The 57671-nt window shown below is 40.5% G+C and carries 52 protein-coding genes, 1 riboswitch and 1 other annotated feature (1 of these 54 running past the window's edge); of the genes, 10 read left to right on the top strand and 42 right to left on the bottom strand.

Going from position 1 to position 57671, the window contains the following annotated elements:
* Nucleotides 1–846, bottom strand: partial view of a formate C-acetyltransferase gene (locus tag JZO85_RS20170; RefSeq protein WP_207110311.1) — the start only. The gene continues 1503 nt to the left of window position 1, outside the view; 846 of the gene's 2349 nt are visible here — the first part of the coding sequence; its start codon is at nt 844–846; its stop codon lies off the left edge, out of view.
* Nucleotides 847–1133: 287 nt separating this feature from the next.
* On the opposite strand from JZO85_RS20170, the gene JZO85_RS20165 reads away from it, so the two are divergent.
* On the top strand, nt 1134–1892 hold the full coding sequence (locus tag JZO85_RS20165) for a DeoR/GlpR family DNA-binding transcription regulator (RefSeq protein WP_207110310.1): 759 nt from the start codon (nt 1134–1136) through the stop codon (nt 1890–1892).
* 38 nt (nt 1893–1930) lie between these two features.
* On the opposite strand, the gene JZO85_RS20160 is transcribed toward JZO85_RS20165, so the two are convergent.
* The 17 genes from JZO85_RS20160 to JZO85_RS20080 form a co-directional block, all read right to left on the bottom strand.
* Nucleotides 1931–3022: a PTS fructose transporter subunit EIIC gene (locus tag JZO85_RS20160; RefSeq protein WP_207110309.1), complete on the bottom strand. Its 1092-nt coding sequence runs from the start codon at nt 3020–3022 to the stop codon at nt 1931–1933.
* An 11-nt stretch (nt 3023–3033) separates the two neighbouring features.
* Complete coding sequence (locus tag JZO85_RS20155) at nt 3034–3345, bottom strand: PTS fructose-like transporter subunit IIB (RefSeq protein WP_207110308.1); 312 nt, start codon at nt 3343–3345, stop codon at nt 3034–3036.
* Between the two features lie 86 nt (nt 3346–3431).
* On the bottom strand, nt 3432–3893 hold the full coding sequence (locus JZO85_RS20150) for a PTS sugar transporter subunit IIA (RefSeq protein ID WP_207110307.1): 462 nt from the start codon (nt 3891–3893) through the stop codon (nt 3432–3434).
* Between the two features lie 5 nt (nt 3894–3898).
* Nucleotides 3899–5845, bottom strand: coding sequence for a BglG family transcription antiterminator (locus tag JZO85_RS20145; protein ID WP_207110306.1), 1947 nt, complete (start codon nt 5843–5845; stop codon nt 3899–3901).
* 416 nt (nt 5846–6261) lie between these two features.
* Nucleotides 6262–8667, bottom strand: a complete 2406-nt coding sequence (locus JZO85_RS20140) for a DNA translocase FtsK (protein WP_207110305.1) — start codon at nt 8665–8667, stop codon at nt 6262–6264.
* 118 nt (nt 8668–8785) lie between these two features.
* Complete coding sequence (locus JZO85_RS20135; RefSeq protein ID WP_207110304.1) at nt 8786–9613, bottom strand: amino acid ABC transporter substrate-binding protein; 828 nt, start codon at nt 9611–9613, stop codon at nt 8786–8788.
* Between the two features lie 23 nt (nt 9614–9636).
* Complete coding sequence (locus JZO85_RS20130; protein WP_207110303.1) at nt 9637–10272, bottom strand: amino acid ABC transporter ATP-binding protein; 636 nt, start codon at nt 10270–10272, stop codon at nt 9637–9639.
* Nucleotides 10273–10285: 13 nt separating this feature from the next.
* Nucleotides 10286–10927, bottom strand: a complete 642-nt coding sequence (locus tag JZO85_RS20125) for an amino acid ABC transporter permease (RefSeq protein WP_207110302.1) — start codon at nt 10925–10927, stop codon at nt 10286–10288.
* 296 nt (nt 10928–11223) lie between these two features.
* Nucleotides 11224–11450, bottom strand: a binding site (T-box leader).
* 80 nt (nt 11451–11530) lie between these two features.
* Nucleotides 11531–12622, bottom strand: a complete 1092-nt coding sequence (locus tag JZO85_RS20120; RefSeq protein WP_207110301.1) for a MupG family TIM beta-alpha barrel fold protein — start codon at nt 12620–12622, stop codon at nt 11531–11533.
* A gap of 20 nt (nt 12623–12642) precedes the next feature.
* A complete protein-coding gene (locus tag JZO85_RS20115) occupies nt 12643–14031 on the bottom strand; it encodes a glycoside hydrolase family 1 protein (RefSeq protein ID WP_207110300.1) in 1389 nt (462 codons plus the stop codon).
* 231 nt (nt 14032–14262) lie between these two features.
* Nucleotides 14263–15516: a PTS sugar transporter subunit IIC gene (locus JZO85_RS20110; protein ID WP_207110299.1), complete on the bottom strand. Its 1254-nt coding sequence runs from the start codon at nt 15514–15516 to the stop codon at nt 14263–14265.
* 18 nt (nt 15517–15534) lie between these two features.
* Nucleotides 15535–16677, bottom strand: coding sequence for a GNAT family N-acetyltransferase (locus JZO85_RS20105; RefSeq protein WP_207110298.1), 1143 nt, complete (start codon nt 16675–16677; stop codon nt 15535–15537).
* A gap of 11 nt (nt 16678–16688) precedes the next feature.
* The gene (locus JZO85_RS20100; protein ID WP_207110297.1) at nt 16689–17018 is read right to left on the bottom strand and encodes a PTS lactose/cellobiose transporter subunit IIA; all 330 of its coding nucleotides are present in this window, start codon (nt 17016–17018) and stop codon (nt 16689–16691) included.
* A gap of 27 nt (nt 17019–17045) precedes the next feature.
* Nucleotides 17046–17363 carry a PTS sugar transporter subunit IIB gene (locus tag JZO85_RS20095; RefSeq protein WP_207110296.1) on the bottom strand — a complete coding sequence of 106 codons (318 nt, stop codon included), beginning with the start codon at nt 17361–17363 and terminating at the stop codon, nt 17046–17048.
* 120 nt (nt 17364–17483) lie between these two features.
* Nucleotides 17484–20162 (bottom strand): sigma-54-dependent transcriptional regulator, encoded by a 2679-nt coding sequence (locus tag JZO85_RS20090; RefSeq protein ID WP_207110295.1) that lies wholly within the window; start codon nt 20160–20162, stop codon nt 17484–17486.
* A gap of 251 nt (nt 20163–20413) precedes the next feature.
* Nucleotides 20414–22489, bottom strand: a complete 2076-nt coding sequence (locus tag JZO85_RS20085) for a DNA topoisomerase III (RefSeq protein WP_207110294.1) — start codon at nt 22487–22489, stop codon at nt 20414–20416.
* Nucleotides 22428–22799: a DUF1033 family protein gene (locus JZO85_RS20080; RefSeq protein WP_207110293.1), complete on the bottom strand. Its 372-nt coding sequence runs from the start codon at nt 22797–22799 to the stop codon at nt 22428–22430. The genes JZO85_RS20085 and JZO85_RS20080 overlap by 62 nt, the downstream gene beginning before the upstream one ends.
* A 241-nt stretch (nt 22800–23040) precedes the next feature.
* Here JZO85_RS20080 and JZO85_RS20075 point away from each other — a divergent pair, with 241 nt between their 5' ends.
* Nucleotides 23041–24288 carry a multidrug efflux MFS transporter gene (locus JZO85_RS20075; protein ID WP_242550465.1) on the top strand — a complete coding sequence of 416 codons (1248 nt, stop codon included), beginning with the start codon at nt 23041–23043 and terminating at the stop codon, nt 24286–24288.
* A gap of 60 nt (nt 24289–24348) precedes the next feature.
* Nucleotides 24349–24597 (top strand): hypothetical protein, encoded by a 249-nt coding sequence (locus JZO85_RS20070; RefSeq protein WP_242550464.1) that lies wholly within the window; start codon nt 24349–24351, stop codon nt 24595–24597.
* Nucleotides 24598–24641: 44 nt separating this feature from the next.
* Here JZO85_RS20070 and JZO85_RS20065 read toward each other — a convergent pair whose 3' ends face one another.
* The 5 genes from JZO85_RS20065 to mnmA all read right to left on the bottom strand — a co-directional run bounded on the left by JZO85_RS20065 (nt 24642) and on the right by mnmA (nt 30785).
* On the bottom strand, nt 24642–25490 hold the full coding sequence (locus JZO85_RS20065) for a CPBP family intramembrane glutamic endopeptidase (protein ID WP_207110292.1): 849 nt from the start codon (nt 25488–25490) through the stop codon (nt 24642–24644).
* Nucleotides 25491–25606: 116 nt separating this feature from the next.
* A complete protein-coding gene (locus JZO85_RS20060) occupies nt 25607–26914 on the bottom strand; it encodes a sensor histidine kinase (RefSeq protein WP_207110291.1) in 1308 nt (435 codons plus the stop codon).
* Entirely contained in the window at nt 26911–27441 is a 531-nt protein-coding gene (locus tag JZO85_RS20055) for a LytR/AlgR family response regulator transcription factor (protein WP_207110290.1), read from the bottom strand. Before JZO85_RS20055 ends, JZO85_RS20060 begins: the two co-directional genes overlap by 4 nt.
* A 308-nt stretch (nt 27442–27749) precedes the next feature.
* Nucleotides 27750–29495: a carbon starvation CstA family protein gene (locus JZO85_RS20050; RefSeq protein ID WP_207110289.1), complete on the bottom strand. Its 1746-nt coding sequence runs from the start codon at nt 29493–29495 to the stop codon at nt 27750–27752.
* 171 nt (nt 29496–29666) lie between these two features.
* Nucleotides 29667–30785, bottom strand: a complete 1119-nt coding sequence (mnmA, locus tag JZO85_RS20045) for a tRNA 2-thiouridine(34) synthase MnmA (protein ID WP_207110288.1) — start codon at nt 30783–30785, stop codon at nt 29667–29669.
* A 182-nt stretch (nt 30786–30967) separates the two neighbouring features.
* On the opposite strand from mnmA, the gene JZO85_RS20040 reads away from it, so the two are divergent.
* Nucleotides 30968–31342: a GntR family transcriptional regulator gene (locus tag JZO85_RS20040; RefSeq protein WP_207110287.1), complete on the top strand. Its 375-nt coding sequence runs from the start codon at nt 30968–30970 to the stop codon at nt 31340–31342.
* On the top strand, nt 31342–32721 hold the full coding sequence (locus JZO85_RS20035; protein ID WP_207110286.1) for a PH domain-containing protein: 1380 nt from the start codon (nt 31342–31344) through the stop codon (nt 32719–32721). The genes JZO85_RS20040 and JZO85_RS20035 overlap by 1 nt, the downstream gene beginning before the upstream one ends.
* Before the next feature lie 55 nt (nt 32722–32776).
* On the opposite strand, the gene lepB is transcribed toward JZO85_RS20035, so the two are convergent.
* From lepB to JZO85_RS20000, 7 genes are all read right to left on the bottom strand, one after another.
* On the bottom strand, nt 32777–33319 hold the full coding sequence (gene lepB / locus JZO85_RS20030; RefSeq protein ID WP_207110285.1) for a signal peptidase I: 543 nt from the start codon (nt 33317–33319) through the stop codon (nt 32777–32779).
* A gap of 127 nt (nt 33320–33446) precedes the next feature.
* The gene (locus tag JZO85_RS20025; protein WP_207110284.1) at nt 33447–34052 is read right to left on the bottom strand and encodes a metallophosphoesterase family protein; all 606 of its coding nucleotides are present in this window, start codon (nt 34050–34052) and stop codon (nt 33447–33449) included.
* Between the two features lie 103 nt (nt 34053–34155).
* Nucleotides 34156–34857, bottom strand: a complete 702-nt coding sequence (locus JZO85_RS20020) for a hypothetical protein (RefSeq protein ID WP_242550463.1) — start codon at nt 34855–34857, stop codon at nt 34156–34158.
* Nucleotides 34858–35057: 200 nt separating this feature from the next.
* Nucleotides 35058–35405 carry a DUF1831 domain-containing protein gene (locus JZO85_RS20015; RefSeq protein WP_207110283.1) on the bottom strand — a complete coding sequence of 116 codons (348 nt, stop codon included), beginning with the start codon at nt 35403–35405 and terminating at the stop codon, nt 35058–35060.
* Between the two features lie 63 nt (nt 35406–35468).
* Nucleotides 35469–36614 (bottom strand): aminotransferase class V-fold PLP-dependent enzyme, encoded by a 1146-nt coding sequence (locus JZO85_RS20010; RefSeq protein ID WP_207110282.1) that lies wholly within the window; start codon nt 36612–36614, stop codon nt 35469–35471.
* Nucleotides 36615–36776: 162 nt separating this feature from the next.
* Nucleotides 36777–37748, bottom strand: coding sequence for a ribose-phosphate diphosphokinase (locus JZO85_RS20005; protein WP_207110281.1), 972 nt, complete (start codon nt 37746–37748; stop codon nt 36777–36779).
* A gap of 117 nt (nt 37749–37865) precedes the next feature.
* Nucleotides 37866–38417, bottom strand: coding sequence for a hypothetical protein (locus tag JZO85_RS20000; RefSeq protein ID WP_207110280.1), 552 nt, complete (start codon nt 38415–38417; stop codon nt 37866–37868).
* Nucleotides 38418–38600: 183 nt separating this feature from the next.
* On the opposite strand from JZO85_RS20000, the gene JZO85_RS19995 reads away from it, so the two are divergent.
* Nucleotides 38601–40508, top strand: coding sequence for a M13 family metallopeptidase (locus JZO85_RS19995; RefSeq protein WP_207110279.1), 1908 nt, complete (start codon nt 38601–38603; stop codon nt 40506–40508).
* Nucleotides 40509–41157: 649 nt separating this feature from the next.
* Here JZO85_RS19995 and JZO85_RS19990 read toward each other — a convergent pair.
* From JZO85_RS19990 to JZO85_RS19955, 8 genes are all read right to left on the bottom strand, one after another.
* Nucleotides 41158–41409, bottom strand: coding sequence for a type II toxin-antitoxin system prevent-host-death family antitoxin (locus JZO85_RS19990; protein WP_207110278.1), 252 nt, complete (start codon nt 41407–41409; stop codon nt 41158–41160).
* A 205-nt stretch (nt 41410–41614) separates the two neighbouring features.
* Complete coding sequence (locus tag JZO85_RS19985; RefSeq protein WP_207110277.1) at nt 41615–42451, bottom strand: SDR family NAD(P)-dependent oxidoreductase; 837 nt, start codon at nt 42449–42451, stop codon at nt 41615–41617.
* Nucleotides 42452–42543: 92 nt separating this feature from the next.
* The gene (locus tag JZO85_RS19980; protein ID WP_207110276.1) at nt 42544–43161 is read right to left on the bottom strand and encodes a hypothetical protein; all 618 of its coding nucleotides are present in this window, start codon (nt 43159–43161) and stop codon (nt 42544–42546) included.
* Nucleotides 43162–43242: 81 nt separating this feature from the next.
* Nucleotides 43243–45363, bottom strand: coding sequence for a hydantoinase/oxoprolinase family protein (locus JZO85_RS19975; protein WP_207110275.1), 2121 nt, complete (start codon nt 45361–45363; stop codon nt 43243–43245).
* A 26-nt stretch (nt 45364–45389) separates the two neighbouring features.
* A complete protein-coding gene (locus JZO85_RS19970) occupies nt 45390–46718 on the bottom strand; it encodes a citrate transporter (protein ID WP_207110274.1) in 1329 nt (442 codons plus the stop codon).
* Between the two features lie 144 nt (nt 46719–46862).
* Nucleotides 46863–48167 (bottom strand): MFS transporter, encoded by a 1305-nt coding sequence (locus tag JZO85_RS19965; protein ID WP_207110273.1) that lies wholly within the window; start codon nt 48165–48167, stop codon nt 46863–46865.
* Nucleotides 48168–48205: 38 nt separating this feature from the next.
* Nucleotides 48206–49057 (bottom strand): shikimate dehydrogenase, encoded by an 852-nt coding sequence (locus tag JZO85_RS19960; protein ID WP_207110272.1) that lies wholly within the window; start codon nt 49055–49057, stop codon nt 48206–48208.
* Between the two features lie 19 nt (nt 49058–49076).
* Nucleotides 49077–49931 carry a sugar phosphate isomerase/epimerase family protein gene (locus JZO85_RS19955; protein WP_207110271.1) on the bottom strand — a complete coding sequence of 285 codons (855 nt, stop codon included), beginning with the start codon at nt 49929–49931 and terminating at the stop codon, nt 49077–49079.
* Between the two features lie 263 nt (nt 49932–50194).
* On the opposite strand from JZO85_RS19955, the gene JZO85_RS19950 reads away from it, so the two are divergent.
* Entirely contained in the window at nt 50195–51097 is a 903-nt protein-coding gene (locus JZO85_RS19950; RefSeq protein WP_207110270.1) for a LysR family transcriptional regulator, read from the top strand.
* Between the two features lie 39 nt (nt 51098–51136).
* Here the strand turns inward: JZO85_RS19950 and JZO85_RS19945 are convergent, their stop codons facing one another.
* Nucleotides 51137–51838: a hypothetical protein gene (locus JZO85_RS19945; RefSeq protein WP_207110269.1), complete on the bottom strand. Its 702-nt coding sequence runs from the start codon at nt 51836–51838 to the stop codon at nt 51137–51139.
* A gap of 49 nt (nt 51839–51887) precedes the next feature.
* Nucleotides 51888–52496 (bottom strand): hypothetical protein, encoded by a 609-nt coding sequence (locus tag JZO85_RS19940; RefSeq protein WP_207110268.1) that lies wholly within the window; start codon nt 52494–52496, stop codon nt 51888–51890.
* A gap of 179 nt (nt 52497–52675) precedes the next feature.
* Nucleotides 52676–52772, top strand: a riboswitch (THF riboswitch).
* A gap of 35 nt (nt 52773–52807) precedes the next feature.
* Between JZO85_RS19940 and JZO85_RS19935 the strand changes: the two genes are divergently transcribed.
* The gene (locus tag JZO85_RS19935) at nt 52808–53338 is read left to right on the top strand and encodes a folate family ECF transporter S component (protein WP_207110267.1); all 531 of its coding nucleotides are present in this window, start codon (nt 52808–52810) and stop codon (nt 53336–53338) included.
* A gap of 316 nt (nt 53339–53654) precedes the next feature.
* Nucleotides 53655–54554: a WaaS/CpsH family glycosyltransferase gene (locus JZO85_RS19930; RefSeq protein WP_207110266.1), complete on the top strand. Its 900-nt coding sequence runs from the start codon at nt 53655–53657 to the stop codon at nt 54552–54554.
* Nucleotides 54555–54614: 60 nt separating this feature from the next.
* On the opposite strand, the gene aroD is transcribed toward JZO85_RS19930, so the two are convergent.
* Nucleotides 54615–55361, bottom strand: coding sequence for a type I 3-dehydroquinate dehydratase (aroD, locus tag JZO85_RS19925; protein ID WP_207110265.1), 747 nt, complete (start codon nt 55359–55361; stop codon nt 54615–54617).
* A gap of 19 nt (nt 55362–55380) precedes the next feature.
* Complete coding sequence (locus JZO85_RS19920) at nt 55381–56556, bottom strand: Gfo/Idh/MocA family protein (protein WP_207110264.1); 1176 nt, start codon at nt 56554–56556, stop codon at nt 55381–55383.
* A 145-nt stretch (nt 56557–56701) separates the two neighbouring features.
* On the opposite strand from JZO85_RS19920, the gene JZO85_RS19915 reads away from it, so the two are divergent.
* Nucleotides 56702–57583: a LysR family transcriptional regulator gene (locus JZO85_RS19915; protein ID WP_207110263.1), complete on the top strand. Its 882-nt coding sequence runs from the start codon at nt 56702–56704 to the stop codon at nt 57581–57583.
* The last annotated feature ends 88 nt before the right edge of the window (nt 57584–57671 follow it).

The following is a 57671-nucleotide window of genomic DNA, read 5'->3' as shown; positions in this document are numbered from 1 at the left end:
GGCATTTGATTCGTATTGACCAACGATGCTAGTCATCCATAACAGCTGCAATGCCTCGTAAAATGAGTCGGGCTTTTCTGTGCTCAGCTTGCGGCACATTTTTGTGATTATTTTCAATTCTTGATAACGCTGCGGCTCTTTTTCATTTCTGCTCATGCACTCCGCTAATTCAGCGTAACGTATAAAATGATCGCACATCGCCTTAAAAACAATTTTTCCCGCTTGATAGAAATGATTATTAGGGGTTTCCTTGATTTTCTTGTCTAACATTTCAATATAACTATCGATCCCTCGTGATAAAATCCCAGGAAAATCCATAATGATATGACCTTGCCCCTTATCCGTCTGATTCAATTTGAAGACTTCATCTTTTAGAGCTGTTTTTACCTCGTCAGTCAGCTCGCCATTGATAAAATCCTTCATCGAATGCTTTTCCCAATACGGGTACAACTCCTCACGATAGATTTTTTTATCTGCTTCTGTGAATTCAAACTGATCTTGTGGTCGTGTGCCGATCGTATCAATCTCCTTCATGATCCAATACGGATCCATCTCTGGCGAAAGTATCCCTGATCGCGGACGAACCGTTCGATTGCCGACCAATAATTCTCCATCGCGAATACTGATTTCAACATTTGTTAAAATATGTGCCACCGCTTTTGCTCGTCGAATGATCGTAGGTTCCCCTTCAGTCTGACGATAACTCTCTGTGTAGAGCAAGGCGCGCTCCAATGAAATCTGACGCTTTTCTTTAAATAAATGGTCCTTCATCATTTGAATTCGAGGATTGCCTTTGACGACAACATTCGCGATATTTTTTTCCTGATTAATAACTCCCGTTCCCATTTCGTTCACTCCTTTTTCATTTTTAAGAATTAATTTTTCCTTCAAGAAAAATTGGTTTGATGCTCAAGCCGTATACCATCCATTTACAGCTCTATTGACTATTATTTGGTGTCAATCCTACTCTTTCTTTGCTTCTGTTCATCCTTAGTATAGGATTTTTTTCAATTGAAACTATAAACTTCTTTGAATTACAAGAAAAAAATTGGAATTGTGCAATTTTTCCCAAGTTTTTGATTGTTTTTATTGGAATCTCATGCTACCGTTGAAGAAAAAACAGGAGGGGTTGTATGAAGGCTGCCGAAATTGCCCAACGGCGCAAGGAAATCACTGAACTGTTATATCAGACAAATGAGATTAAGGTCCAAACACTAGTGAAAAAGTTTCATGTATCCGATGAAACGATCCGCAAAGATTTAGCCTATTTAGCCGAAGAAGGCATTTTGGAGAAACATCATGGCAAAGCAAGATTAATACGGGAAAAAGAATTAGCTCCGGTTCTCCAAAGAACCTCACAATTTTCAGAGAAGGACAAAATTACTCAAGCCGCCTTGAATCTTATCACTGCCGAAGATTATTCGATTGGCTTAGATCAAGGAAGCACTTTGGCTCTTCTTGCAAAAAAGATAGTCCCTTTGGAAAAGAAACAGCTCTTTACTAGTTCATTGGCAGCCATTTCTCAACTAGCAATCGGTCAGCACAAGCTTTTTTGTTTTGGCGGTGAATATTCTCCTGCTGATATGGCTTTTCGTAACAGCGGAAGTGAAATGTTTCCTGATATTCAATTTGATCTCTGCTTTTTCGGCTCCAGCGGTGTTATAAATCGCAAAGGCTTCTGTACCTCTTCTTTGATCGATGCCGAAGCAAAACGACGAATGCTTAAAAAATCTACAAAAAATATCGTACTGCTGGATTACACGAAATTTGAAAAAACGTCACTTGTTCAAGTTGCTCCATGGTCGGAGATCGACATCGTTATTACCAGCAAAGGGCTGCCTTTAGATTATGAACGCATGATCAGTGCTTACGCAAAATTGATTTTAGTTTAAAAAGATGCACCGAATAATTTTTCGGCACATCTTTTTTATTACATAATTTCGATATCCAAATCAAAGTCATCATCAATGCCAATTACTTGAGAAGCTTCTTCAACGATCGGCTTTTTCAAAGCGATAACGATTCCTGCTGTAATCACCGATCCAATCACTGTTCCAAGAATGTAAACAAGCGGATTCTGAGCTACCGGTGCAACAATCCATCCGCCCCAAGGTGCTGGATTCCCAGCGCCTAACACCATTGCGATCGCTGCTCCAATCGCACTTCCGATCATATTTGCCGGAATACAACGCAATGGATCAGCTGCAGCAAACGGAATCGCGCCTTCTGAGATACCTACCATTCCCATCACAATCGCAGCTTTTCCGGAATTTCTTTCTTCAACAGTAAATTTCTTAGGAGCAACAATCGTCGCCAATCCCATCGCAAGCGGCGGAATACAGATCGCTGCTCCGATTCCTGCCATGATCGTCAACGCTGTATCGCTTGGTAAGCCTGTCGCAGGATTGATCGTTCCCACCATGGCAGAACCAAAACTAAAAGCAACCTTATTGATTGGTCCACCCATATCAGAGGCAATCATCGCGCCTAGAATCAGTCCAAGAACTACTAAGTTGCCTGTTCCCATTGATTCCAGCCATTTTGTTAAAGCTGTCATCAATGCTGCAATCGGTTGACCAATGACCCCGTACATCAGCGCACCAACAACCAGTGTTCCAAATAATGGAATAATAAAGATTGGTCCTAATGAACGCAAGCTTGATGGTAATTTGATTTTCTTTAAATAAAAAACGACTATTCCGGCTAAAATCCCTGATAGAATTCCACCTAAGAAACCAGCACCAATATTACTGGCGATCAATCCACCGATAATTCCCGGTGCTAACCCTGGGCGATCCACCATGGAAAAGGCAATGTAGCCAGACAAAATTGGAACCATCATCCCAAGCCCGGTAATCCCGATATTCGCAATATCAGCCAACCAGCCTTTATCGGGCACAGAAGCATTTCCTGAAAGCAACACACTCAATGCTAATAAAATTCCGCCTGCAACTACAAAAGGAATCATGTACGAAACGCCGGTCATCAAGTTTTTTCTTGTATCTTTTAGTAATTCAATCATTGCGGTTCCTCCTATTTTGTTAATTTCTGCTGAAGCTTTTTAACGATTACTTCTCCCTTATTGATGCAATCACCGGCACTTACACGGACAACTGGTTTGCCTTTAAAACGATCCTCATTTTTGATTCCAATATTATTGGTTAAGATTACCGCATCTGCGCTTTGTATCTGTTCTAATGACAATTCGTTTTCTATTCCAATTGATCCTTGCGTCTCTACATGAATTTCCACGCTGTTCTTTTTCGCTGCTACCTCTAAACTTTCGGCAGCCAGATAAGTGTGGGCAACTCCTGATGGGCATGCTGTTACTGCGACTAATTTCATAATTTTTCTCTCCTTTTTCCTCGTTTCAAAATATTTGTAAAATGAGAAATGAGCTTTCTTGGCACATTCCATTTAATCATTTCTTTTTAAGCGACGACGCCAGCTAGGCTGTCATTTAGTAAATCGACAATTTCTTGATCACTTGATGCTTGTTCTAAGATGGATCGAAATTCTTGATGAATCAACTTTCTTGATAATCCAGCAATTATTTTTAAATGCTGATCTCCTTGACACTCTTCAGGAACAGCTAATAAAAAGACTAATCCAACCTTTTCACCATCAAGGCTCTGCCAATCTATTTTATTATTCAAACGTCCAAAAGCTACAGTAGTCTCTTTCACATACGGGCTTTTGCCGTGTGGAATAGCTATCCCAAATCCAATCCCTGTTGTTGTTAAGTCCTCTCGCTCGATTACACTCTCCACATAACCTGCATGATCATGTAATCGACCTGCTTGATTAATTCGATCCGCCAAGAGAGTGATGGCATTCATTTTTGAATCCGCATCAATTGATAAATCAACTAATTCTTCGTTAATCACTTGCATGTAACTTACCTCCTGATAATGTCGTTATAAATGTCAATTGCCGTTTTATCTGCGAAAAAGCATGTCAATTGCTTTTCCGATTGAACAATTTTATGAATATCAGTAATCACACCTCTGACCAGTTTACGATCTGCTTTTGTAATGCACATCAACAGAACATAGTGCACTCTTCGCTGATCCCAAATGATTGGCTGAGCCAAGGTAACGATCGCAATCTTAGTCCGCAGAACATTCTGCGGAGACGCATGAGGGATAGCAACTCCTGTTGCTAACGCCGTTTCTCCAATGGCTTCCCGGTCAAAAACCTCTTTACGAAATGCACTAGTAACGATCCGCTTTTTTTCTAATTGTTTGATCATCCAGTTCAAGCAAATCCGCTTATCCGAAAAGGTTTTTTGTGTGTAAATAAAATCTAGATCGATTACTTGTTTCAAAAAAGGAAAATCTAAAATCTCCGTTTCATCTGTTTCCTCTGAATAAAATAAGTTTGAGTAGAGGGCGGTGATGTTCTTAATATCTTCCTGTGTAACCAAAGTAGAAACTTTGATGAGCGGTTTATTCACATCTTCCAACTTAATAGAAGAAATGATCAAATCCACATTATCCAGATTTTTCTTGTAAAGCTTATCGACTGTTGTAATCTCAGCAATATCTTGTGCTGGTAAAATACGTTTAATTTTATTGAAAATTAACTCTGATGTTCCCACACCGTTAGGACAGACAATCAAAATCTTTTTACCGTTTTGACTTTTTTCTAGTGATACTTGGAAATACATTGCTACCAATGCCACTTCTTCGTCATTGAAATGAACCTCTAATTTCTTTTCGACATTTGCTAATGCGTACCAAGTTGCATTAAACGTAATCCCATACTGACTTTTGATTTCCTCAACTAATGGATTTGTGAGGGCTATTCCCATTTTCAATCGATAGATCATCGGAATAAAATGGCTTGTTAATCGTTCCGCTAATTGGGTATCTGCTAAGAAATCAACTTGCATGATTTCTCCCATATTCACTAATATTTTTTGGATTGTTCTTCCATACTTTTCGTAGTTCTTTTGCTCTTTAATGTTAGGTGTTACTCCATAGCCTACTAATTGACGATTCACATAAGAAATATCTTCTTCGTTATAAACAAGAGCCGTTTCTTCTGCTACCTTCTCCAATAATTCATTAGCGAGCAGATATGTGTCGATCAGCTTGATTTGATCAAACAGAAATTCTTTTTCTTCAATATGCCGGCTGTTACTCAAACGAAAACAGAAAACTAACAAGCGAATGAACAGAGATTTTATATAATGCTCGGGAAAACAGAAATCTGTTTGGTGCTGCCATTCTTCTATCTGCTGTAGAATCGCTTTAATTATTGAGCTTGGAAACAGTTTGAGCAATAACTCCTGTGTTGATTTCTGAAATAACTGCTCCGCATCGATTTCGTGATTATCTAAGTAATCCTCACAAAAGCGAAAAAGACTATTTTGAATTTCTTCTTCACTTCCAATAACTTTCGTTCCGCGTTTTGAAGGTACCAATGTCAAACGATACCTTTCAACAATTTTATCCAAATCGTTGACGATCGAGCTTGTACTCACATGAAACTGTTGTGCCAGCATTTGTTGCGTCACGGTCTTTTCATCAATCAACAGCTGCTTTGCAATTTGCCATTGACGTTCTTGCGACATGTTAACAGTTTCACATTTCGTTGCAGTAACTTGTTCTAAAAACTGCATCTTTGTTTCAACTGTTCCTCTTAATTGAATTCCGATTCTTGGTTTCTTTTCTAAAAACAGTTGACCAGCTGGTAAGACAGTCTGGATTTTATCTAAATCAGAATAAATGGTTCGACGCGATTTTTCTAACTTCTCGGAATAGTAGGATACCGGCAAGTAATTCTCATTCTGAACTAGCAAATGAATCAATTTTATCTGTCGTAGATTCAACCCTTTCATTTTTATTCCTCCCATTGTAGGCGCTTATCAATGTAACAAAAAGATAGCACAGGCTTTTCCTATTGTATAACACATAAAAGTTACACATTAATGTTGAAATTTTCGCCATTTAACGATTATTTAGCAAATGAGGCTTTGGTATTTCTGTATGAAACCCTAAAGCAACAGTATTTCTGTGTACAAGTAGAAAATTAGTTCACTAACGTAAAAGAGTTTTCCTAACTTCAAATGAGTTTGATTCTGCACATATGTGCAATAAATATAGCATCATAAATTCACTTAGCTTTAAGCACCTGTTTCACATCAGGTCTGCCATCTAATCTTATTGCTGATGAGCTCGCTCTATTTAATGTAATCTTGCAATAACTGTGGAAAACAAAAAAAGCTTTGCCAAAAAATTTCTGGCAAAGCTTTTTCTACTCATCTAATGGATTTTCGAGTTCTTCCTCTGCTTTTTGCAGAAGAACCTCCCTCGGTTTACTTCCTGTCGATGGTCCAATCACACCGTGTTCCTCCAACTCATCCACGATCCGAGCCGCACGGTTATATCCAATACGGAAACGCCGCTGCAGCAGTGAGATGCTCGCGGTCTGCATATCCACTACTAACGCTTTGGCTTCCTCATACAATTCATCCTGTGGTGTTTCAGATGGCGAAGAAGATGTTTCTTCGGTCGGCATCATTTTTTCTTCGTAATGCGCCTCTTGCTGATCTGAAACAAATTCCACCACTCGTTCTACCTCATGATCTGAGATGAATGCTCCCTGTACACGGATTGGTTTATTTTCACCCATCGGCAAGAACAGCATATCCCCGCGACCTAGAAGTTTTTCGGCACCATTGCTGTCAATAATCGTCCGCGAGTCAGTACCGCTCGAAACCGCAAATGCAATTCGTGAGGGTACATTGGCCTTGATGATCCCAGTAATGACATCAACACTTGGTCGTTGCGTTGCTAAGATCATATGGATTCCGGCCGCACGAGCCATCTGTGCCAGCCGTGTAATTGCATCTTCGACTTCGTTACTGGCAACCATCATTAAGTCGGCTAACTCATCTACAATTACTACAATAAATGGCAAGATTGGACGATTTTGTCCGTCTTCCAGATTCTTCTGGATCACTAATTCGTTAAATCCTGAAATATTCCGTACTCCTGTAGCCGCAAATTTTTCGTAACGCTCTTCCATCTCCTGTACGACCTTTTGTAAGGCCTGCGCCGCTTTACGCGGATTGGTAACAACTGGTGTTAACAAATGAGGAATGCCATTATAGACGTTCAATTCAACCATTTTCGGGTCGATCATCATTAATTTTACTTCGTTCGGTTTTGCCCGCATCAAAATACTGGTGATGATCCCATTGATCGACACGGACTTCCCGCTACCAGTTGAGCCTGCAACCAGCAAGTGAGGCATTTTAGATAAGTCCGCAGTTTGAACCATTCCTGAAATATCTCGACCTAGTGGCACTTCCAGCAACTTATCTGGATGATTAGGCTGTGCTTCAATGATATCTCTAAATGAGACCATACTGATGGTGCTGTTAGGTACCTCGATCCCAATCAAAGATTTTCCGGGAATCGGAGCTTCCATCCGCACATCTTTTGCTGCCAGGGCCAAGGCGATGTCATCAGTCAGATTTACAATTTTGCTGACCTTCACACCAACCGCTGGCTGCACTTCAAATTTAGTAACAGATGGGCCTAAGCTGGCTTTCACAACTTTTGCATCTACACCAAAACTATTGAAGGTTTTTTCCAGCACTTTGATGTTCTGTTCGATTTTCTTGTACTCATCGCTCTGATCTGCTGCTGGAATCGAATCCAGTAAAGTCGAAGGCGGTAGTTGATAATCATGATCTTCAGGTTCGGCATTGATCTCAAATTCCAAATCACCTGGATCATCGATTTCCTCTTCATCGAGTTCCATTTTTTTTGCGGGAGCTGCTGGGGCCGTTGCCGGCTCCAAGTTTTCTTGGAAGCCTTCGATCGGTACTAAAGTCATTTGTTCCGGCTCTTTGACCAGATGTTCTTGGCTTTCTTTCGCCAGCTGCTCGCCTGGAGTCATTGAGCGAACCTTATTTTTTTCACGTTCTGCCAGTTCCGCTTCCTTTTTAGCCTTTTCGGCGGCTTGTTTTTCAGCTTTAGCTTGTGCTTTTTGAGCTTGCCGTTCTTCCTTCTTCGCAGTCCGCAATGCTTTTTTCTCGTCTGACTCAGAGAATTTTTCTTGCATTGTCTCAACAAGCTTCGCTAAATAATCAGTCACTTGATTGAACTCTAGGAGACTAAACAAGAACACTCCAAGAATCAATAGGAGGCCGGCGATCAAATAGCTGCCTACCTGCGACACTAAAAAGTGGGTCAAACTGTAAAGCGTCCCGCCCAGCATTCCGCCGCCAACATTTTGAGTAATCCTATTTCCTAAGAAATCAGTCATTAATAAATCCCAAGTCGTTTTTAAAATATTCGGATCCTGACTTGCCACGTTCGCAAATAAACGAGCATGAAGAATCAGCAGAATTCCTAAATAGAAAACGCCAATCCCAATCCAGCGCCGAGGTTTGGTTAATCGCAGCTTTGTATTCTTGGCAACTAGTAATCCGCCATATAGACCTAAAAGTACAGCAAGAAATTGATAGGTGTTCCCACCGACCAATCGCAGCACATTAGCAATTAAATTTCCTAAAAAGCCCAACTTAAATAAAGCAAAGACTGCGAATAAAATAAATAAAAGCCCAATCCCGATAATCAGGCGCTGTTCTTGTAGTTGTTTTTGTTTTTTTGTTTTTCTTTTTTTCTTTGTACGCTTCTTTTGCGCCATGCTATCCCTCTTTCCATTCTGTACCATTATACAAAAAAAAGAAGGCGAACAAAAGTTTTGCTCGCCTTTTCTTTTTGGTTAACTAAAGTTTAAATTTTTTAGGGATAAAAATGACTGACTATTCTTTCGGCAATGACAATTCTTCGCCAAACCATTTTTTCGAGATCTCAGCGTATTTTCCATTATCCTGCAGTTCTTTGAATGCGCTGTTGATTTTACTGACTAATTCTTTATCGCCTTTACGAGCACCAACAGCAAAATCTTCATTTTTGAAACCTACGCTGAAAATATTGAAATTATCTAATTTTCCAGCTTGCTTTAAGTAGTAATCCGCATAAACTTTGTCAATCAACAAACCATCGATACGTCCGTTCTCTAAATCGATCATTGCTTCATTGAAACTAGCATACAAGGTTGCATCATTCTCTTTAACAATATCCTTTAACGTTTCTGCTTGGTTATTAAAGGCTTCGTATCCAGATGATCCCTCTTGAGCACCCAAGATTTTCCCCTTCATTCCCTCAGCTTTCGTGATCCCACTGTCCTTTTTAGTTACTAAAACCTGTTCATTTTGTGCGTAAGCATCAGAGAACAACACTTTCTTTTCCCGTGATTTTGTTACTGTGTAGCCATTCCAAATCAAATCGATCGTGCCATTTTCCAGTTCATTTTCCTTCATTGACCAATCGATCGGCTGAAAATCAGCCTTGATATCATATTCTTTAAAAACTGCTTTCGCTAAATCTACATCAAATCCAACGATTTTCCCGTCTTCGTCTTTGAAGCCCATCGGAACAAACGTATCATCTAAGCCAATCGTTACCTTTTTATCCTTTTCGATAGTCTTCCAACTGTCGTCACCGCTGCTCTCTTTCTTCCCACAGGCAGTCAACGTTACCAAAGTCAAAACAGCTGCCATTCCCAAAATCATTTTTTTCAATTTCATACTTACTCCTCCTGCATCTTTTTTTATTTGATAGGTTCAACCTTCAATAACTGATCACCAATTTCTTCCGCAAAAACTAAATCATGGGTAACAACAATCTGAGTGACACCGTCTGCCTTTAATTCTAAAATCAAGCTGGCTACTTGCTGACGTAAAGCAGGGTCCAAAGCACTTGTCGGCTCATCATAAGCTAATACCTTTGGATTCATCGCCATCGCCCGAGCAATCGCTAAACGCTGCTTTTGCCCCCCAGATAATTGATAGGGGTAGTTATCCAGCAGTTCTTCGATGCCTAACAGACTGGCTAAATGCTTCGCCTTATTCGTATAAGTTTCCTTGTCTTGCTTCAAAACTAAACGCGGACCGATCGTAATATTGTCCAGCACACTCAAATGTGGAAATAATTGAAAATCTTGGAAAACCACACCGACGACTTGTTCCTGTTCTTTCGAAGACGTCGGATCAAAAGGTTTTCCATCTAATAAAAACGTCCCGCTATCTGACGTCTCTAAGCCCGCTAATGTTCTTAATAAGGTCGTTTTCCCACCGCCTGATGGTCCGACAATAGCTAAAATTTGTCCATCGGGAATTACCAAGTCTAAATTATCAATCACCTTTTTATTGCCAAAAGATTTGTTTACATTTTTTAATTCGATCATTTTTTCCACCTGCCTAACGATAATAATTTAATCGATTCTCTAGTTGCTTCAAGACAACTGACGTAACTCCTGTCAATGCCAAATAAATAATTGCTACTCCGAATAGCGGAAGTAATGTCGTGTCTCGTTCCATCGCGATTTTACCAGCGCGCATCACATCAGACAATCCAAGAATGTAAACAAGGGATGTATCCTTCACTAGATTGATGACTTCATTCCCAACGGATGGTAATACGATTTTAACAACCTGAGGAATAATGATTCGTGTAATCGTTTGAATGGGAGTTAAGCCAATAACTTTTGACGCTTCGTATTGTCCTAATGGAATCGATTGAATCCCGCCGCGGAAAATCTCAGCATAATACGCCGCATAGTTCAACACAAACGCAAAAAGTGCAGCTTCAAATCGATCAAAGATAATGCCAACTAGCGGCAATCCATAAAAGACAAAAATCAATTGTAATAATAATGGAGTCCCTCGCATGATCCAAACGTAAAAACGCAAGATCCATTGTAATGGTCTAAAACGACTAGCTAAGCCAAATGATAATAAAATTCCTAACGGCAGCGAGCCTAATATTGTATAAGCAAATAATTTCAGTGTTGTTGTCGCCCCTTGTAATAATTGAGGCATGACTTCGATCAAATAATTCATTCCAATATCCCTCCATGTTATCGAAAGTTGTACGGCCTTTCGATGCTTCTTAATCGTGACTTTGCTGTTTTATTAAGGTGGAAATTGCTAGTGGCAGATAGCTTCGTTCATTAATCACTAAAATTCCACTCTTCGTTCTCCCAGCAGAACGAACTCACAAAAAACGCCCTCTGGTATCTCTACCAGAGGACGTTAACTACGCGGTTCCACCTCATCTTTGTCCCTTCCTCGCGAAAAGAACCTCTATGGGTCAGTTGCCTCATCAGTGAAATAAAAAAGTCCTTTAGCCGCTAGGGCTAAAGGACGTAATTACGTGGTTCCACCTTTTTTTCACCGTCGTCTCGCAACGAACGGTCTCAACTGGTCAATCTGACCTCTGCGCTAACGGGCTCTCCCGGACCAGCCTACTGATTTCAGCTGATCGACTCAAAGATGTGGTTCACAAATCATTGCTGTCTCTTTTCACCGGCCAGAGACTCTCTGAGAACAAATAAAATGCTACTCTTCTTTTCATTGTCGTTTGATTAAGTTGAGTCATACTTTACACGCCTTTAAAGCATTTGTCAATAACGAACCTTCATCTTTTTATCATTTTTCTCAAATTTAGTTTTTAGAAACAAACTGAAATTTTGTCCAAGGCTTCAAGAAATCCAGCATAATCAATTCTTCCTGCGGAATTTTGCCGACTAAATTTTTCCGTGGATCACTATGGGGTTCTAAAACAATCTGTAATTCATTTTTATACTTCCCAAAATCATCGTTGCCTACAACAACATCACCGACTTGAAACTCTTGCGTATTATCATGTACAGGATTAGGAACATCCGCATACTTTACTCGCACCATCGTTGATCGAACCGTTGCGGCAGTGATATCCCCCCGACGGAAATGCTTTGGATCAGCAACGATTTTACGTTCAATCTCTGTTGCTTCCGGGACAAATTCGATTCCTAAACTTACTTTATAGCGATCAACAGCGGCTACTTTTTCTAATTCTTCATCAGAGGCATAGGCATTTCCGATAATCACTGTATCAATCAATCCGGTAGCAAACATGTGGCGTGCCTGCAAATCAATCGGTAAATGACGGTGCATCTCTAAAGTTGGCAATCCGTCATTGACATCCCATGGACCATATTCCGCATCATGGCTTGTGACAAAGGCCGCGGTCTTGATGCCATGACCTTTGAAGCGTTCGCTGCAGCTGATGAAGAAGTCATAAGGCAAAGCAGAGCCTTCCTGCGGATAAAAATTATGACAGCCATAAATGAATGGCTCATTCGCTTCATAGGACAAAATATTATCGAGATAGGCAACATTGTTACTCATATTCAGCTCAATCGCTAAGCCTTCTGGATTATAGCTCAGCATCGCTTCCTTATTTCCATCGAAGCCTTCATCTAAACGAATCCCCTCAGCGCCAAGTTCTGCAAAGAAGCTTAAGTCGTCATAAGAAATCCCTAAATCATCAAAAATTGATGGTGCGATATCTAAGACTGTCTCAAAACCTAACTCCTTCGCATAGCGGATAATGCTGCCAAATTTTTCACTGACCTTTTCTTTGCCTTCAGTTACTTCCAGCATGCTCATAAAAATTCTAGTATAGCCGAGCTCTGCTGCCTTCTTGATATAATCACGATCCGCCTGCGGATCACTATGATCGGGATATACTGAAATACCTAATTCACGTTTCACTTATTTTCCTCCTCTATCGATTAGTCTTCTAAGCCGTTTCTTTCGGCTACCGCTTTGAACCAGTGTCCAGATTTTTTAACCGTTTTGATTTGAGTATGGATATTATTTGAAATAAATCCGTAACGGTTTTTGTATGAGTTTAACCAAGACCAGCAATCGATCGGGGTCCACATATGGTAGCCGAAGCAATTCGAGCCTTCTTCGATTCCCTTATGGAGCCATTCCAAATGTTCCTGTACAAAATCAATCCGATAATCATCTTCAATCATCCCATCAGAATTTTTAAAGCGTTCTTCATTGGAGACACCCATACCATTTTCCGATACATACCATGGAATATTCTTGTAGTTTTCTTTGATGTTCACAGCAATATCATACAAGGCTTTTGGATAGATTTCCCAGCCGCGATCCAAGTTCACACGACGACCTGGCATGTCATAAGCATCATAGTAGCGATCCGGCATCCATGCTCCTACTGAATTCGGTGCCACATCAGGTGCCTTCACTCGATTTGGATGATAGAAGTTCACACCCAAGAAATCAACCGTATTATTTTTCAAAATTTCTTTTTCTTCATCGTTTGTTTCCCATAAAACTTTGTCTTTCGTTAACAACTCTTCCAATTCCGCAGGAAAATGTCCATAGATCGCCGGTTCCAAGAACATTTTATTGTTCCAAAGTTCAGCGATCCGTGCTGCTTCTTGATCCTCTGGCGCATCTGAGGCAGCGTAAGTCGGTGTAAGATTTAAAATCGTACCAATTTGCGCATCATCGATTGCCATTTTTCGGAATGCTTGTATAGCTTTCGCAGAAGCCAAATTTAAGTTATAGGCGACCTGTACCGCTTTTTTTCCATCAACAATATTAGGGTAGTGGAATTGGAATAAGTATTCTCCTTCTACCACAACCATCGGTTCATTGTGAGTCGTCCAAAATTTAACGCGATCACCAAACAATTCAAAGCATTTCTCAGCAAAACCAACATATAGCTCCACTACTTTCTTCGATTCCCAGCCACCATATTTGTCATACAATTCTACTGGCAAATCAAAATGGTGCAGATTCATTGTTGGTGTCATACCTTCAGCTAGCATCGTATCGATCACATTGTTATAAAAGTCTACTGCATCTTGATTGACTGTGTTTGTTTCTAAATCATCAATCAATCGGCTCCACTGAATGCTTGTCCGCAAGCTGTTCATACCAATCGAACGCATCATTTGAATATCTTCTTTGTAGCTATTGTAAAAATTTGATGCTACATCAGGACCAACTTGATTATGGAATTTCTCTGGTTCGATTTCAAAATGATAGTCGAAGACATTCGCATGTTTTTTGTTAAAGCGTCCTTCACTTTGCGGGCCAGATGTTGCGGCACCCCACCAGAAATTCTTTGGAAAAGTTTTCATTGTAAATCTCCTTCTTCATACTAAGGTATTCGTTTTTCTCTATGGAAAAATTAGTTTGATTTTCGTCACATCTACCATTCCACTGATGAATAGAAAGCTCACAGTGTAACTGGCAGTCTAACTTAATTTTAAAACTATTATTTTTGTACTCTGCTAAAGTTAGGAAGAAAAGCTGGCAAAACAGGGGCTAGGGATCAAATGATCGATCCATAACCCCTCTTTTGTTATCAATTATGCTTCAACTACTTTTTTTAACTCTTGTCTTGTTGCCAATGATACAAATGGAACGTAAATTACGATAGAGATTAATACGTTAACTGCTGCCAAGATTGCACCTGAGAAGCTTTGAGTTGCCAAGAATCCTCCGATGATTGGTGGTGTTACCCATGGTGGCATAACTGTCGCTGCTGGCACCCAGCCAAAGCTTGTTGCAAAGTACGCTGTTGATACACAAATCATTGGTGTTATGATGAATGGAATAAACATAATTGGGTTCAATACTAATGGTAAACCAAACATCAATGGTTCATTGATATTGAAGATACCAGGAGCGGCTGCCAAGTTGTTTACAACCATAAACGGTTTGTTTTTACGTCCAACTAAATAAATAGCGATGATTAAACCAATCGTTACACCCGTACCACCCATGTTTACAAATGAATCGATGAATGGTTTGTTAACGATATAAGGAGCTGCTTTTCCAGCTGCAAGAGCAGCATTGTTTGCTTCAATAGCAGGAGCATTGATTGCTTGCATGAATGGATCGATCATGTTGGCACCGTGTAAACCAAAGAACCATAAGAACGGTGTAATGAATGCGATCAATAATGCTGAACCGTAAGAATTTGCCAAGCCCATGAATGGTTCTTGAACCAATGCATAGAATTCAGCGAACATATCTTCAACACCAAATCCGGCAATAATTGCTGCAATTAAACCAAAGATTGAGATAGTAATCATAGCTGGGAATAAAGATGCGAATGAACGTGCAACTGCTGGCGGCACGCCGTCTGGCATTTTAACGATTAATTTTTCATTTCCAACTAAACGAGTGAAGATTTCTGCAACAATGATACCAACGATCAATGCTACGAACAAACCAGAAGAGTTCATCCCACTAGTAGCTGCACCTAAAGTGAAGAAAGAGGCTACTGATACAATACCTGTACCTACTGGGTCTTTACCATAATGATGTGCTAAGTTATAAGCCACAAGGAAAGCGATTAAAACTGACAGAACACCAAATGTTCCGTTCCAAACTGCTCCACCGAAGCCTTTCCATGCTTCACCGCCGAAAATGCCGTTCATAAAGTTTTGGAAGGCCGGAATTGGCAGGTTGTTAAGCATTACCGCTAACGCACCTAAGATCATCAGCGGCATAGTTACTGTAAAGGCATCCCGAATTGCAATCAAATGACGTTGGTTACCGATTTTTGATGCGTGCGGGATAAAGTGTTTCTCCATAAAATTAATAAATCCATCCATTTTTGTGTTCCCCCTATTTTAAAAATAATCGTAAAAACTTTGTCGACCTTTTGGAAAAATTTCAGTCGGACACTCTTTCGCGGCTATGAATTTGCCAAGAAAGATTCCTTCAGCTAGCGTTAATTCTCCCAATAATAATTCACTCCACCCATGAATCGAAGCTTTAATATCGCCTGCTTGCTGTACTTTTTGACAATTCCCCTGACTGATTAGCCAGCTACCAACATTCCAAGGACATTCCTTATCTTCAGTTACTTCTATAATAATTTCTTTTTGGTAAATCGGAATTTTCGGTAATAATTGCTCAATGTCAATAATTCGACTCATCATGTAAGGCTCTAAAGTAATCGTCAAATGTTCTTGCTCACGAAAACATTTCTCAATAATTTCATGAACAGGAGCGTGATAAAGAAATTCTTCAAATGATGAGACATGGGATTTCAAATACGTTAGCAATTTTCGCAGTGCAAGTTCGTTTTCATAAGCAAGCTCGTCTACTACCAGCGTGTTGCCTTGCATTCGATAAATAATGTAGCCTTTTGCTTCACCAGCATCATCAAATGCCGTAGCGTAAAAGCGGTGTGGGTAGTACTCATTTAGGCGTTCCCACCACCAATCTTCGCGAACGACTGTTCCGACTTGCTGCTGTTTTAATAAGCGTTGATAAATTGATTGGATCATCGGCTTCATCTGCTGCCAGGTTCCACGTTTGACATTCCCCCTTTTTTCACTTGTCAAATAGTTAAAGGCTAGCGCTGGAATGCGATAGGTCTTCCTGCGGCTCGTAGGCTCGTAGCCAAATTGACGATAAAAATCTTCAGCGAAAGGGGCTAGCTGTGAGACCGCTACTCCTTGTTGATAAAGATCTGTCAAAAGATCAGCCATAATACTGCTGATACCGCCTTTGCCTCGATATTCTGGATAGCTAGCCACATAGCCAACACCAGCCATTTTGACTCTTTGTTGAAAAAGTTGAATCTCAAAATGATTCGCCATTACTAAATTAGTCAATTCATCGTCTTGATAAACACCATAAGCATCAGCGTGTTTATACCGAGATAAAAAAAGCGGATCATTGATGATTGGTTGCTGTTTTCTAAAAGCGTATTCAATTAAACCTGTGATCGCTTTCAACGATTCTTGATCACGAGCTAATTTCACGGGATCACTTCCTATTCGTTCCCCAAACGTTTATAAAGATCTACTACTTCTTTAGCCATGTCATTAAAGGTAATACTGGTCATTAAGTGGTCTTGACTGTGAACAGCTAAAAGTGTCACTGTCATTGGATTTCCACTTGCTTCTTCAGTCAGCAGCCCTGTTTGAGAATGATGTGCTTCGACTAAAGCTTGATCTGCCGCTGCAAGTTTTTCTTGAGCTAGTGTGAAGTTGCCCTCTTTAGCTGCTTGAATCGCTTCCATAGCATCGCTCTTAGCATTGCCGGCATTGATAATCAATCCCATCACTGCTTCCAATTGTTCCTGACTCATTGTTTCGCTCATTTGCTTAGCTCCCCTTCTTCTAATTCTTTATTTCATAAGATTAAGTGCAGTACCTAGAACAGCTTCACCATTCATCATGCCGTAATCTTTCATATCGATAACATCAACTGGAATACCTTTATCAGCTAGTTTTGTTTCAAATTGACCCTTCATAAAACGAACTTGAGGTCCTAATAATAATACGTCAACTGGCTTGCTTGCATCTTCTAATTTTGCGTCTGCTTCTGAAGCGGATACTGCGAAGATATCTGACTCTAATCCTTGGTCAGCCGCTGCTTTTTCCATCTTTGTTACTAATAAACTAGTGCTCATTCCTGCTGCACAAACTAACATAATTCTTTTCATAATTGCCACTCCTCAAATTTTTTATTGTACACTTTATATAAAGCAAGTCCCGTGCCAACTTTTCCGTCGCACAGAAGCTGCCGTGATAAGGTTTTCATATTACACACAAAAAAACTAGGATTACACACTGTGCAATCCTAGTTCAATTCGATTATCTTCAAGCGTTTTAACAATGTAAGCGATATCGTCTTCAGTAAAACGAACATCAAATTGTTTCTCAATCAACGATAGGTTGGCGGCGGTTTGATTAAAACGCAGTCGGTGCTGCTGGTGGAAATATTTCACGTTCTCAAAGGTTGGCCGATCCTCACCCTTCTTTATTTTATCTACTAAGAAAGCAATGTGCACACTCAATGCCTGCATCGCCGTATTCTCAATAATCAGCTCCTGATCTTTGCGGATCAATTGTAAAACATCATCAATCAGCAAAAAGAGCGTTTTAACATCCAATTCGGGTGAGAAGTTTTTTGTCAAAGAGTCGACCATCTCAGGAAGTGTAATCGTACTGCCAAGCAAATCCTGAAACTCTAAAATCTTATCTCGCTTGAATAAATTCATAGCTGGAATAAATGGAATCTTTTGATAATGGATCTCCATCGTCCCCACAATCGCCACGATATCCTTGTGTGTGATCAGCTGATCGATGCGATGCTTGAAGCTTTCACGTTCTAATGACTGCATCTGAATGACCTCGAACTCATCCAAATTGACGATTTGAGAAACGACTTCATTCAAGCGCTTAGAAACACCTTCTCCAGTAAAGCACGCCACAATGATGACTTTCTTCTCATCTTTTTGTGTCGGCTCTTCTAGACGGACCATCGTTTGGAACATTGAAATGACACTTGTATAGATTTCTTCTAATGAACGGCCCAAGGTTGCCAAACGAATACTTTCTAATACTAGCATCGTGCTCGTCATAGAAATCACCCGCGTACGGATGCCCATTTCATGGAAGATTAGGTTACCGAAATTATTGGGCGAGCCCATATCCGTCAAGAGAATGATTCCTTCCGAGAACTCATCCCTTTTTCCTTGAATATAATTTTTAATCTGACCATACATTTTTTCAGTGTTCAACGTTAAAGGCATGTTAAAAGCAATACCATGTGTAGTCCCTAAAAGCTCCTGAACAGTTTCTAACATACTTGAAGCCGTCGATTTCCCATGCATGACGACTAGCACAGCTACTTGCCGCTCATCTACTTTTTGCTGCTCTTGATTATCCATGGTTAGAAACATTGTGATAAAGCCAATCTCATCTAACGGTATCATAATATTGTAGGCTTCCTCGATACGATTGGACAATTCGATCGCTAACTGGAACTCCTTCGAATAATTACGGCGGATGTCATTCAGATTAGGATGAGAAATAAACTGATTGCCGCGAATCCGTTCAATCGTCGAATTGATATGGAGTGCAAAAGCGAAACGCACCTTCTCGTCATAATCCCGATTCATTTGAACAGAAGCAAAATCATAAAGTTCATTTACCAGCTTCCATAGATCATCAGAGATGATTTCTCGATAGGCGTTGCTGTGAGAAAGCTCTTCAACATAAGTCTCAAAATATTGATCCACATCATCAGAAATCAATTCCTCTAAATCGATCTCTGACAAGTTTTCACGACCAAGCTTTTCCAATTTGTAGGTAATTGAATGATAGACTTCCATATCTTTATTCGGGTCTTGTCCCCAAACAACTTCTTCTGTGCCCGGTTTCAAGGTCAAATAAAGGTTCCTCTTATCCATAAAAGGCGTCAACTTGTCTTGGACTTCATTCATTCTTAATAGACCCTTTTGTACTACTAACGGCAAATCTTCTTCTACGATCATCAACTTTTCTGAGTCACTATTGGTTTGATGATGAAGAAATGCTTTCGCACAAACTAATTTCAAGTCCCGTTTTAATTGTCCGATATTTCCTTCTGCATTATATAGAAGAAACGCCAGTAAGCTTCGCTTGTCAATCGCGATCTCCTGCATCAGCCGATTTGCCTCTTGTTGAAGAAATTCTTTGATGATAGCAAGTCGCTCATCCAAAGATCGTTCCGCTAAAGAAGGCAGCTCGATCTGCATAGGTATCCGCCGATTAAAAGTCGATAAAAACATTGAACTAGTTTCTGTCGTTGCGCCAATGATCTGTACGGATGCTTGTTTCTCCTGACCATCTCCCAAAGAACGAAACGTCCCTTTATCGATAAAGGTAAAGAGCATCTCTTGCCCTTCTGGCGGTAATCGATGAATTTCATCTAAGAACAAAATTCCACCATCGGCTTGCTCCATCAACCCCACTCGTGTTTCTTCCGCACCAGTAAAGGCTCCTCGCTTCACGCCAAAAATGTGGCCGTAAAGAAGTTGAGGATTTTGCGCATAATCCGCACAGTTGAATGTGACAAACGGCGCGTTTTCATCTAAAACTTTAGCCGAAACGGCAAAGCGATACATACACTCCGCAAACATTGTTTTACCGGTGCCCGTTTCTCCAAAAATAATCGTATGTAATCCGCGGGGCGGATATAAAATAGCCGCTTTTGATTTTTGTATCTGACTCTTCAAAGAATCCTCGCGACCAATCAAATTATCAAAGTTAATATGTCCCTCTGTTGACACTGCAGCGATTTTAAATTTTACTGGGCGTCCATCAATTTTCTTGACTGTTCCATCCTTTGTCAGCTCATTCAAATAGCGGCTAACATTTGTACGGTCAACTCCCATTTGATCTGCCAGCTCTTGGGCAGTCTGTTCGTTAGGATTTGCTCTCAAAGCTTCTAACACTTCATCTTTTCTTGATTTCAAAAAAATCCCTCCCGAAAGTGGTATAAACCATTTACATTGTAACCCTTTTCTTTTTGAATTTCTACTAAATGTCATTCAAAATAATCAAATCATTTTAACGATCCGAATAACCTCTCTGGGTAGAATCGCTCCCCAGTGTATATTTTAAATCATTTCCTATTGTAGATAGTAAAAATAAAACAATTCTAAAAAATAATCTGATTTATTTAAAAAAAACACCTAAAACTAAAAATGTTTTAGATGTTTTTCTTCTAATTTTTATTTTCCATGGCAGCCTTCAATGCTGCTGCAAGAGGACTTTCTTGTGGTTCTTCTTGGTCATTGATTTTTTTCAATAACCGCCGTTCTTCGTGCTTCGTCATTTTCTTCGAGCGTTCTTTCTTATCTAACATCTTTTCTGTCGTGCCGTCATACTTACAACGGAAGTAAGAACCATTTTTTCCATCAATGATCTCCATCTTGCGATGACATTGCGGACAACGATGATTCGATACTTTAGGATCTTTCCGGCGACGATAGCTACATTCTGGATTCGTACAATTGTAGATTTTACCATCGCGCGTATTTTTCTCTCGTAATGGTGAGCCGCACTCTGGGCACTTCTTCGCAGTGATCGAGAAGTCTTGGTATTTCTTATCGCTATGCTTCACTTCACTGACTAATTTCTTCGTATCAGCTTCGATTTCCTGCAAGAACTGTTTGCTGCTGTACTTGCCGTTGGCGATCGCTTCTAATTGTTTTTCCCATTTTTCTGTTAACTCTGGAGTTACCAGTGAAGGATTAACAAGCTCTAGTAATTGCTTGCCTTTTGGCGAAACTAATAATCCTGTATTTGTTCGCTCCATCAATTCAGATTTAATCAGTTTTTCGATGATCTCCGCACGAGTTGCTGGCGTTCCCAAACTGTGTTTTTCCATCTGAGCCAACAAGGTACCCTCATTCAAAGGCTTCGGCGGCGTAGTCAACGCTTTTTCGATCGTAAAGTTCGGTACGATCTTCATGCCATCGGAAAATTGAATTACTTTTTTAGCTTCTTCAATCGGCTTCCAGCCCGCCACTAATACTTTATTTTGACGAAAGGTAAAGGTTTCTTTTTGGAAAGTCACTGTTACCTTCTGTTGACTTTCTTTATGAGCCTCCGCAAATAAGCCTAAGAAACGAGTGACGATCATATTATAGATTCGTTGTTCGTCTGTCGATAATTTTTCAAAGCGCGGACGTTGCTCTGTCGGCAATAACGCGTGATGGTCTGACACTTTGCTATCATTGAAAACTCGTTGCTGTTTGACCTGTGCGCCATTTTTGATATATGTCTTTACTTCCGGCGCAAAATCAACCACTGCCTGCAGACGTTCCTTCATTGTTGCCTTCATGTCATTAGTCAGATATTTACTGTCCGTTCGTGGATAGGTCACAATTTTGTGTGTTTCATATAAGCTTTGAACCAGCGACAATGTTTTCTTTGCAGAAAACTGATAGCGAGCATTCGCTTCTCGTTGTATTTCTGTTAGATCATATGGCAGCGGTGCAGGTTCAGTTTTTTCTTTTTCCGTAATATCAGTCACGGTACCTTTTTGCTGCGACAGCTCTTTGACTAATTTTTCAGCAGTCTCGCGTTCTGTGATCCCGTAAGGATTTTTTTGATTTAATTTAGCTTTTTGTCCATCGACTTCTAAAGAAACCACAAAATAATTCTGCGGACGAAATTTCTCAATTTTCTTTTCTTGCTGGCGTACCATCGCAAGCGTCGGTGTCTGCACTCGTCCTGCTGATAAGCTGTCTTCATACTTAACCGTTAACGCTCGAGTAACATTTAATCCAACAAGCCAGTCCGCTTTTGCCCGCGCTAAAGCGGAGTAGTATAAATTATCATACTCCTTGGCAGACTTCAATTTTTTGAAGCCATCTTTGATTGCCTTATCGGTTTGCGAAGAGATCCATAGACGTTTGACCGGCTTTTCAAATCTCACATACTCTAAAATCCAGCGTGCGACTAGTTCTCCTTCACGCCCAGCATCCGTGGCGATCACGGCTTCGGAGATATCCTTCCGTTTTGCTAGTTGTTGAATTGATTTTAATTGTCCTCGGGTTTTCGGTAATGGCTTAATCCCAATGTTTTTTGGGATCATTGGCAATGTCTCCATCTGCCAGCTTTGCCATTCTTTATTTAAATCCTCTGGCATTTTTAAGCCTAATAAATGACCAAGGGCCCAAGTCACAACAACATTGGGTCCTTCAAAGTAATTTTTATTCTTTTGATTGGCGTTAAGCACCTTGCTCAAGTCTCTTGCAACGCTTGGCTTTTCCGCTATAATTAGCTGTTTCATAAAATTCCTTTCTGCTGTCAACCGTCAACGGCTGCTCATCCTTTAATAGCGCAAGACCCCAGTACTGCTGTAAATAGTCATCACACTCTTCACACCAGCGTTCATCTTGATCTTTCCAAAATGCGCTTAAATAATTATGTTTTGCATTACTATATGTATTGGTCTTTTGGAGCTCACTCCAACGATGTTCATAATATGCTACAGCCGCGTCAAATTCATCAAAAGCTGCGGTCTCTTGAATATCTTCCTGCCACTCTTCAAAGAACCACCAAGGTTCATTGTCACCATACATTGTTATTACTTGATACATCCCGCTACCCTTCTTTCCATCTCAATCATAAGTATCATGAAATAAAAATTCAAGAAAAATGTTTCCGGCTGGCACAAGTTAAAAGAAAAAATCCAATCTACATAGAAATTTGCAGAAGAATATTGCCTTTTTCTTAATTATATCCTAACACAAAGCGGCATAATTTTACATGTCCCTTAAGAGAGTTATAATGAAAAAAGTTTTTGATAATTTCATGAATTTTGAAAGAAGGCCTTTTTATTTGAGTAAAATCAAAACTAAATTATTTCAGCCTCGTCCAACTTGGCAAAAAAATTTGATCGTTTTGTGGTTCGGTACTTTTATGGCTGGTATCGGCTTCAGTCTTGTAATGCCATTTATGTCCTTATACATAGATAGCTTGGGCAGCTACAGCAACCAGCAATTAAACTTTTGGAGCGGGATTACTTTTTCCTCCACCTTCTTAATCACAGCAATCGTTTCACCCTTATGGGGACGGCTAGCCGATCAAAAAGGAAGAAAACTAATGCTGTTACGTGCTTCTTTAGGTATGGCGATCGTTATCAGCTTGATGGGAACTGTTGGAAATGTCTATCAACTGATTGGACTGCGTTTACTTCAAGGTGTCTTCTCAGGTTATATCAGTAATGCGACTGCTCTGGTTGCGACAGGGACACCTCGTGAAAAGAGTGGACAAGTTCTCGGTACATTAGCAACTGGTGCTGTAACCGGGAACTTGTTGGGTACTTTAGTTGGCGGTGTAACTGCCTCGGTTTTCGGCTACCGTCCAACCTTTTTTATTACGGGCAGTATTCTATTTTTAGTCTTTCTGCTTAGTCTGATATTCGTTCATGAAGAATTTACTCCTGTTGAGAAAAAAGATATGCTTCCCGCAAAAGAAATTTTTCACACTTTAAAGTATCCGCATGTCATCATCGGCATGTTCGTGACAACGCTGATTATTCAGGCGTCGAATAATTCGATCAGCCCAATCATCAGCTTATACATACGGCAGCTGATGCATAACCACGGCAACATTACCTTGATCAGTGGTGTAATCGCATCGATTCCAGGTATTGCGACCTTGATCGCAGCTCCGCGGTTTGGACGTCTCGGTGATCGAATCGGCAGTGAAAAAGTATTAGGCATCGGTTTGATTTTTGCCATGCTTGTCTTCTTGCCCATGTCGATCGTTACAAATGTTTGGCAGCTCGCTTTTCTGCGTTTTCTAGTCGGCATTTCCGATGCCTGTCTATTACCGGCTGTTCAAGCATTGATCACAAAATATTCCCCACAAGAAGCTGCTGGGAGAATTTTCAGCTACAATCAATCTTTCCAAGCAGCCGGAAATGTTGTTGGGCCGATGATTGGTTCAAGCGTTTCCTCTCTCTTTGGTTATCGCGGTGTCTTTGTTTCAACTTCAGCATTAGTTTTGACCAACTATCTATTGGTTCACCACAATACCAAAGAAATCGCTCGAAACTACCATCCTACGCAAGAAACACATTAATAGCCAAGACATATTAATGGCAACTTTTTCGTTAGTTTCTTATACTAATAGATGATTCTAATGAAAGAAGTGAACAATATGCTTGATGGACAATTAAAGTTTTTAGACTTTTTCCTAAACAACACGATTGAGGGAAAAGAAGATGAGGCAAAGGAAATTCTGATTAAAAGTTTCGCAGATCAAGAAACCGAGGCTCTGAGCCTGCAAGATTTCAAAAAACTACAAGAAAAACTATTTCCTTTGATTAAACCTGAAAAACTGAATGAAGTAAAAGTTGCAATGGCGCATTTCGCCCAAAGCCTCGCCTAGAGAAAAAGTAGCCGCTATCAGATTTCGATAGTGACTACTTTTTATTATGCTTCATTTTCTGAATAAACAGTTAAACTCGGAAAGAATAAATCTTTATTTGTCACAATAATCAAACCCGAGATACTAATAATCACAAAAGTCTGAATACAACTTGTCCATTCCGTCATTTGAGTGGATGTCTGCATGAAGTTCAAGAAAATGTGGAAAAGGATCAGCGCCATCGTACTACGATTACTTTTTACATAAAGCCAGTTTAAAATGATCCCTAATGGAATGATGCTCACAAAATAATTCACTGCAAACCAAGGATTTTCCTGCAATAGTAAATTCATTGAATAATTCTTTACAAACATCAACGGCAAATGCCAAATCGACCATAAGAAGCCAAACATCAATGAGCCAGCAAATAGGTTGAAACGACTCAACAAGGCGTCTACACCATAGCCGCGCCAGCCAATTTCCTCTAAGATCGGAGCAATGAGCATAACCATCAATACTGGAATTGACCCTGCTGAGAATTTGAAGTCTTCCGATAATTGCAGTTGACTGATTGATCCGCCGAAAAGTAATGAAATTAAAATTGCTGCTATAACGGATGATCTCATGATCAAACAGATCTTTACTAATGGAGCCAGATTAACCTTTTTTACATCGAACAAGCGCTGAAAGAAATCTTTTCTAATTCCTCGGTTCTTTGGTGATGCAATGAAGGCGATTGTGACAAGTACTGGCGCAAATAATCCCGGGATCAAAAAAATCGAATAGAAGTTTGGATCTGAATGATTATAACTAAGATAAGCCGCAATCAACCAACTTCCCCATGTGATCAAGAACACCCAACTAAAAAATTTCCCTGGTTTATATCCATTCGCTTCTACTTCATTTTTCATCATTTTAATTCCTCCTATATTTTTCAGTTATTAACTGATCTCAGTATAGAAGGAAAACTAGAGGATTTAGGCAAAATGTAACGTTTTGCCCTTTTTCATGTAACAAGTCACCTTTTCTTTTAATTAGGTTCCCAAATCGACAGTTCTAAACGAAAAGAATGCTCCTTAGCCTCATAAAATAGATCACCGTGATATTTTTCAGTAATGGCTTGAATACTTTTCACGCCAAAACCATGTTCCAAGGCCTTTTTCTTTTGCGTTTTAAAATCACTGACCTGTTCCGCTGTGCTATTTTCAATTTCTAGTACCAGCATATGATTGAAGTATATTAGCTTCAGCTCTATTTTTCGTTCCTGCGAACATCTCTGACAAGCTTCAATCGCATTATCGATTGCATTGCCGATCAATGCACCTAGATCACGCAGCTCAAATTTCAGCTCGGCAGGAACCTTTACCTCGAACTCCGTTTGGATATTACTTTCCTGAGCACGCTGATATTTATTACTCAATAATTGATTGATACTGCTGTTCTGAGTAAATTGACACGCTTCTTCCTTAAGCACATCACCAAGCAGCTTCTCGATTTGCTTTTCCGATTCCTCATCATTCGTCACTAAAGTCAATAATTGATTCTTTAAATCATGACGAATCGCTCGAATTTTCTTTTGGTGATTTTCCATTTGCTGATAATATTCTTCTCTGTGAGCAAATTCTTGCACCAGAAAAAGATTTTCATAATTCTCTTTTTCCAATTTTTGATAGATCTCAAACACGATAAAATGTACCAAATTGATTACCGCAAATAAAGCCACTACCATAAAAAAACGAACATCGTTGTCTTGCGTTTCTTGCTCAACAAAAACCGGATAAATTATAAAAAATAAACTTGTCATAAAAGGAACGATTACCTGCAATAAATAAAAACCAGTTTTCCCTTGAACAGCCAGCGGAGCCTTGCGTTTTGACCGCAGGAGAAAAACCATAATTAATTGGACGAATTGACTAGCAAAGATCCCGCCATAAGCGTAGGAGGGCTGATTCGAGTCAAAATAGTTTACGCCAAAAAGACTTTGAATGATCAAATAGATAAAGAAATCGAAGACCAGCACAAGGATCATCGAGAGAAAAATCAGCAAGAATTTCGTGGCATCTCTACCTTTAAAAAAGAAATAGCTGATACTATACATTAGACAGACATACGTAACAATATTTATCAGCATATAAAATGACCCGAAAGACAGATACAAAGGACTACAATTTCTGATCAAATAAGCAGCTGTCACCACTAAAATTGCGACGACACCTCTCAGCTTATGCTTTTTCCAATAATCAATTGAATGCCCCGTTAAGTAGCATGAAAAGAAAACACTAACGATAAAAACATCATTAACTGATTTAACGAGTTCTAATAAAATGAAAAGATTCATTCCTTTGTCCTCATCAATACATAATTCCGATACGCCCTTTGAAAAGCTGGATGGTATTTCTTCGTAATCGTGATTTCTCTTCCCGATTGCATAACAAGCCCCTCTCCACTTTTCATTTGAATATAGTCCATATTAATCACGAATGAATGATGAATCTGTGTGAACAATTGTGGCGATATCTTATCAATGACTTCCTTCATCGTACCGTAATATTCGTACTCCTCACCAGTCTTTAAATGAATGATCATCTTTCGTTTCATGCTTTCGAAGTATTCCACTTCACCTAAATAAATCGTATAAACCTTTTTTTGGATCGTAAACTGTAGAATCATTTTCCTTAAAGAAAGCTGATCGATTGCTTTCATTAAGACTTTTTTGACTTTGATCTCATCGATCGGCTTAATCAAGTAATGAAATGCATTCACTTCAAAAGCCTCAGGCATCCATTCCGCATGGCTTGTGATAAAGATGATGATCGCCTGCTGATCTTTTTCACGAATGATACGTGCGACCTCAAAACCGTCCAATGATTTATCTCGACGTCTAATAAGTATATTTGGAACGTAGACTCTTCTTTTACTAAGTGATTTACCAATGATTCTCCTGAGAAAAACGCCTCATAACTAAATTGATTCGGGTCATTCTCAAAAAAGGAAAGCAGCAATGTTTCGATCTGACCAACGATTTTAGGATTATCATCACAAATAGCTATATTCATTATTCCCTCCACTTCATTTTTGTCATGAAAAACTCTTGAATTAAGTATCCTTCATTTGATTCTAATAAACAAGAACCCAAACAAAAAAACGACCCTCTGTAAGAGTCGTTTCCCAGTTTATTCTGCTACTGTTTTCTCAGCTGTTTTTACATCCACATTAAAGAGTGACCGCAAGCATTTCGTTGCCACCATCACACCTAAGCCTAATAATAAGAAGGCAAAGACTAGCTGCAAGCCATCTGATAGGAACACAAATTGTCCAGCGGCAGGAGCTGCCGGGATCGTTACAAGATAATGCGTCGCATTGAGTAACTTCGTAATCAATCCATAAATCGACATTCCTAATGCCGTAAAGGTTACTGCTAACATGATTCCCATTGGAATATAGAACATAACACCTGATTTTTTCGATGTCTTCATGTAGACCGCTACAGCGATCATAACCATCGCAGCCAACAATTGATTGGCAGAACCGAATAAAGGCCAAACGCTGTTATAGCCGCCCAACGCTAAAACGAAGCCAACGCCTAAGGTAACTACAGTCGCTATATATTTATTCGTCAGCATTTTGGCTAAGCCTTTTTGTTCTACGCCCTCTTCATAAAAGAATTCTTGCAGCGACATTCGGCCGATCCGAGCAACTGAGTCCAGCGAAGTTAAAGCCAATGCTGAAACACACATCGTCATGAAAGCTTGTGCAATATTCAATGGCAAACCAAATTTTGTCAAAAAGCCGGCAACTGAACCAGAAAAAATTTGAAAAGGTGTTCCCGCAGGTAATTGTCCATTTTGAGCGACCGCTCCTGCAACTACTAAAGCGACTACAGCCAATACACATTCACACATCATTGCGCCGTAGCTGATTGGACGCATATGCTTTTCATTCGAGACCTGTTTAGATGAAGTTCCTGAAGAAACCAAGCTGTGGAATCCAGAAACAGCCCCGCAGGCAACCGTAATAAACAAAATCGGGAATAAGTATTTCACATTCCCTGTTGCATCTTGTACAGCGAAGCCATTGAAGGCATTCAATTCTACCATCGGTGCTTCCACTAGAAGACCTAAAACAGCGGCGATGATCATTCCCAACAGCATATAGGTGCTAAGAAAATCACGCGGCGCCATCAATAACCAAATCGGCATAACTGAAGCCAAGAATAAATAGGCAAAGACAATCAACAGCCAAGTTTGTTTATCAGCAAAGATCGGGAACATAATACCAACAGCAAGTGTTGCCAATAAGACTGCGATTCCAAAAGCATGCATGGCAATTCCTTTTAAATGAACCTTTTTCATAAAAAAGCCGACTAATACTGCAGAAACGATGAACAGCATCGAAATCGAAGCTGCCGAAGCATTTGCTGTATTCACTGCTGCCGGGACATCTGGCGTGATTCCATTAAAGGTTGTCGCAACAATATCACCAAAAGCCGCGATAACTAAAAGAGCAAACAGCCAGCAGAATAATAGAAACAGCTTTTTACCAACTTTTCCAATATATTTTTCAATGATCAGACCAATCGATTTTCCTTCATTTTTTACCGAAGCATACAATGCGCCAAAATCATGGACGGCTCCGAAAAATATCCCGCCAAATAGAATCCATAAAAATGCCGGCAGCCAGCCAAACATTGCTGCGATGATTGGACCTGTGACTGGTCCAGCACCAGTAATTGATGAAAACTGATGACTAAATACCACAAACGCCGGTTCAGGAACATAATCATCTCCATCTTCCAGCGCTACCGCAGGGGTCACTGCCTTGGGATTGATCCCCCACTTCTTCTCCAACCAACGGGAATAGATAAAATAGGCAGCAACAAAACAAATAATAGCAAATACTAATAGAACAACACCGTTCATAAACCCACCCAACTCTCTTCATTTTATAATAAATATTTAATTAGTATATTCCCACAATTACATGAGGATGTAAAGAGAATCATTCTAATTTTCAAGAATTTTCTGTAAATATAGCTGAAACAAAAAAATAGGACCACTCATAACAGAGTAGTCCCAGTTTCCTATCGATAATTAAACATATTGTAATTCCTTAGTTTCTTGATAAGCATGGTCGATCAATCCACCGCCTAAGCATTCCATGCCGTCGTAGAAAACAACAGCTTGTCCTGGTGTAATTGCTCGAACTGGATCATCAAAAATCACTTCCGCACGCTCGTTTTCTAGTAGGCGAACCGTTACTGGAACATCCTGCTGACGATAGCGGAATTTCGCTGTACATTTGAATTCTGTCGGGTATTTCTCATTCGTTGTGAAATGAATTTCACTGGCATCCAAACTAGTCGCATACAATGCTTCATGATGAAAGCCTTGACCAACATACAAGGTATTGGTAGATAAGTCTTTACCAACAACAAACCATGGATCGTTGGTTTTTCCGCCGCCGCCGATTCCTAGACCTTGGCGTTGACCGATGGTGTAATACATCAAACCATCATGTGTTCCTTTTTCTTCCCCATCTAAGGTCATCATCTTCCCCTTTTTAGCAGGCAGATAGTTGCTTAAAAATTGTTTGAAATTCTTTTCACCGATGAAGCAGACACCGGTTGAATCTTTTTTCTTCGCAGTAGCCAGCCCAGCTCGTTCAGCGATTGCTCGAACTTCTGGTTTTTGCATGCCGCCTAGTGGAAACATCGTTTTCGCTAATTGTTCCTGCGATAACTGACTCAAGAAATAGGTTTGATCCTTATTGTTATCCACTCCCCGAAGCATGTGCACGACACCATTTTCGTCTTTTTCAACTTGGGCATAATGACCCGTTGCCACATAATCCGCACCTAGCTCCAGCGCATAATCCAAGAAAGCTTTGAATTTGATTTCCTTGTTACACATGACATCTGGATTCGGCGTGCGGCCTGCACGGTATTCTGCTAAGAAATATTCAAAGACACGGTCCCAATATTCCTTCTCAAAATTGACAGAATAATAAGGAATGCCGATTTGGGCAGCGACTTTCGCTACATCCTTATAATCTTCTGTTGCGGTACAAACACCATTTTCATCAGTGTCGTCCCAATTTTTCATAAAAATGCCGACTACATCATAGCCTTGTTCCTTTAACAACAAAGCTGTTACTGATGAATCGACGCCGCCGCTCATTCCTACGACGACTCGTGTGTTGCTGTTAGACACAGTATCACCATCATTTCAATATAGATTCCGAAAACTCTACGATTTGAAGGTCGCAACTTTTCAGTAATACGCATTATACAACATAAATCCTAATTTTTCGATAAATAATTTTCGAGCAAAAATTTCTCTTGTTCTTTTGTATTGTTTGTATTAATATAAATAATACAAAGGAGGTTAATTAAATGATTCTAGAAATTGATCCTCATTCAGACGAACCAATCTATCTACAGTTGCGAAAACAGATTATTATCGGAATCGCAAAAGGAGAATTAAATCCCAATGAGCAATTGCCTACAGTGCGACAGATTGCGGATGAAATTGGGGTAAATACGATGACCGTGTCGAAAGGCTATCAGCAATTACGTGAAGAGGGTTATTTGTTGACGGATCGGCGCAAAGGAACGATCGTTGCTTCCTTACCTGTCGACTCAAGAAAGACTAGCGATAAGAATTTGACGCTCTTATTAGCAGAGCTTTACTTAGCTGAACCAGATGAAACGAAACTCCAAGAAAAAATTCAAGTAATTTTATCTTCCTTTAGAAAGGACAAACTATAATGATGTCATTAATGATTCTAATTATCTTGATAGCATGTAACTTTATTATGGCTTTTGTCAGCAGTCTTGCTGCCAAACCGCACAATTACGTGATTATCGAAAATACGTTTCCTGCGGATAAAATCGATGACCCTAAAGTTATTCATTTTGCAAAAAAGTACCGTGAGCGTCAATTTCAATTGGCCTTTATTTTGTCGTTTCTTGACTTAGGCTTGTTGATCCCGATGAAGGACTCTAGTTTTATGCTGCTTTTCTTCCTTCTTTTGTATGCAACGATTGGCGCAAATTATTTGACCACGATTCGTTACATCCGCAAAGGACATCAATTGATCATTGATAATGATTGGCAGCTGACGACCCAACCAATCCAGATTGATACGAAGCTGGTACTTGAAAAAAATCGCAAGCTGGTTTCACCATGGTGGTTCTCGGTATCGTTGGTTCTGATTCTTTTATTGAATGCACTAGTTTATCAGCAAGGTATGCGCGATATGGGGCTGATGCTTCTGGGGATCAATGTGCTAGTTTGGGGTTCCTTATTTTTCACTTGGCGAGCTATTGGTCGTTTACCTGTTCGCGCCTTAACCAATGATCAACAGATCAACCAGCAATACAATGATTTGACTAAATTCTATTGGTCCAGTCTCTCTGTTTTTATGAGCGGCCTGATCAGCTTGATCGTCTACATTCCATTATTGACCATGACTATGAACGCCAAGTTCTTTAGCTTCATGATGATCCTAGAATTGATAATGATTCTTCTTTTGTGTGGTGCATCGCTTTGGTGGCTGATCAGCCTTCGACAAAAACAGGATCGATTATTGACGAGCACCACTACTTTTCGTTATTCCGGTGATGATTATTATTGGCGATACGGCTTGTACTACAATCCAGACGATAGACGTTTGATGGTTCCTGACCGGATCGGCATGAATCTTTCAGTCAACTTGGGGAAAATAGGCGGAAAAATCCTTGTCGCTCTTGTCGCTGTGATTCTCGTCGTTGCGATGGTCATTGCGGTTGTTCCATTATATATTCTGGATTACCATCCAGATCCGCTTAGCTATGAAGTAAAAGATGAAGCAGTCGTACTCGACGGTCCTTTTATCAAAGAACAAAAAATTCCATTTGCTCAAATCGAAGAAGTGGAATTGGTTAATCATCTGCCATTTCGTGGTATTCGCACAAACGGCTTTGCAACAGAAAACTACGCAACCGGCCACTACCGATTAGATGGGAAACCTGCTATTTTATTTGTGGATCACGATTCTAAACCCATTTTAAAAATCGTTACAAAGGATCGCAATTACTTTTATACAAATAAAAAGCCGGTAGAGACAAAGAAGCTTTATCAAAAAATCCACCAATCTGGAAATTAAAAAACAGCAAGACCTTTTCCCTGACTGTAGGAAAAGTCTTGCTGTTCTTATTTTGTTAGTCCACTGTCCCAATACGATTTGGCGGCCAAAAAACAAATTTTACATTAGTCAAAACGGCTTCTTCATCAATCATGCCAATGATGCGGCCATCCTTTGAAATGCGGCGATTATCCCCCAAGACAAACAGCTGACCCGCAGGAACCTTTTCGTAACCAAACAAGCTTTGCAAATCAAAATCATTCGTTAATGGTTGACCATCGGTTAATTTGCCTTTGAACTCATCCAGATAAGACTCCTCATACTTCTTTCCATTAATATACAGCTGATCATTCTTATATGCCACTGTATCTCCCGGTAAACCAATCACACGTTTGACATAATCCCTTCCTGGGTCATCTGGCGCTGGAAAAGTGACGATGTCAAAACGTTCAATCTCAGCAAGCTTCAATCCAAACATCCGCTCTCCATCATTGATCGTCGGCTTCATCGAATCCCCAATCGCCTCAACCGGTGAAAAAACATAATGCCGTAATGCGATAACCGCACCAACCATGACCACATAAAAAAGAATCGATTTCGCAATTTCTTTTACTTTCATCATTTACCCCCTTAAAAATATCTTCGTTAGCCATTACTTTCAATTTACCATAGAGCTTCTGTTGCGGATAGTTTAAATGGTAATTCTTATTAAAACAAAAAATAGAAAAAGACAGTCCTGCCTCCTTCTACTTTAATTTCTTTATCTCCGCTTCTTTATAATTGGCGATTTCATCGATTAAGTTCTCAGAAATCGGTGTGCCGAATGGGAGCGGTGTTTTAAGAAAACCACGTTCCGGAGCATCCACACCAACATTGATGTCTTCTGCAATCGGCATACTATAATTATGGATATGTCCATGCAGGTTACGGATATTCAATGTTTTTCCTAAGAGCATTGGATAGTGAGTCAGATAATATTGATGATGATTGAACTTGACGATTGCACCTACGTCATGGAATTCGAACTTATCCTCACTATTGGCAAGCTTTGGGTCATGAGTTTCTAAATACCTGAAAAATGTTCGAGAATCATGATTGCCCTTGATAAAAACAATCTTCCCTTTTAATTGCACTAATTGCTCCAAAATATCGGGAAAGCCTTTTTCGTATTGCGGATGCATTGCCACATCGCCTAAATGATAGACAGTATCCTTTTCATTCACGACTGCATTCCACGCGTGGATCATTTGTTGATTCATCTTTTCGACAGAATCAAATAAGCGCGGCGCAAAATCATTGTCGCCTAAAAGATTTTCGTGAAAATAATGTGTGTCTGATATAAAATATTTCATTCTGATCACCTACAAACGAATTCTGATTCTTTCTTATATTTTACCATCTCTGCCAAAAAAATGCGCTTGAACCGCCGTCAATCAGAAAAAGAAGACCACCAACTCATACTTGGTAGCCTTGCTTTTGTAAAAGTGCTTGATATTTTAATTTGATAATCGTAATAACTGCTTCTAATTGAGTCAGGTCTTCAACCTTTGTCGCATCGAATTCTTTTGTCCGTTTAAAAGATTTCCCCGTATCAATCAAATGGAAGATTTGGTTCCATTTTTCAAATTCAGAAAGGTTGTTGAGATTCGCGATCGGAAAAGCGGCACCATCACAAATTTCCCATAGACGGAAGACCAAAAAGGCTGTATCGATCACTTCCATCTTTCCTTTTTTCTTCCTACATGCAACAATCACTTTTTCAGGATTATACTCCAGATACCAATCTAGGAGAATAAAAAAAGCCTCCCAACGATAGCTGTCGCGGAACATTTTTTGCGTGTCGGGCATATCACGAAAAATCAGCGGAACTAAGTATTTCTTTTTATACTTCCAACAAGGAATCCCGTCAATGAAGTAATCAACATAACGAGTCAAGTAGCTGTTTCCTTCATAGTCGCTGATATAATAATCCTCTACACCATATTTTTGGAACTCTTTCGTCAGATTGGCACAGTCTTCAATTGAGACGGTCAGCCCTGACAAGAGACGGAAATCAGAAATAATTTTGTGATGCTCGATTGTATGTACCTTGTGAACCAACTTCTCACCTTCGTTTCCAACAAATTTCTTAGTATTAGTGTACCATAATCTTTCCAAAATTAAGCTTTTAAGCGTTAAAAAGATTTAGAAAAAAAGGTGAATATAGAAAAAAGAAAGCGGATTATAATTGTACCGCCTGTTAATGAGCTGCCAACTAAAAAAATAGTCATTATATCTAATGATTAAATAACCATCGTTTTAATTTCTGCGCAAAAAAAGAACGGATCTTATCTGTATAGATAAAATCCGTCTTAAACTTAAACTTCTTTTTTTACAAACAATCCACGGTCAATCATTCCATCCAGCAGGAAGTAGAATTTTTCCTGAACCATTTCTTGTTTCGAATCTTTAAAGATATCAACAGCTTTTAATCCGTTAGCAGTCGTTACCGACATTTTCAACGTACTGAGATCTTTTGATACCGTGATTTTTAACTTGAAGCCTTCTTTACTTTGGGGTGTTGCTTGTAGTGGACGGATCAATTGAAAATTACCCGAACTAGTCTCAGTAAAACCATTATCTCGCAATGTATACTTTTTAGCAGTCGGTGCTAATTCATATTGGTATTTTGACCCTTTGATCGTCGCTGTTTTTGCAAATGCCATTTACTCACCTCATCATTTTTTCTTTCATTCTTAATTATAAAGATAAGTAACTGTCATTTCAATCTACTTTGCTAGTTCTTGCAAACTAGCCACTAGCTGATTCGCAAAGTATTCTATCTGTTCTATGGTATTTCCATAACCAAAGCTTACACGCACCGATTCTTTTACTTCCTGCGCATTCTTTCCATACATCGCTTCCAACACATGGGATGGATCAACCGTACCGGCCGTACAAGCCGAACCTGTAGAAACTGCGATCCCTCGTAAATCCAGCTTCATCAATAATAAATCATTGATAATTCCAGCAAAACGAAGATTCAACACATGAGGCAGCTTGTTACTCAATTCGCCATTCACCTGATAATCAATGCCCGCTTGATCTAATGTCGTTAAAATCGTCTGAGTAAACTGATCATAGAGTGCACGACGTTTTTCTCGTTCCTCTTCAGTCAATAATTCAACAGCCTTCGCCAGTCCGCAAATACCTGCTAAGTTCTCAGTCCCTGCACGACGCTTCTCTTCTTGCTCACCGCCGCGAAGTAACGGCGCCAGCTTTGCTGCGTCACTTTTATATAGAAAACCAACACCCTTTGGTCCATTGATTTTATGGGCTGAGATACTTAAAAAATCAATCCCCAATTCATGAGGACGAATCCATTGATTTCCATAAGCCTGAACCGCATCCGTATGGAAATAAGCAGGGTGATCTTTTAATCGCTCGCCGATTTCCCTGATCGGCATCAAATTACCGATCTCATTGTTCCCATACATAATCGAAACTAAGGTCGTATCTGGTCGCAGCCTAGCTTCAAAATCATCTAATGAAATAGCTCCTTTGCGATCCACCGGCAGATAAGTCACTTCAAAACCCTGTGTTTCTAAATACTTCATCGTATTGATTACCGCCGGATGTTCAATCTGGGTCGTAATCAAATGCCGGCCTTCTTTTTGGCGTCCAAAGGCAGTCTCTAAAATCACTGTGTTATCGCCTTCGGTTCCGCCACTATTGAAGATAATCTCGTGATTTTTTACACCAAGACTCTTCCCAATAACTTCTCGTGCCTCTTCCAATTTGCTGGCAGCCTGTCGACCAAAAGAATGGACACTTGATGGATTACCAAACGTTTCCGCCATGACTTCTGTCATCGCCGCGATCACCTCTGGATGCATGGGACTCGTTGCTGCATGATCTAAATAAATAGTTTCCACAAACCTTCGAACCTTTCTTTATATGAAGTATTTCTACAAAAAAAGGACATAGGACAATCATTTGTCTTAGCCCTCAAATATAGATAAACGTCAGAACAGGAAGCAGCTTCTTCAGTGTTCCATTGAAAATTTTGAAGCTGCTATCCATTCTCCTGAGCTCTTTTATTCGTAATCCTTTGGTTCCATCGTAAATAATGGACTAACCGATTCATTTTCATGAATCCGTTTGACTCCTTCACCCATCAATTCTGCACAACTGATAATCGATAGTTTTTCAGGGTGACGCTCTGGACTGGTTAAGACAGAATCAGTAATACAAATATCCTTGATATCGGCAGCGTCTAAGTTTTCTTTCGCTGGAGGTGATAGCAAGCCATGAGAAGCACAAGCAACGACTTCTTTCGCGCCAGCTTTCTTCAATGTTTTTGAGGCATTGGAGAAAACCTCTCCGGTGTTTAAAATGTCGTCTACCATGATACAGCAGCGGCCTTCTACATCACCAATGACATAGCCAGATTCTGGATTGCCTTCTTCCGCGACATCAACGATTGCGATCGCTGTATCTAAATATTCCGCTAAGCTGCGAGCACGCTGAACCCCGCTATTTTTCGGAGAAACAACTACATAATCATCCCCTACCATTCCACGGCGGCGATAATAATGGGCAAACAACGGCATCGTAAACAAATTGTCAACAGGAATATCAAAGAAGCCTTGGACCTGCACAGTGTGTAAATCGAGTGTCAGAACTCTTGTTGCACCTGCATCTGAAAGTAAATTCGCAATCAATTTTGCTGTGATCGGCTCATGCGGTTTAGCTGTTCGATCTTGTCGTGCATAACCATAATAAGGCAATACAACATTGATTGTTTTCGCACTTGCTCGTTTCAATGCATCGATCATGATCAACAATTCCAAATAATAATCATTCACGGGTTCATTAGTCGATTGGATCAGATAAACATCAAACCCTCGGACCGTCTCTTCCAGATTGATAGAGATTTCTCCATCACTGAACTGTTTGACAGTGCTTTTCCCTAATGGCACGCCACAGACATCGGCGATTTTTTCAGCCAATGGTCTGTTCCCATTTAGGCTAAAAATTTTAAATTTTTCGTTACTTTCTTCTGACATGGTGTCCCTCCAAGTATTTTTGTACCATCAGTTTAACATATTTTTAGTTATTTGATGCAGATTTTACTTTTCATTTTGAAAGTCAGAATAAACTCCTTCAGCTTTTTAGGAAATAGATTATTTTCTTTGGGAAACCAATGAAATCGTTCCATTTCCCCACGTTGCAGGAATTACTGCGGCACTCTTTCCCCAATTATCATGAATTTTATAAAATTTTTGCCCATCTGAGGTCTCCATAAACCCATGTACAACGACCCAATGATTTTTGTAGCTGCTGCCAAGTAACTGCAAAAGCCCAATCATGACAGGCTCACCGGCCATGATACGCTTCGTTACTCGCTGCCACGAGCCAGCTGCCGTCCCTCTTGCTCGATAAGGAATCCGATAGCGTCTAAAAAAATGATTCAAGCCCAAAGAAATTTGCAATGGAACGGTTGGAAAATCGATCGGCTGTAACAAGGGCTGCAGTGCATGAATCAATTCTTCGTTTTGGTCGCTGCCTTTTTTTCTCAATCCCTTTGGAATACATCCTTCGTCCAACTGGTCTTGCCAATATGCCAACAGCACACTGCTGGCATAAGTCCCGCATAAGAATCCGCGCGGCGTCTTCCACTCGCGATATGTTTCAAAGCTTTTTAGTTCGATCCATTGATCAATCGGATAGTTCATTTTCTCACCACCTATCATTTACTCTTAAGTTATATCCTAGCTGTAAATCCAGCTTCAGTAAGATTTACAGAACGTTATGTACGCGAAGCAGCAAAAGAAAAAAGTAGCCTTTCCTAGGAGTAGCGCTTCAATTGTTTTATTATAGTATAGATGGAACAATAAATACAAAGGAGCGTAAGTTTTATGGACAAAACAAAAATCAAAGAAGATTTATATGAAGCAGTCAATGGCAAATGGATCAAAGAAGCAGTGATCCCAGCAGATAAACCAGCGACAGGCGGCTTTCAAGACTTGGTTGATGACATCGATGACCTCTTGATGGCTGATACGAAAAAAATGAGCGACGATTCTTCACTCATTCCGAACCACTTGATGAAGGAATATATCGCCTACTTCCAATTAGCCAATGATTACCAAAAACGGGATCAAGATGGCGCGAAACCAATGCTTCCTTTATTGAAGCAAGTGGAAAAACTCAGCTCTCTCGAAGAGCTTAGCCAGCAACTAACTAGCTGGGTACTGGATGGTCTGCCTCTCCCCTTCGGTGTTGATGTCGATGCGGACATGAAGAATACTAAGATCAACGCCCTATTTGCTGGTGCACCTAGTTTGATTTTGCCGGACAAGACCTATTATGAAGCAGAGCATCCACAAGCACCACAGCTTTTAGCGATATTCAAAGAAATGACGATGAAGCTTTTCGCACTTGCAGGCTATGATGCAGATACAGCAGAAAAAATGACAGATGAAGCCCTTCAATATGATAAATTATTGGCCCCTCATGTAAAAAGCGCGGAAGAAAATGCGGATTATAGTAAAATGTACAATCCTGAAAGCGGTGAAGAATTTATCGCTCATAGTCAATACCTAGATCTGAAAACACTGTTGATCGGTTTAGTCGGTGAGGTTCCTGAAAAAATCATCGTGACCGAACCAGTCTTCTTCAACAAGCTGGATGACTTGGTAAATCCTGGTACCTTCCAACAAATGAAGAGCTGGATGCTGGTGATGACAATCAACGCGTTGACTGCCTATTTAAGTGAAGAATTTCGTCAAGTCGGCGGCACATACAGCCGTGCGCTTTCCGGTGCGCCGGAATCACGTCCGCAAGAAAAAGCGGCCTTTTACTTAGCTTCAGGCCGCTTTGACCAAATCGTGGGCGACTATTACGGAAAAAAATATTTTGGCGAACAGGCAAAGAAAGATGTCGAACAAATGGTAAAACGGATGATCGGTATCTATCAAGATCGCTTAAGCAGCAACACATGGCTTAGTGAAGCTACTCGAGAAAAAGCCATCATCAAACTAAATACATTAGGCATCCATGTCGGCTACCCTGAAAAAATTCCGCCAATCTACACACAGTTCAAGGTAACACCAGCAGAAAAAGGCGGCACACTATTAAGCAATGCCCTGCATTTCAGCAAATTAAAACGGAAAGACGATTACGCAAAATGGAACCAGCCTGTTGAACGTGACGAGTGGGAAATGAGCGCAGATACTGTAAACGCGTATTACCATCCGTTCCGTAATATCATTGTTTTCCCAGCAGCAATTCTGCAGGCACCATTTTATAGCTTGGAGCAATCCAGCAGCGAAAACTTTGGCGGGATTGGTGCTGTGATCGCACATGAAATTTCTCACGCATTTGACAACAATGGATCGCTTTTTGATGAATATGGGAATCTAAACAATTGGTGGACAGAGGACGATCAGAAGCATTTCCAAGGATTAGCGGATCAAATGATTGCTGAATTCGATGGGTTAGAAATCGCCGGCGGAAAAGTAAACGGTAAATTAACCGTCTCAGAAAATATCGCCGATGCTGGCGGTCTGAGCTGTGCTTTAGAAGCGGCGAAGAAAGATAAGGATGTCGATCTTGAAGGCTTCTTTATCAATTGGGCAACGATTTGGCGGATGAAAGCGCGACAAGAATACACTCAATTACTCTTGTCGATTGATGTCCACGCACCCAACAAGTTGCGCGCAAATGTCCAGGTTCAAAACCTACCGGACTTCTACCAAACCTTTGACATCCAATCAACGGACCCAATGTACCTAACACCAGAAAAACGGGTAAGTATTTGGTAGAACTAGCTTAAAAAATCAGAGCCATGCCAAGGATAGTTAATAAAAAAACGGATAAATTCTGTTGCTTCCCTTCTATGATTTGTTCATAGGAGAAGTGGCGACACGGAATAAACCCTCACTCTTGTTTTGAGTGCGGGTTCTTGTCGTCCAAAATGAGCATGTATATCTTTTCTAGTGATGATGGAAACTTAGAAGAAATGGTAGTCCCAAAAGACGATCGAAGTAATTGATTGTGCAAAATGATATAAAGCTATATAGCATGATGCTCACACGAAACGCCCTGACTGTGCGAAAGTCAGGGCGTTTGTCTCGTCGTATAAAATTACTGATTATTCGTTGCCTGGTTCCTTAAAAACCCAAAATACGGATATAGTCTCTTTTCTCCGAGATTATTCTAGTTACCTCGACGACATCGCCAACAATTTCATAAAAGATAACATGCTGGCTGACGATATAAAAGCGCATGCCTGTTGCAACATCAATCTTATTTTCTAAGAAATGGTCCAGTAAAGGCGTTGCCTACAGAAATTCAAAAGCTGCATAAATACCATCAAAGAATTTGCTAATGTTGGCTTCATAGGGACCAAGCTCCCGTATATAAAAAACGATCTCAGATAAATCTCGCTCTATTTGTGGTGATAGATAAAGTTTATAGTTTTTCATTCATTCGAGCCTTTAATTGATCCAAAGATATTGCACCTTCATCTTTCAATGCTTGCTTTCCTTTATGTAATTCCTCAAACAGGGTAAGTGTAGCTTTCATCTTCTGATATTCTTCAAAATCGCTCACAACATATTTGGCACGGCCATTCTTGGTCAGAATGACTTCGTGACCTGCTTCGACATTCGCCAGGGTTTGATTATAAGATCGCATACCTGAAACGGGGACAATATTTTCCATGAAATCATCTCCTTGTACTGATAGCTTATCACAATTTACGTAAAATATTCTGAAGCTCACAAACCGATTTTGCCAGTATTGTGTAAAAAAAGCCGAAGAGAAATTGCTCTCTTCGGCTTTTCGTTATGGAATGAAATTGAACAGCTATTCAAAACAGCATAATTTATTAGTTAAAAAGTCAGGGCTCTGTTTATAGACTTCTCTATTATGCTTTTGGTTTCTTTGAGTCGATCGCGTATTGACGTCGTCCGCCTGGTTTTGGTACAAGGTCGCCGATCATATTTCCAAAGCCGCCTTCTACACGTAATTCGTGGCCGTTCGTGTAATCTGAACGTTTGCTGGCTAAATACAATACTGCATTAGCGATATCCTGAACTTCTCCGATGCGGCGGTTCGCAGTCATTCTTCTTCTGCCTTCCTCAACTTCCGCGTCCTCATAGAATTTTGTTGATAATGGAGTTTTAACAAAGCATGGCAATACACAGTTACTGCGTACACCATATTGTCCCCACTCGCCGGCAATCATCTTAGACAGCATGTTCACGCCAGCTTTACTTGGACTATATGCACCAGAATACGTTTCTGGAGCGATCGAAGCGATGGTGGAAATATGAACCATGCGTCCTGATTGCTGCTCGATCATTACACGACCAATCCGTTGTGAGACTAGGAAATAGCCATTCAAGTTCACATCGATCGTTCTCTTCCATTCATCTAAAGCTAAATCTTCCAGTGGGCTGAATGTTAGAATCGCTGCTGTCTGAACCAATACATCGATTCTGCCAAAGTCAGCCTTCACTGTCTTCACTAAAGTATCTACTTGTTCTTCAACAGTAGAATTGCAGGCATAGCCTTTCGCTTTAACGCCATATTTATTCGCTAATTCTTTCGCATAGCTTTCAGCCGCTTCTTCATTTAAATCGACCAAAGCCAAATTTGCTTTTTGTTCAGCAAAATCATTCGCGATCTTACGTCCCATGCCACCTAATGCTCCCGTGATTACAACCACGTCATCTGCTAAATCTAACCATGAATTTTCCATTATTTCCGCTCCTTAAAGGTTTTCTTTCTTTAAATATACTGAATCCCAACAGTGGATACTAATTCTTTTTTTCAATCAATCTATAGTCCTGTTCAATCAATCAGCAATAATCGTTTTGCCAGCTCTTGGCTATAGTCAGGTGCGACGGGGAAAAGCAGAACGATATTCAAAAGGATTGGTGAAAAGTTCAATCCCAGCAGCTCTTTTGCAAAGCTCATCGCCGCGATTTCGCTGAGAGAATGCACACGTGCAGATTTCTTAAAGGGTCCTGCCCGATAGCTCAACTGCTTTTGAGTCGTAAACAATTGCTGCTGATTTTCTATATAATGATACAACTCGTGGGCTAGTAAAATTTCATCCACTCGTTGATCTTTAAGAAAATCCAGCTCAGCTAAAAAAGGGTCCGCCGCTTCCAGCAGGCTTTGATTGATTCGAATACGATTCGGCAATTGAAACTCCGCCAAAACAAAACGAAAATTTTCTGCTTTTAAATTCTCAGAAAAATAATCGATCTCAATCGTTTGCTGCTGACAGTACTCCCGCAAATCTGCCACTGCAAAGTCCCTTGCAGCAGCTTTTCCGCATGCAATCGACTGATTCAGCAATTTTGAGTGCTGGTTCTCAGGTATTTTCTTATACAAAAGATCCTGCGATAATAAATACGCTGCATATTTTTCTTCGCTCAACTCTAATAATTTACTGAAATCCATCGCCAGCACTCCTTTTCATTCGAATATTTTTTCTTAGTTTCCTCAGTCAAACATTTCTAATTGCTATCTAGCTTTCAATCATTAAATATAGCGATTTGCCGCTATAATGATGATCTCATCTGTACCGATAATCTCACTCATCTCAATCTCCATCAGCATCGTCAATTGAGAGAAGTCCGTACTGGAAAAGTCCAGCAGTCGCGGACCGACACAGAAATAATAGTCTGGGCGAATAATCAAATCACTTTGATAATTTGCCATACTTTCCCACAACTGATTGACTACTTCAAAATAACTTTGGATCGTCGTCTTGACTACCTGAGCATGCTCACGCTGGACACGAATAAAGCCTTTTTTATCGACGACTCGGATCGCATTGCCTTTTTTCGTACTTGCTCCATAAATATAAAAATGCTCTGTTGAATCTAACAGATCAATTTGCTCCGCAGGTAAACGAAGATCTTGGATCGCTATCTCTCGAGCTTCTGTCTCACTTGCGGCCGTTTGAAGCTCTGTTGCCTGAGCAGCCGTTGAGCCGGAAGCCCGGGCTGTGATTTTTTGTGTCTGAGGATCGATCTCGATATGGACCTCGACACTGTCTTCTGTTGCACCACTTTCGATCGCCATATCAGTAACTTCCTGTTTAATCGACTGTATATCCTGCTTCGTCGGATTCGGTACGATTCGTTCCACTACATCTTGAACCGCCGCTAAGGCGACACCAATAGAAGAAATAACTTCCGCGTTGTCTGGAATCTTATAATTCAGCTCCATCTGCTCCGCCGCAAATTTGATCAGTGAAGCAACACCCCCACCAACACCAACCAAAGTCATTTGATTTTTTTCCAGCTGATATTTTTTCGCTAATGAACGAATCACCGGGATGATTTTCTCAACTGCCTTGGCTAAAATCTGTTGGGCCACTTCTTCAACCGTCATATTCAAATATTCCGCCAAGGGTGCCATCGCTTTTTTCGCAGAAGCTACTCTACCACAGGAGAAATCCTCCTTTTTTACATACCCCAAAACATTGGCTGCACAAGAATTGGTGATCGTAACCCGCTTACCGCTGGCTAGCTTGATCGCTACATAATCTGCAGGATCGCCCTCTTTCGGTGAAAACAGCTCTAATTGCGGATCAACGATTTCCTCTTCAGGGGTATAAACCGCATATTCAAGTCCAGCAATGTGAGCACTACGAGGTCCAACATCCTTCACACCGCTTTTATTTACACGAATCATGCTACCGCCGGCCACACCGAGAACTCGGACATCCAGCGAACTAACATACGTTTTATGTCCAGAGATTTCTGAATAGTCGATCACGGGACGACCATTCTTGATGACACCTAGATTCGTCGAGGTTCCGCCAACTTCAAAATAGATCCCATTAGATGTTCGTAAATACATCAAAGCACCCATAACACTAGCGGCAGGTCCTGACAGCATCGTTAATACAGGCCGTTTCTTCATTTCTACGACATCCATCAGACCGCCGTCGCCCCGCATGATCATCAATGGAACATCTACTCCAGAAGAGCGGACACTTTCCTCTGTAGAGTTAGCCGTCTCTAACATTTTAGGCAGGATCGACGCATTGATCGTGGCTGTGCGGGTCCGCCGCGACAAGCCATAAAGTTTGGTCATCTCAGAGGCTAGCGTTACTGGCACATTCTTTTGCCGAGCAACCTCTGCGATTTTTTCTTCCAAACCTAAATCATCAACCCCAAATGCGGCTGAGGCAACCAGCACTTCCATCTTTTCTGCTAAGAGCTCATCGATAGTTTTGGAAATCGCTTCTTCCGTTAACTCTTTTTCTGGTATAAAACGAGAAATGATATGAATACTTCGTCCCGTTCCCAAATCAATATCTTTTAAATTTGATTGAATCCGTGCCAACCAGCCTTCAATGCCTGATTTAGCTGTACTAATAATGCCGATTTTAGCGACATCGCCTTCCAATAGCGCATTGGTTGCCTGCGTTGTACTATGAGCAACAAAAACAACTTCATCAGATTCTATGTGATAATCATGTAAACATTTTAAAAAGGAATTGACGACGCCTTCTGCTACTCCCTTTTCACTGTCGTGGGTGGTTTTTACAGAAGATTTTCCAATAATCTCTTGCGTATCATTGTCAATGGCTACAGCTTTGGTATGGGTACCGCCAACGTCAATCCCTATTCGAACTCTTCGTTTCATTAAGAGATTCCCCTTCTTTCCTTCATTTATACTGGGTTATTAAGTAAAAAGTTCGCAATTTCTAAAATCAAAGCTACTACTATCCCTGGTATAAACGTAACTTTCATATAGTCAATTGCATTAATCCGGTTAAAGCTCAATCCCCATGCATTCCAAGATATCGTAATATCAAAATGAGCCATGCCAATCAATACAGAAGCAAATAATGGGTATAAAAATGTCGTCGGATAATTCGTTGTTTGGCTGACTACTGCTAACAGTGCAGCCCCCGATCCAATCAGTGAAAGCGGTCCTTTGAACCATGTAAGTGGAGCCAAGATTCCAAATAGAATACACAAGGCTAATGGCGCTGTTGGAATGATTCCGCCGATGATCTTTTCAAAATAAGGAGCAGCAAAAAATGCAGCATCATTGAACATTGCCAAGGTGATCCAGAAAGCTACCAAAGAAGAGGTGTCTTTGACTCCCTCTGTAAAAATGCGAGAGATTGTTCGACAGACTTCTCTAAAGCTGCCCTTCAGCTCCCCACAAACCGCTAACGCATACATGCTTGACAAAATGAAGCATAGAATTACTGGTAAATCCAAAACAATCACACCTACTACCGGTAAAAATGGCGTGATTAATGATATCCCCGGTGCCTCCACGATTCTATTATCCTTTGTCGCAGCCCAAGCATAGGTCAGACTCTCAACACGCAAATAAATCATCGCTGCAATAGATACCACAATGATCATTACTAGAAACGCCAAGATCCCAAATGGAAAATAATCACTATATGAATATTCTGCTCCTCCATTGGAATTTAAAAAGAAGGCAGAATACTGTGCAAAATTGATGGGATTCAAAAACAATCCAGCTGCTACCGATCCAGTAAAGGAGAAGAAAGCAATCACTTTCGGAATACCAATAGAAAATAGAATCGGCAGAATGATTACCGCAATCGCGATAACAGAACCTGCACCCGTCATAGAAGTGAAAATGAATCCTGTAATCAAGTTCACAATTGCTAAAATAACCGCGGGATTATCGCCGCCTAATTCCACACTCTTGCGAATAATCGTCGAAGCGATTCCAGTATCTAATAATATACGGCCGAAAAAGGCGCCTAAGAAAATATTCATCAATGAAGCCCCGTATTTTTCAGGCGCCGTTTGATAAACCGTTTTCAGCATATCATTGATCGTCATCCCGACAAATGCATCGTTCGGTGAAATCAGATGACCAATAATCGGTAAAACTGTCCAAATGGTGGCCATAATGAAAAAGCCCACCATTAAGTTGTGTCCCTTGATACAAAATACGACCATTCCTATGAAGGAACAGATTAACAATAGCCCAATTATAATATCCATGGGTACCCCCTTTAATTCCTTCGCATCCAGTGTCAGATACAAAATTCAAAAAATTTTAACCCTACAAATCCAAGATATGAAAACAAGGAGGAGACTGATTCTTTCGAATGCAGTTCTACCTCCACAAAAGTTATTTAGTTCTGTTTAGTCCTGTAATTTAGCAAAAGCACTGTAGCCAAAGATTTTCTTATGTTGGATAACTAAGTAAGTCATCATGACAATCGAGATTGCTCCAAACATTAGCAGTAAGCCCATCATAATATATACTGCTTGACCTTCACCAACAGATTTTGTCATATAAGCAACAAAGTAAGGCAAAGCAACACTAGCAACACTCATCCAAGTATAATAAATCCCGGTGTTTCTGCCTTTTCGTCCTGGTGAAAACATTTGGCGGACACTCAAGCCGGCCTGCAACGCACCACCCGCGGCGAAAAAGCCCAAACAAGCGATACTGATGTAGATCACTGTGACATCCTTGATTAATAGAACAGCTACCAGAGGAATGGTTGTGAAGATAGCATCAATAAACAAAACCTTCACTGGATTCCATCTTAGCTTACCCATCATAAATGCCCAGAAAAGAACAGCTAAAATTGAACCGATGGTATAAACAGATGTTAGACTCGCTGCCTGCAACTCAGTCATCCCAACATTACTAAGACCGTAAGCCTTCGTATATTGTTGGCCGCCATACATAATGAACATGCAGACGAAACCGTAGAACATAGTCGTGAAGTTTACTAATTTGTTAGGCTGAACCAGCATTTTCGCTTTCGCCTCATCAATTTCCTTCTGAACTAAATCCTCACTTGATTCAAGTGCTCCTTCTGCACCAGAACCATTTTTAGCTTTTTTACTAGCCTTCATATCATCATCATAAGCAAATGGACAAAGTAGTGACATGATCACACAGACTAGAGCTAACACCCCTGGAAGGATGATACTCATAGTATTTTGACCTGCTTCAGCAAAATTAACGACCATGATAGGGAAAATCACGCCAGCAATCGAAACAAACAGCTTGATCCCTAAAAGAGAGGACGCCGCATATTTAGGTGCAGCCTCTTGCGCTGCTGGATACAGTGCTGCATCCCACATTCCTGAATTAGCGATCCCTACTATGAATGCTGCTACATAAGCAATGTAGACATTCGTTGATAATAGCAGAACAACAAAGAATAAAAAGTAGATAATGGAGCCGCCGACTGCTAAAACTTTTCGTCCAACCTTATCGGAAATCTCCCCGCCGATCCATACAGAGATCAATTTCCCGAAACCGGTAAAAGTGATCGCCATTGAAACAGCGGCTGCTCCTGCAGTAGCATCAGTAAAGCCCCATTTTTCAAAAAAGTACGTAGCATTTTGACTCAAGCTAAGCGTCTGCATACCGTGAGTGAAATACGCCAAATACACAAAAATCAGAGACGGTAAATATTTTTTTCTCATACGATGATTACTCCTAATCGATTATTTAAAATGCCGTTTTATTTTTCCTTTGTCGGAAGAGGCTGCCCTGTAAAAATTTCAAAGGCTGCTTTCCCTTGTCCAAGCAACATACCTTCACCAGTAACTGTTTCACAACCTTGCTCTCTAGCATCCTTGATCAACTGAGTAACTGGAGGATTGTAAACCGCATCTGCCACAACTAAATCTTTATGGAAAATAGTTGGATCGCTGATCGGTGTTCTGGTGGAGCCTTCACCCATTCCAAGCGTTGTTCCATTGACTAAAACATCCGCCTCAGAAACTTTTTGTTTCAATAAGTCAGCATCCGTTAAATCGTGGATCGCCACGGCTAAATCAGGATAGAATTTTTTAATTCGTGCAACGGTCTCTTCACCTTTAACAAAGAAATCATCTTTGATATTGAAAATATCGATTGCTGCTGCTTCTTCGATCGCTAACTGTACTTGGATCGCTGTTGCCGCACCGCCTGTTCCTAAAACGATAAATTTCTTCCCTTTAGGATCGACTCCATGCGCCTTCAGATTATCAACAAAGCCGATACCATCTGTGATATGCCCTGTTAATTTTCCATCCTTATTCTGGAAAGTATTGATCGCGCCAACCATTTGAGCTGCCGGCGATAATTCATCCATGTATTTCGCTGCTTCACCCTTACAAGGCATCGTTACATTGCCTCCAGGCATATTGAATGTTCGAACAGATTGGATCGCTTTTTCCACTTCATCGATCTGAACATCGAACGCTAGATAAACGGCATCGATTCCTAACTGTTCAAACCCATAATTGTACATCGCAGGAGACCCTGAATGCCCAACAGGACTTCCGATCAATCCATATAATTGTGTTTTACCTGATACGCCTTCTAACATAATTTCATCCACCCTTTTTTTAGTCTTCTAATAGTTCTGGCCAAGCTTGCTTGATGACATCGATACTTGTGTCGTAGTTCATTTGTGCTGCCTTTTCGTAGCCCAAACTTAAAATTGGATCAGAGATAACTTCGGTTCCAATCACACGCGGTTTGATTCCGTGTTCTTTGATGGCTTTCAAGAAGCCAACTGTGTCTCCCCAGCCAGTTCCCGGGCACAGACGATCATGCATGGATTCATCACGTAAAATCGTATCTGGATAACGACGCTCTAATACGTCACAGATTTGAACTGAAACAATCTTTTCTGCCGGTACATCCTTCAAATCCTCTGCTAACGTTTCTGCACGTGCCCAATGCCACGTATCTAAAATCAACATCCCATTTTCACAGTCGGCTTCTTTTACGATATTCCACGCACTCGCTAAATCTGGAACACCACTGTAAGGCATAAATTCTAACCCGATCACTAATTCTTTTGCTCGTGCACATAATTCTTTGAAGGCCTGGATGTGAACCTCTGCCGGATATTTTTCCATCAATCCGCAGTTGATATGTCCTACTCCGAATAAACGTGCCATATGATAAACCGTTTGTTCTTTGAATTGCTGTAACAAGGTTTCTGGTGTTTCCTGCGTTTTATTTGGATCTGCCCATAAGGTAATGTATTCAACTTCTGTTACCTTCATGTCATTTTCTGCTAAAATCTCCAGCATGCGTTCATCTGAGTAGCCTTGCTTAATTGCCAGCATATAGGTTTCAGCACGTAAGCCGATGCCATCAAAGCCTGCCGCCTTAGCAATTTTTACACGTTCTTCAAAATCAATTTCCATTCCTAATGTATAAGAGCTGATTGTTAATGGTACTTGTCTCATTCTTTCTCCTCCTAAAATGTATGGCTAAAATCCTTAAAGTTATTTTTTTCACATGCTGGGCTGCAGTCCCTTAATGTACAAAAGCCTTTTTAATTGCGAAAACCGCGGCTTTCATAATGTATCGGCTTTCACAATCAAATCCTGCATTCATTTTAACGTGGGATTTTTCAAAATTCTAATTGGTTTTTCTCGAATAACCTATAGGTAAAACATATAGGTTTTGCTATAATTATTTAAAAGGCCATATAAATAGGAGCGTGCGCATGAATCTACAACATTTAAAATACTTTGATGTCTTAGCCAAAGAGCAGCACTATACCCGATCTAGCAAAATTCTAAACGTTACGCAGCCCAGTTTGAGCAATGCCATCGCCTCGCTTGAAGATGAGCTGGGCATCACCTTGTTCGAAAAAAAAGGCCGAAATGTCGTATTGACTAAACCCGGCATAATTTTTCAAGATTACGTTTCCCGTACTTTAGGAACATTAGATGACGGGATTGAGACTGTGACCAAGATCAGCAAAGGCAGCGGGTTTATCAGCTTCGCCTTTTTACCCGTATTAGGAACGACCTTTGTACCAAAATTAGTCCGAGGATTTCGTGACGCTAACCCAGAGAAAGAAATTCTTTTTGATTTCCATACCTCTTCTGGGGTAACCAGAGAAATAGTGGATGGGATCAAATCTATGCACTACGATATTGGTATCGCTTCCTATCTGCCGGATGAGCCCAGTGTGGAATTTTTGCCGATCGCCAGCCAAGAACTGGTCGTGATCGCGCCCTTGGATCATCCACTAGCCCAGTTTGATCATATTTATTTAGAACAGACTCAGCCATATGAACAAATCGGCTTTAGTAAAAGCAGCGGTCTGCGCAATGTGATCGATGAAGTATTCCAGAACAACAATTGCAGCTACAATATCGTTTATGAAGTCACGGTGGATCAAGTCATCGCCGGGCTTGTCAGCCAGGGCTTTGGTATCGCCGTCGTACCAAATATGTATATCCTGAAGCATCTGCCGCTAAAAACGATTCATTTGAAAAATGTGATGCTCGATCGCTCCTTCTATCTAGTTACGAATAAAGAAGCGTATCTTACACCGGCAGTAATCAATTTTAAGGAATTCGTTCTCGCCCATTCCGATCCAAAAGAAATCGTCTATTAAAAGAAGAAGCAGGACGCTGACAGCCTCCTGCTTCTTCTTTTATTGGTTACCAATCTTCTTTTTGGATCGAACTAATGAATGTTTGACTACTCCCATACAATCATCTCCTAGGATTTCTTTGAAACGACGAACCCCATCTTTCTCAAAAATCGTCAGCTTCGTCAGAATTTCTAATAAGATATATAGTTCATGCCCTGACTTGCTGATGTCCGCGTGCTTAAAAGTTACCAAGTGCTTCTTGCCATTCGCGTCCGAAAAATATGCCTTAAATAAAAAATCAAAGTTCTCTTTATCAGCAAATGCGTCGGCTCTTTGTTTTTCTGAATAATCCCTTGTTGCATAAGTCAATATCTCATCAAACTTATCATAGGTCGGTGCTGCAGCCGCCCGTACATAGGTAGTATCTGGTCGAAATGCTCGAGTCCATTCAGAAAATTCTGATCGCGTTTTAAACAGCCGTGTTCGAACGATCTCCCATTCGCTATAGTCAAAAAAATCGTAGAAATATAAGCAAAAGTCACGCTTTGTATTGTTTGGTTTCCCTTCTAAAAATATTGTGCGAATCAGGTCTTTGCAGATGAAGGAATAATCGTCCATCACCATCGCATTTCTCGCTAAAAGCGCCATTCCATATTCGATCACGACGTCTTCGTTCTTTGTTTCATTGTAATACTGAAGAATTCTCTTTTCTAAAGACTCCCGATTCATTTGAAGTAATTGTCTCTCCTGCAAAGGCTGCATGTTCTTTTTCCCCTCTTTCTAAAAAAATCATACTTGGATGCTTCGTTCCTTAAAAAGTGTCTGCTATTATCGTTTTACAATCAGCAGGGACCACCTCAGTAAACCTTCGAACGCCCTCTTTTTCAAAAATTGGCAGCTTCGTTAAGATCTCTAATAACGTAAAAAGCTTTTTGTTTGGCATATCTACATCCACATTTTTGAATTTTTGCTTATGTTTCTTTCCCTGTTCATCCTTAAACACTGTTTCGAAGGAATCCTCGGAGCTCTCTGTTGTTTTCGCTGTAGGAGCAGACTCTGCTCGCACAAATTTTGTTTCTGGTCGAATCCCGCGAGTATGCTCAGAAAATGCTGCTCGACTTTTGAACAAGCGCTTTCTTACGGCTTCCCATTCCTCATATTCAAAGAAATCGTAGAAATACAAACAATAATCCCGTAATTTATCACTAGGCTCGCTAGTCAAAAAAATTTCCTTGATCAACTCCTTACAGACAGATGAATAATTGTCCATCGTAATCCCATTGAACACTAGAACTGCCAGACTATAGTCTAATACTGCCTCTATATCCTGCGTTTCTAGATAGTATTGATTAATCCTTTTCTCCAGGTTTTTTCGTTTCATTCGAAACAACTGTCTTTCATTTAACGGTTTTACAGTCATATTCGGACCTCTCTTCTTTATAATCTCTCTCGTTCTATAGTACCTCTAAAATACGCAGAAAATTACCCAATTTTTTCGAATATAAAAAAGTTTCTCAATACTTGCAGGAATGAAATTGAAAAGATTGTTTCCTATTTCATTCTGTGCTAGTATTTCTTCGGGGACTCCCCAAAAAATAAATCAGAGTAGGAAATAAAGCGTCAAGTGCTGGAGGGATGGGATGTTGTCCTCTGGACGAAAGACTTAGTCTGCGGTTTTATTTTCGCATTCGCTGCATGAAGATGTAGCAGCTCTATAAGGAGATGCTAGAAATGAAGAAACACCTCGATGCTAGAAGCATCACAACGATGGCGCTATTGATCGCCATGATGGTCACCCTGTCTCGGATTTTAGGAATCGAGACGCAATTTCTCAAAGTCAGCTTTACCTTTATCCCAGAAATCATTATGGGCATGCTGTTTGGACCTTTCTGGACGGGAATAGGCTCGGTCATCGCTGATTTTATTGGTATGTCACTTTTTGCGAAAGCGCCGTTTTTCATTGGTTTTACCATCAACGCCTTTCTTGAAGGAGCGATTTACGGCTACTTCTTTTATAAGAAAGAAATCACTTGGAAAAACTCGATCCAATCGGTACTAGTAACAACGATCCTGATCAACTTGATCCTGACCCCGCTATGGCTGGCAATGATGTACCATGTGCCATTAAACAGCTGGGTAATCTGGGCACCACGTTTGATCAAAACCGTGATTTGGATCCCGATCCAAGCGTTCATTACCTATTTCTTAGGGGGCGTATTACCCTATAAGCAATGGATCGCTCGCTTCAATCGCGCACATTAATTTTTGAGATTTTATTATATTTCTTTGAAAGTAGTTATTTCTTTCACAGTATATATCCCTTTAGAGGCTGTCTTATCCCATAGACAGTCTCTATTTTTGTCGGTTCCGTTTTTCCCAGTTCATGATAGTAAGAGCGGCTTTCCATCATAGATAAAACATTCGCGTTCAATCAGTATAGCGCGATGATATGCGTACAAGAAATAAAAATTTCCCCTTTTTATGTGTCAGCTGTGTTATTTTTCTCAAGCATAATGATGGCTATTCATTTTGGAACGCGCTATGCTATGAAAAATTTAAAATGAAAGCTGGGAGAAAAATGAAAACTTCTGATGTCTTGATTGTCCCTAAGGACCGTTCACTTTACTTTTTCCCTGCCATCTCAGATTTGAGTGTTTGTTCAGGGAAAGAATTACTTGCAGCAAGCAACGATTATTTACGTCACTATTTGAAAAATTTTCAATTAATCATATTTTTAGATTTTGGCTTCGAACCAGAAATGGCGGCAAGAATTCGCCCATTCACAAAAGCGAAGATCGTCTTATTTTTCTGGAACCATTTTAAGTTGGAGCATTATCGTAAGCTGAATGCCGCCCAAAAAGAAGCGGCCATCGATGAAATCTATCACTTTGATCCATTAGAAGCTCGCGATTTAGGCCTAAAGCACAACAGCTCATTTTACACGCAATCCGTTGGTGAAGCATTACATGATACAGACTATGATATCTTCTTTGGAGCCAATGACAATGGTCGTAAACAGCAGGCTATGGAGCTTAAACAGCGCTTTGAGTCGCTTGGCTTATCGACGTTTTATCACATCCTGCCCAAACGAGGGAACGAACAAGATGGCTACCTGCCCTATGAGGATTATCTGAAATTGGTCAAGCGCAGCAAAGGAATCCTAGAAATTTTACGTGCTGGTCAATATGGTGTGACGCTGCGCACCTTTGAGTCGCTCTTCTTACAGAAGAAATTGGTTACAGCCAATGAGATGCTGCCATTTTATCGGCTCTATGACCCAAGGAATGTCTTCATGATCGGACCGAACTTGAGCCAACTAACTGCCTTCTTGAATATTCCGTACCAGCCCGCTGATCAAGAAATGCTGGATTTCTTCGAAGCGAAGAATTGGGTCAAACGCTTCATCGATTACGATCCAAAACTTTTTGAAGAATACGAGTACTATCCTGAATTAATGAAGCATGAAAGTGCACTCTAAAAAACAGCCTCATCAGTAAGCTTACTGACGAGGCTGCTTTAACATACTTTTATTTCTTGTCTATAACGTTTCCAGAACCGTACGCAGCTCAGCAACCGAGACTTGTCCAGGTGCTGATGCTTTTTTCGCTGCCCCAAAGGTAGCTGCCGAACCAAATGTCTTCCCAGAGACGCGGCTCACTACACCGAGCTCACCCATCGACATTGTGATCAATGGCCGATCAGCGTGTTGATGATACATCTCTTGCGTCGCATCCAGTAAGACAATGACGTCATGGGCATTTTGCGGCATAACAGCGATTTTGCAAATATCCGCACCCTTTTCCTGCATCAACTGCAGACGTCGGATGATTTCTTCTTTGCTTGGCGTTTTGTCAAAGTCGTGATTGCACATGATGATTTTCTTACCTGCTTCATGTGCCTTTGCAACAAGCTCACTCACTTCACTTTCTGGCATGAACAGTTCAACATCCAGCAAATCCGGTGCACCATTCTCCAATAGTGTATGATACATCTCAAAATATTTTTGATCCTCTAGTGGACAAACGCCGCCTTCTTTGGCCGTCCGAAAAGTCATCAGCAGTGGTCTGCCCACAGCTGCTTTGACTTCTTTGGAGAATTCAGCTGTTTTGTTAAAATCCAAAATTTCTTCGAAGTGATCGATTCGCCATTCAACGATATCGCAATTGCTTTGAACGGCGATCTCTGCTTCCTGCAAAACATCTGCTCTCGTTTTGCCGACCAATGGTACGATGATCTTTGGCTGTCCTTCTCCAAGTGTTACGTTTTCGATTGTTACAGTCTTCATAGTTTGTCCTCGCGCTTTCTTAAAAATCTACTCTGCGGCCTTCTTCAGCTGATAAATATGCCGCGTAAATAATCTTGATTGTATCATAAGCCAAGTCTAAGTCAGATAGCGGTTGACGATTTTCTGCCACACATTCCGCAAAATCTTGGAATTGCGCTAAATAACCACGCAGGGTTTCTTCAGCGACGAATACTTTATTCCATCCTGTTTTATCTTGCAGCTGTTCCGAAATGTAGACATCCTCTAAATCATCCTGATCTAAGAAGTAAGTAGAAAGATTGTCTGCTGGAGTAATGTTATTCACTAACGCACTATCATTGGTATACACTTCTACGTAGTTTTTCACTCCGCCTAAAGTATTGTCATTAGAAATTGAGATTGCTTTCGTCCCATCTGTAAAGGTGATGACCACTGTCGCAAAATCCTCTGTATCAATTGATTTAGCTGGGAAATAGCGCTTGTCATGCTCATTCAAACTTGGCGCAAGACGTCCTGTTTCAGCAACAACACTTTGAACCTCGATCTTTTCTCCGCGTGCCTTTGCTTCCGCCTGCTTCAAGAACAGCATGCCGCCGATTGGATGACTGCCTAAACGAATCAATGAACCGCCACCTGCCAGCGACCAATGAGCAGATGCTGGTGAAGTAGAAGAACGAATACTTTCCTCACCCTTCATGTACATGATTTTACTCTTCTTCGCTTCGATCATTTCTGCTGAACGTAGAATGTTTGGTGAATAAACATAGTTCTCCGCATACATGAATAAACGATCCGATGCTTCAAATTTTTGACGACATTCATCGATATCTGCTAATAATTTTTTGTACATTTTCGCTTTTGGTACATTCAAACCGATCGGCTCTTCATCGCCTTCTTCTCCAAAGTAGCCAGTCAATGGCTTCTCGCAGATAACATGCTTGTTCGCATCCAATGCTTGGTAACACAAATCTAAGTGCGTCACTGGCGGTGTAATAATATCCACAACATCCACTTCCGGGTCTTCCAAGACTTCCTGATAGCTCGCCGCTACCTGTTCAATGATGTCCCATTTGTCGCATAATTGTTTTGCCCGCTCTTGATCATTGTCGAATACATATTTGATTCGCAAATTCACTCCGCTGACCTTGTTGTACGCGTTCGTATGGAAATTACCGGCAAAGCCTGCCCCAACCAATGCAATCGTTACTGTTTTCATTAATATTATTCCTCCATTTCAATTTATAAAACGTTTTCTTTCTACACTACCAACTATAGAAACTTTCGATTGTGAAAACAATCTCATTTGTAGTTGATATTCATAACAAAAATGTTATACTTCTCTAAAAACGAGGAAATTCTCTATGAATATTCAAAATATTGAGGCCTTTTGCCGATTAGCTGAAGTAGAGCATTACGGAAAAGTAGCCGACGAATTAGGGATCGCTCAGCCATCCTTGAGCCGGATGATTCGCCGGATCGAAGACGAAGTAGGAGTGAATCTATTCAAGCCCAGCGGAAGAAATATCAAGCTGACTAAAATGGGCAGACTTTACTACCAGAAGGTGCGCAAAGGTTTAGACGAGATTCAGTCAGGAGCTGACACGATCAAAAATATCGTAGATCCATATTTTGGTTCCATCGATCTTGGTTTTATCTTCACTTTAGGGCCGGAGATTATTCCACAGTTGCTGAAGCAATTTCGCAGCGATCCAGAACGCTCTAACTACAAATTCAAATTTTGGCAGGGCAACACTCCCCGTCTGCTTGAACACGTAAAACACGAAACCTGCGATTATTCTATTTGTTCATACCTGAACAATGAACCCGAAATTGAGTTCACCCATTTAATGGATCAGCCCTTAGTAGCGATCGTAGCAAAATCACATCCGTATGCAAAAAAAGAACAGGTCTCTCTGGCTGACCTTTCTAAAATACCGATGATTTTATGCCAAGACAAAACCTATTTTATAGAAAATCTTTTCAAAAAAGCCGATCTGCCGTTGAACATCGCCTGCCGCGTAGAGGAGGATCAGGCATTGGCTGGTTTGGTTTCGATTGATTTCGGCGGCGCGATCCTTCCTTACAATAACCTGATGTCCTTTCACGATATCGCCGTGCTCACGTTTAAAGAGCCGTTATACCGCCCCGTTTATTTGGCAAAAAGAAAAGACGCGCAGCTGCCGCCGGGAGCGCAAGTTTTCGAGAATTTTTTGAAGGAAAAGGATTTTACACTGACGATTTAAAAAGAGCTTATGATCGTTTTCATAGACTAACAGAACCTATAAAAAGCATAGAAGTTATCTGTTTACTCGCAGATAACTTCTATGCTTT

This window comes from Candidatus Enterococcus murrayae, assembly GCF_017315985.1.
GTDB lineage: Bacteria > Bacillota > Bacilli > Lactobacillales > Enterococcaceae > Enterococcus_A > Enterococcus_A murrayae.
Note: the sequence above shows the minus strand (reverse complement) of the source record. Positions and strands in the feature narration are given on the sequence as shown.

Bases quoted from the DNA above. Each gene is read 5' to 3' on its own strand.
- JZO85_RS20165 (WP_207110310.1), top strand. From the start codon at position 1,134: ATGAAGGCTGCCGAAATTGCCCAACGGCGCAAGGAAATCACTGAACTG.
- JZO85_RS20160 (WP_207110309.1), bottom strand. From the start codon at position 3,022: ATGATTGAATTACTAAAAGATACAAGAAAAAACTTGATGACCGGCGTT.
- JZO85_RS20155 (WP_207110308.1), bottom strand. From the start codon at position 3,345: ATGAAATTAGTCGCAGTAACAGCATGCCCATCAGGAGTTGCCCACACT.
- JZO85_RS20150 (WP_207110307.1), bottom strand. From the start codon at position 3,893: ATGCAAGTGATTAACGAAGAATTAGTTGATTTATCAATTGATGCGGAT.
- JZO85_RS20145 (WP_207110306.1), bottom strand. From the start codon at position 5,845: ATGAAAGGGTTGAATCTACGACAGATAAAATTGATTCATTTGCTAGTT.
- JZO85_RS20140 (WP_207110305.1), bottom strand. From the start codon at position 8,667: ATGGCGCAAAAGAAGCGTACAAAGAAAAAAAGAAAAACAAAAAAACAA.
- JZO85_RS20135 (WP_207110304.1), bottom strand. From the start codon at position 9,613: ATGAAATTGAAAAAAATGATTTTGGGAATGGCAGCTGTTTTGACTTTG.
- JZO85_RS20130 (WP_207110303.1), bottom strand. From the start codon at position 10,272: ATGATCGAATTAAAAAATGTAAACAAATCTTTTGGCAATAAAAAGGTG.
- JZO85_RS20125 (WP_207110302.1), bottom strand. From the start codon at position 10,927: ATGAATTATTTGATCGAAGTCATGCCTCAATTATTACAAGGGGCGACA.
- JZO85_RS20115 (WP_207110300.1), bottom strand. From the start codon at position 14,031: ATGAAAACTTTTCCAAAGAATTTCTGGTGGGGTGCCGCAACATCTGGC.
- JZO85_RS20110 (WP_207110299.1), bottom strand. From the start codon at position 15,516: ATGGATGGATTTATTAATTTTATGGAGAAACACTTTATCCCGCACGCA.
- JZO85_RS20100 (WP_207110297.1), bottom strand. From the start codon at position 17,018: ATGAGCGAAACAATGAGTCAGGAACAATTGGAAGCAGTGATGGGATTG.
- JZO85_RS20095 (WP_207110296.1), bottom strand. From the start codon at position 17,363: ATGAAAAGAATTATGTTAGTTTGTGCAGCAGGAATGAGCACTAGTTTA.
- JZO85_RS20085 (WP_207110294.1), bottom strand. From the start codon at position 22,489: ATGAAACAGCTAATTATAGCGGAAAAGCCAAGCGTTGCAAGAGACTTG.
- JZO85_RS20080 (WP_207110293.1), bottom strand. From the start codon at position 22,799: ATGTATCAAGTAATAACAATGTATGGTGACAATGAACCTTGGTGGTTC.
- JZO85_RS20070 (WP_242550464.1), top strand. From the start codon at position 24,349: ATGAAAGAAGTGAACAATATGCTTGATGGACAATTAAAGTTTTTAGAC.
- JZO85_RS20065 (WP_207110292.1), bottom strand. From the start codon at position 25,490: ATGATGAAAAATGAAGTAGAAGCGAATGGATATAAACCAGGGAAATTT.
- JZO85_RS20060 (WP_207110291.1), bottom strand. From the start codon at position 26,914: ATGAATCTTTTCATTTTATTAGAACTCGTTAAATCAGTTAATGATGTT.
- JZO85_RS20050 (WP_207110289.1), bottom strand. From the start codon at position 29,495: ATGAACGGTGTTGTTCTATTAGTATTTGCTATTATTTGTTTTGTTGCT.
- JZO85_RS20040 (WP_207110287.1), top strand. From the start codon at position 30,968: ATGATTCTAGAAATTGATCCTCATTCAGACGAACCAATCTATCTACAG.
- JZO85_RS20035 (WP_207110286.1), top strand. From the start codon at position 31,342: ATGATGTCATTAATGATTCTAATTATCTTGATAGCATGTAACTTTATT.
- lepB (WP_207110285.1), bottom strand. From the start codon at position 33,319: ATGAAAGTAAAAGAAATTGCGAAATCGATTCTTTTTTATGTGGTCATG.
- JZO85_RS20025 (WP_207110284.1), bottom strand. From the start codon at position 34,052: ATGAAATATTTTATATCAGACACACATTATTTTCACGAAAATCTTTTA.
- JZO85_RS20015 (WP_207110283.1), bottom strand. From the start codon at position 35,405: ATGGCATTTGCAAAAACAGCGACGATCAAAGGGTCAAAATACCAATAT.
- JZO85_RS20005 (WP_207110281.1), bottom strand. From the start codon at position 37,748: ATGTCAGAAGAAAGTAACGAAAAATTTAAAATTTTTAGCCTAAATGGG.
- JZO85_RS20000 (WP_207110280.1), bottom strand. From the start codon at position 38,417: ATGAACTATCCGATTGATCAATGGATCGAACTAAAAAGCTTTGAAACA.
- JZO85_RS19995 (WP_207110279.1), top strand. From the start codon at position 38,601: ATGGACAAAACAAAAATCAAAGAAGATTTATATGAAGCAGTCAATGGC.
- JZO85_RS19990 (WP_207110278.1), bottom strand. From the start codon at position 41,409: ATGGAAAATATTGTCCCCGTTTCAGGTATGCGATCTTATAATCAAACC.
- JZO85_RS19985 (WP_207110277.1), bottom strand. From the start codon at position 42,451: ATGGAAAATTCATGGTTAGATTTAGCAGATGACGTGGTTGTAATCACG.
- JZO85_RS19980 (WP_207110276.1), bottom strand. From the start codon at position 43,161: ATGGATTTCAGTAAATTATTAGAGTTGAGCGAAGAAAAATATGCAGCG.
- JZO85_RS19975 (WP_207110275.1), bottom strand. From the start codon at position 45,363: ATGAAACGAAGAGTTCGAATAGGGATTGACGTTGGCGGTACCCATACC.
- JZO85_RS19970 (WP_207110274.1), bottom strand. From the start codon at position 46,718: ATGGATATTATAATTGGGCTATTGTTAATCTGTTCCTTCATAGGAATG.
- JZO85_RS19965 (WP_207110273.1), bottom strand. From the start codon at position 48,167: ATGAGAAAAAAATATTTACCGTCTCTGATTTTTGTGTATTTGGCGTAT.
- JZO85_RS19960 (WP_207110272.1), bottom strand. From the start codon at position 49,057: ATGTTAGAAGGCGTATCAGGTAAAACACAATTATATGGATTGATCGGA.
- JZO85_RS19955 (WP_207110271.1), bottom strand. From the start codon at position 49,931: ATGAGACAAGTACCATTAACAATCAGCTCTTATACATTAGGAATGGAA.
- JZO85_RS19950 (WP_207110270.1), top strand. From the start codon at position 50,195: ATGAATCTACAACATTTAAAATACTTTGATGTCTTAGCCAAAGAGCAG.
- JZO85_RS19945 (WP_207110269.1), bottom strand. From the start codon at position 51,838: ATGCAGCCTTTGCAGGAGAGACAATTACTTCAAATGAATCGGGAGTCT.
- JZO85_RS19940 (WP_207110268.1), bottom strand. From the start codon at position 52,496: ATGACTGTAAAACCGTTAAATGAAAGACAGTTGTTTCGAATGAAACGA.
- JZO85_RS19935 (WP_207110267.1), top strand. From the start codon at position 52,808: ATGAAGAAACACCTCGATGCTAGAAGCATCACAACGATGGCGCTATTG.
- JZO85_RS19930 (WP_207110266.1), top strand. From the start codon at position 53,655: ATGAAAACTTCTGATGTCTTGATTGTCCCTAAGGACCGTTCACTTTAC.
- aroD (WP_207110265.1), bottom strand. From the start codon at position 55,361: ATGAAGACTGTAACAATCGAAAACGTAACACTTGGAGAAGGACAGCCA.
- JZO85_RS19920 (WP_207110264.1), bottom strand. From the start codon at position 56,556: ATGAAAACAGTAACGATTGCATTGGTTGGGGCAGGCTTTGCCGGTAAT.
- JZO85_RS19915 (WP_207110263.1), top strand. From the start codon at position 56,702: ATGAATATTCAAAATATTGAGGCCTTTTGCCGATTAGCTGAAGTAGAG.